This window comes from Streptomyces sp. NPDC127108, from assembly GCF_042677545.1.
Classification (GTDB): Bacteria; Actinomycetota; Actinomycetes; order Streptomycetales; family Streptomycetaceae; genus Streptomyces.
Genome location: NZ_JBHXTE010000051.1, coordinates 1 through 55,942, shown reverse-complemented (window position 1 = coordinate 55,942; position 55,942 = coordinate 1). Strand labels below are relative to the sequence as shown.

The following is a 55,942-nucleotide window of genomic DNA, read 5'->3' as shown; positions in this document are numbered from 1 at the left end:
TCGTCGGCGCTTCGCGGAGCAGGGTCCGGAGGCGGGGCCTGCGGGAAGGTGGGGGTGTGTCGCGCATGTTGCGTCCTCGGCGGTCCACGCGACGTGGGTCCGTCGCCCTGTCCCGACCGTATGCTGCCTGACCTGCGGTTCGGCGTCTGCGACTCATGACGAAACGCTGACGTGAGGCCGCGGACCCACGGAATCTGACGATCCGGTGACGCGGGCCCGCGCGCACGCCGTCCGCCGCCTCCGACGCCCTAACGTGCCCAGGGTGAACCACCCCGAACCACGCCCGTCCGGCCCCCGCCGGGACCTCGTCGCCGCCGCCCTCGCCGTCCTCCTCGTCACCGCGGCCGTCGTCGTGGGCCGGTACCTGGAGGACCACGACGGCAGCCTGCACGTCAACTGGCCGCCCCTGTACGCCAAGTGGGACCCGCATCTGGGCCCGGGAACCCCGGCCGCACTGGCCGTGGCCGTGGCCGTCGTCGCGTACGGGCCCGCGCTCGCCGCACGCCTGCCCTGGCGGGCGCTGCTCGCGGGCGCGTGGGCGGCCTCCACCGCGTGGATCTGGTCCCTGGCCCTGGTCGACGGCTGGCATCGCGGCGTCGCCGAGCGCCTCACCACGAAGTACGAGTACCTGCGGGTGATCGACCGGTTCGACGACATCCCGGCGACGCTGCGGGACTTCACCCAGCACATCGTGCAGGTGCCCGGCGAGTACCACTGGCCCGCGCACACCGCGGGCCATCCGCCCGCGGCGCCGCTGACCTTCGTCCTCCTGGACCGGATCGGCCTGGGCGGCGGCGGGTGGGCGGGCGCGTTCGTCATCACGGCGGGCGGCACGGCGGTCCTTGCCGTGCTGCTCACGGTGCGGGCCCTCGCGGACGAGGCGACGGCGCGCCGCGCGGCGCCGTTCCTGGTGCTCGCGCCCGCCGCCGTCTGGATGGGGGCGTCGGCGGACGGCTACTTCGCCGCGGTCACGGCCTGGATGACGGCGCTGCTCGCGCTCGCGGCGACGCGCACGACCCGCCACCCCGCCCTCGCCGCCACCGGCGCCGGCCTGCTGTTCGGCCTGACCTGCTACCTGTCGTACGGCCTGACGCTCTTCGCCCTGATCGCGGCCGGTGTCGTGCTCGTCGCCCGGACGGCACGCCCGCTGCCGTATTTCGTGGCGGGCGCGGCGGTGGTGCCGCTGGTGTTCACGGCGTTCGGCTTCAACTGGTGGGAGGCGTACCGCCTGTTGGTGGACCGCTACTACCAGGGGGCGGCGGGCGTGCGGCCGTACTGGTACTGGGTGTGGGCCAATCCGGCCTGCACGGCGGTCGTCGTCGGGCTCGCGACGGTGGCGGGTCTGCGGCGGACGCTCACGGCGGCGCCGGGCGCGGTGGGCCGCTGGCGCGCCCGGGACACCACGGCGGCCGACCGCCTCGTGGGCCTGGTCCTCGTGGCCCTGCTCGCGGTCGCCGCCGCGGACCTGTCCGGCATGAGCAAGGCGGAGACGGAGCGCATCTGGCTGCCGTTCGCGCTGTTCCTGCTGCCCGCGGCCGCGCTGCTTCCGCGCCCGTCCGCGCGGGCGTGGCTGACGGCGCAGGCGGTGCTCGCCCTGGCCGTCAACCACCTCCTGTTCACCGGCTGGTGAGCCCGGCCGTGGCCGGGCACGGCGGGGTCAGACGCGGTCGGTGATCCGCTCGAGCGGTACGTACTTGAAGTTCTGGTTGCCGCTGGAGCCCGGGGCGCCGTTTGAGCCGTCCTGGCAGATGAACACGCCCTCGGGGAAGGCGGAGCCGAGGCCCGTGGCGGTGGCGTCGATGCCGTCGGTGTCCTCGCAGTCGTCGGCGGCGGTGCCGGACGCGACGCCGAAGCGGCCGAGGTAGGCGCCGCTGGTCCGGTCGTACACGGTGAAGTCGTCGCTGCCCTGCGAGGAGACGAACAGGCGGTTCCCGGCGGCGGCGATGCCCTCGGTGTCGGCGGTCAGGTGGCCGCCGGAGCCGGTGGAGTCGAGCTTGGTGCGGGCGGTCCCTGCGCCCGGCTCGGCGCCGTACGCCCACACGCCGACGTCCTCCTCGCCGAGGTACAGCTTGCCGGTGGTCTCGTCCGCGTAGCAGCCCTCGACGGCGGACCCGGCGTCGAAGAGCCGCACGGAGGTCGCCGTCACCGAGTCGCCGCTGACGGCGAGTTCCCACTGCTCGACGCGGCCCGAGGTGGAGTTCGGGTAGGCGTACAGCTTCCCGGACCGCGGGGACTCGTAGAGGCAGATACCGTGCGCGGTGACCTCGGTCGGCACGTCCTTGAGGTGCTTGAGCTGCCGCGTGGCCGGGTCGATCCGGTACACGTGCATCGCGCCGTCGCCGCCCGCCGCCTCGTCGTCCGCGGACACGACGACGTTCCCGCGTACGTCGACGTTGTTGCCGTGGTCCCCGTCGATCCGCTGGATGCGGGCGCCCTTGAGGTCGTACACCTCCAGCGCGCCCTTCTTGTCCGTGCCCACCACGACGGACCGCGCGGGGTCGCCCGGGTGCACCCAGATCGCCGGGTCGTCGGCGGCGTCCCCGCTGTGCGACACCGGCGCGGTCTCCACCGTCGCGGTCACGTCGAAGTCCGCGGCGGCCCGCGCGGGCAGCGCGGCTTGGAGGACGAGCGCGGCGGCACCGGCGACGGCGCTCGCGGAGAGCAGGGAGGTACGGAGCTTTCGGGTGACGGGCACCGGTGGTCCTCTTTCGCAGGGGGTGGGTGAGCGGGACGAGCGTGCCAGCGGTGCGCGATCAGCCCGTGAACACGAGTTGAACGTACGCGGTCACACACCGTGGCCGCGGCGGCCCGCCCCGGCCGTGCGCCCGGCGTCCGCCCGTGCGCCCGCGCCTCCGACCCTCAGCCGTGCGCCCCCGCAAGCGCCGCGTCCTCCCCCGCGCACACCGCCGCCCACGCCTGTGCCGCGAGTATCTTGCGGTCGTGCCCGTGCAGCGGCGCGTGCGCGGTGACCCGCACCGTGAGTCCCCGCGCGACGGCCACCCGCCGCAGCGACCCCCCGAACCCCTCGTCCGCGAGGAACGCCGCCGCCGTACTGGCCGCACCGCTCTGCCGGTACGCCACCGTCACCGGCCGCACCGGCACTCCCGCGTCCACCGCCGCCTGGAACGCGGCCCGCCGGAACCTCCCGGAGCCGACCGAGCACCACGTGGTGGCCTGCGGGAACACGAGGACCGACCGCCCGGACGCCAGCGTCTTGGCCAACTCGCCGACCATCAGGGGCAGTTCCCGCCGACCGCCCTCGCGGTCGATGAACTGCGTGCCCATGCGGCGGGCGAGCGTCCCGACCACGGGCCACCGGCCGATCTCCTTCTTGGCCACGAAGGACACGGGCTCGACGGCGAGCAGCGCGACGACGTCCAGCCACGAGATGTGGTTGGCGACGATCAGCGTGCCGGTGTCGCAGCCCGGCACGCTCAGCGGCGCGAGGGCCGCCTCCAGGTCGACGCCGAGCGCCCGCAGGACCCGCCGGGCCTGTACGCGCGGCGCCGCGTCCCCCGCGAGGCGTTCACCAAGGAGCAGGCTGCGCCCGAGTTCCCTGGCGACGGCCGCGTACCGCAGCGCCTCCTCGACGGGCCCGACCCGGGTCGCGGGCCGTACCGCGCAGGTGCGCGGACAGCCCGCGTCCACGGCCCAGGGGTTCACGCGCTCCTCCCGGGCGCGGCGGGGCCGCGCTCGGCGTCGCCGAGGAAGAACCGGCGGTGCCGGTCGCTCAGGCGCTCGGTGTCGAGCAGCACGAAGAAGTCGGCGGAATCGAACTCCGGGTCGTGCGCGGGCGCCCCGCACATCCAGGCGCCGAGGCGCAGATAGCCGCGCAGGAGCGGCGGCAGGTCGGCGTAGCTCGGCCGGTGTCCGGCGCGCTCGCCGGGGGTCCAGGGGCGGTGCGGGTGCACGCGCAGCTCGGGCGGCGAGACGTGCTTGGCGGTGCCGAGCAGCCAGGCGCTCGCGGCAGCGGTGCCGCCGTCGGAGAGCGGCACGGAGGCGCAGCCCGCCAGGTAGCGGTGGCCGGACAGCAGGACGTAGCGGGCGAGGGCGGACCACATCAGGTTGATCACGGCGCCGGAGCGGTGGTCGGGGTGCACGCAGGAGCGCCCGGCCTCGACGGTGGCGGAGCGCAGCGGGCGCAGCGCCGAGAGGTCGAACTCGCCGTCGGAGTAGGAGCGTTCGGTGCGTCCGGGCGGGATCAGGCGGTAGGTGCCGACGACGTCGCCGCTGGCGGTGTCGGTGATGATCAGGTGGTCCGCGAGCGCGTCGAACGCGTCGATGTCGTGCCCGGGCACGGGGGTGTCGAGCGTGGCGCCCATCTCCTCGCCGAAGACCTGGAAGCGCAGCCGCTGGGCGGCCCGGATCTGCTCCTCGGAGTCGGCGATGGACGGGACGTAGCGGGGAGCGTCGGGGGCGGCCGGGGCACCGGGGACGGGAGCGGTGGTCGGGGTGACCGGGGCGCCGGGGGCGGCGGCCGGGGTCGCGGGGGCGGGCGTGAGGGGTGTCGCGGGCATGACACGTTCTCCGTTCGATGGGGACGGACGGGGAGTCCGCTGAAACCGACGGGCGGGAGTGACAGGAGCGGAGAGGAAGGAGGGGGGAGAAGAGAGGAGAAGAGAGGAGAAGAGGGAGAAGCCGGGGAAGCGGGGCGACACGGGGAAGCGAAGGGAGTGCGGCGATGCGGTGGTGCGGGTGAGCGTGCGGCCGACTGCGGGAAAGGCGCCTGTTCAGCACGGTGACCGCCCTGGCTGAACTGCGCACAAGGTGCGCGAGACCGATCGTGCCGACCCTCGTGAGCATCAGGTGAACGGCGGTGGTCGCGCCCCGGCCCGCGCCCCCGGGTACGGTCGTCGCACGCCGGGCGGCCGATCCCGTCCGGCGCGGCCACGGGAGGGGCGTACCGCATGATGGGCAGCAAGCAGTTGAAGATCGGCCTGCGGGTCAAGGATCTCCAGGTCTCCGGCGACCTCTACTTGAAGCTCGGCTTCCGCGAGCTGCCCAACGACGACCAGCCGCACCTGCGCTATCTCACCTTCGGCCACACCTGGCTGATCCTGACGGCCCGGGACGCGCACGGGTACTACGACGAGGAGCGCGGCGCCGCGGCCCGCCGGGGCCCGCTCGGCCTCGGCTTCACGCTGGCCGTGCCGACGCCCGACCTCGACGCGGCCCACGCCCTGTGGCGCGCCGAGGGCCTGCCGGTGCTCACGGAGCCCGAGGACACGGACTGGGCGCGGATCTTCGTGGGCCTGGACCCGGACGGCTACGAGGTGTCGTTCGAGCAGTTCCACGAGGAGTACCGCGGGACGAGGGGCTGAGGCGCCGTGCCGCACCCGCCGCCCCTCGCCGGCATCACGGTCCTCAGCCTGGAGCAGGCCGTCGCCGCGCCCTTCGCGACCCGTCAGCTCGCCGACCTCGGCGCCCGGGTGATCAAGGTGGAGCGCCCCGGGGGCGGCGACTTCGCGCGCCGCTACGACACCACCGTGCACGGCGAGGCCAGCTATTTCGTGTGGCTGAACCGCTCCAAGGAATCACTCACGCTGGACGTGAAGTCGCCGGAGGGGCAGCGGATCCTGCGCGAACTCCTCGCGGGCGCCGACGTGTTCGTGCAGAACCTCGCGCCGGGCGCGGCCGACCGCCTCGGTCTCGCGGCGGCGGACCTCCAGGCCCGCCACCCCTCCCTGATCACCTGCACGGTCAGCGGCTACGGCACCAGCGGCTCCTGGGCGGACCGCAAGGCCTACGACATGCTCCTGCAGTGCCAGACCGGTCTGCTCTCGCTCACGGGCACGCCCGCGGAGGCCGTGCGGGTCGGGATATCGGTGGCCGACATAGCGGCGGGGATGTACGCCTACAGCGGCATCCTGTCGGCGCTGTTCACACGCGCGACGACGGGCCGCGCGCCCGCCGTGGAGGTGACCCTCTTCGACGCCCTCGCCGAGTGGATGAGCCAGCCCGCGTACTACACGCGGTACGGCGGCACACAGCCCCCGCGCGTCGGCGCCCGGCACGCGACGGTGGCGCCGTACGGCGTGTTCACCGCGGCCGACGGCAAGGAGGTGCTGCTCTCCGTGCAGAACGAGCCGGAGTGGGCGGCGCTCTGCGAGGACTTCCTGGGGCGGCCCGAGCTGGTGGCCGACCCGCGCTTCGCCGACGGTTCCGCGCGGGTGGCGCACCGCGAGGAGCTGGACGCGGCGGTCCAGGCCCGGTTCACGGAGCTGACCGGCGCGGAGGCGACGGCGCTGCTCGACGCCGCGAACATCGCCAACGCGGGCGTCAACTCCGTCCCGGACTTCCTCGACCACCCGGCGCTCACCGAGCGCGGCCGCTGGCGCGACGTGGGCCTGCCGGGTGCGGCGCCCGACTTCCAGGCGCTCGTTCCGCCCGCCGACCTCTCCGGGGTGAGCCCGCGCATGGAGCCGGTGCCGGGGGTGGGCGAGCACACGGAGAGGATCCTGGCCGAGCTCGGCCGGGAGGCGGCGGACATCGAGCGGCTGCGGGCCGAGGGCGTCATCTCCTAGCGCCCGCAGGGGCGTTGGGCCCGGCCGCCGCAGGGGTCGGGGCGTCCGTCCGCGGGGGTCGGGGCATCCGCCCGCGCGCCCCCGGCTTGCCCTGGCCCGCCCCGGCCGTCAGACCCCGAGCCCCTCGATCACCGTCGCGTTCGGCAGCCCCTCGAACACCTTGCCCGGCACGATCAGCTTGCCTCGTCGGCTGCCGCTGCCGACGAGGACGTACGGCAGGTCCGCCACCGCGGCGTCGACAAGCAGCGGCCAGGTGTCGGGCAGGCCGACGGGGGTGATGCCGCCGTACTCCATGCCGGTCTCGCCGACGGCGGTGTCCATCGGCGCGAACGACGCCTTGCGGGCGCCGAGTCGGCGGCGAACGACGCCGTTGACGTCGACGCGCGCCGCCGAGAGGACCAGGCAAGCGGCGAGCGTCGTCTCGCCCCCGCGCTTGCCCGCGACGACGACGCAGTTCGCGGACCGGGCGAGCAGTTCGGGGCCGTAGTGCTCCACGAACGTGGCCGTGTCGGCCCACTCCGGGTCGGTGTCGACATGGATCAACTCGTCGGCGGGAACGGCCCCGCTCCAGCCGCGGACGGCGGCGGCGACGGGGGCGACGAGGAGGTCGAGGGCTTCGGGGGCGGGGCGGACTACGTCGAAGTCACCGAGAGGAGCGCGCATGGCCGCACCGTAACGCAGGGCGCGGGCGCGCGGGCCGGGAGGGCGGCCGCCGGGCGGCTCAGTACGCCCCCGCGTGGGCCGGAGGCACCGACACCGCCATCGTCATCTCGACCGGCTCCGCGCCCTTGTTGTGGTAGCCGTGCGCCACATTGGCCTCGAACGACGCCGCCGATCCGGCCGCCACCAGGTGCTCCTCGCCGTCCACGACCAGCGTCAGCTCGCCGGACCTGACGTGCAGCAGCTCCATCGTCCCCGGCGGGTGCGCGTCGGAGTCGCTGCCGTCGCCCGGCGTCAGATGCCACGTCCACAGCTCGAAGGGCCCGCGCGACTCGGTCCCGACCAGGAGCGTCGTGCTGCTGCCCGCCTCCGTGGACCACATCCGCACGGCCTGCTCCGGCGGCACGAGCCGCACGTGCGGACCCTGTTCGTAGTCGAGCAGGGTGGTGATGCTGACGCCGAGCGCGTCCGCGAGCTTGACCGTGATGCCCACGGAGGGGTTCGTGCGGGCCTGCTCGATCTGGATGATCATGCCTCGGCTGACGCCCGCGCGGGCCGCGAGCGCGTCGAGCGTGAAGTTCCGTTCGGTGCGCCAGCGCTTGAGGTTGCGCGCGAGCGACTGAGTCAGCTGGTCGAGGTCCGACACATTCCGTCCAATATTTTGGATGACAGAGTTCACTGTACTGAACTACGGTGTGGTGCACCCGAGGGTTCCCGAAGGTTCACCACACTGTACTGCGAGGCTTCCCCATGACGGGACTGACAGCACTGTTCGCCCTGGCCACCAGCCTGCTCTGGGGCCTCGCCGACTTCGGCGGCGGACTGCTGACCCGACGCATCCCCGCGCTCACGGTGGTCGTCGCCTCCCAGTGCGTCGCGGTCGTCGTCCTCGGCGTGATCGTGGTCTCCACCGGCGCCTGGAGCGAGTGGGGCCCCCAGCTGTGGTTCGCGGTCGGCGCGGGGCTCGTCGGCCCGGTCGCGATGCTCGCCTTCTACAAGGCCCTCGCGCTCGGCCCGATGGGCGTCGTCTCACCGCTCGGTTCACTCGGCGTGGCCGTGCCGGTGGGCGTCGGGCTCATGCTCGGCGAGCGGCCGGGCCCCGGGCAGTTCGCGGGCATCGCGGTGGCCGTCGTGGGCATCGTCCTCGCGGGCGGCCCGGAACTGCGCGGCGCCCCGGTGCAGCGGCAGGCGGTGCTCCTGACGCTGCTCGCGGCCTTCGGCTTCGGCGCGGTCATGGCCCTCATCGCGGAGGCGTCGACCAGCGTCACCGGCCTGTTCCTGGCCCTGTTCGTGCAGCGCGTCACCAACGTGCTCGCGGGCGGCACGGCCCTGTACGTCTCCGTGCGGCGCGGCGCCGCGGCGCTCCCCGAGGGCCAGGGCATGCGCGTGATCTGGACCGCGCTGCCCGCGCTCGCCTTCGTGGGCCTGGCGGACGTCGCCGCCAACGGGACGTACGCGATGGCCGCCCAGCGCGGGCCCGTCACCGTCGCCGCCGTGCTCGCCTCGCTCTACCCGATCGTGACGGCGCTCGCGGCGCGCGGCGTCCTCAAGGAACGGCTGCGCGGGGTGCAGGCCGCGGGGGCGGGCCTCGCGCTGGTGGGCACGGTGCTGCTGGCGACGGGCTGAGCCACGGCAGCGCGCCGCTGGATGTGCCACACCGGGCCGTCGTGTGCCCGCGGGTCCGTGGCGGCCGGTCGCGCCCACGCGGCGGAGCCGCACATCAACACAGCGCCGCACCCCTTCAGGGCACCACCGGGACCGCTCAGACGTTCCCCTCGACCTCGGCAAGTCGCGCCGCTTCCAGGTCGGTCAACTCGCCCAGCGCGAGGAGTTGTTCCGGCGTGATGCCCTCCGGTATCGGCACCGGCGCGGGCGTGCGCAGCGGCGGCTCCCAGCCCCGCTCCGCGCACCACGTCCGCACGACCCGGGCGGGCGCCCCGGCCACCACCGCGTGGTCGGGCACCTCACCCCGCACCACCGCCCCGGCGGCCACCACGACGTTGCGGCCGATCCGGGCCCCGGGCAGGATCACCGCGCCCGTGCCGATCCAGCAGCCGGGCCCGATCTCGACCGGCTCCATCCGCGGCCACTGCTTGCCGATCGGCGTATGGGGGTCGTCGTAGGAATGGTTCGTCGAGGTCACGTACACATACGGACCGAAGTAGCAGTCGTCGCCGATGGTCACCGTCGTGTCCGCGATGACATGGCTGCCGCGGCCGAGCACCACCCCGTCGCCGATGCGCAGGATCGGGTCCGGGCCGAGGTCGAGGTCGGGCATCAACCCCGCGGTCAGCGTGACCTGTTCGCCGACGATGCAGTGCGCGCCGAGCCGGATCCAGGGCGCCCCGAAGACCGTGCCCTGCGGGAAGGCGAGGCGCGTGCCCTCGCCGATCGCGCCGAACCGCAGCCGTCCGGGCCGCCGCGCGGTGACGGCGCCGGTGCGCTGCACCCAGTCCCACCCGGCGTGGACGGCGCGCTGCGCCACGCCGCGCCGCCAGGCGGCCAGCGATGAGAACACGTTCTTGTTCCTGGGCACCCGCTCACGTTACTCAGCCGGGCGCGCGCCGAGCACACCGGCGCCCTGTGATCTTCACCCCACGCGGCGGCGGGCGCGCCGCCGTCCCGTACGGTTCGCTCAGGCGCGACACGGGCACGACGACGCGATGACGCCACGGCGGCACGGGGACGTACGGGAGAGAGGGAGCGAGCCGATGAGCCAGCAGGCACTCGTCATGGGCTTGGCCGGCAAGGAGCCGAAGGTCGACCAGGAGGCCTTCACGGCCCCCACGTCGGTGGTGATCGGCGAGGTCACGCTGAGCGCGGGCGCGAGCACCTGGTACGGCGCGGTGCTGCGCGCCGACTGCGGGCCCATCGAGATCGGGGCCGACAGCAACATCCAGGACAACTGCACCCTGCACGTCGACCCGGGCTTCCCGATGTCCATCGGCGAGCGCGTCTCGGTCGGCCACAACGCGGTCCTGCACGGCTGCACCGTCGAGGACGACTGCCTGATCGGCATGGGCGCCACGGTCCTCAACGGCGCGGTGATCGGCGCCGGTTCCCTCGTCGCCGCGCAGGCGCTGGTGCCGCAGGGGATGCGGGTGCCGCCCGGCTCGCTGGTCGCGGGCGTCCCCGCGAAGGTCAAGCGCGAGCTGACCGAGGAGGAGCGCGCGGGCATCTCCCTCAACGGCACGCTGTACGTGGAGCTGGCCAAGGCCCACCGCGAGGCGAACGCGGCCCGCGAGGGCCAGGGCCGGTCCGAGGGCTGAGAGGCACCCGGCAACCCTGCCGCCCGCCCGGACCAGGAGCGGTCCGGGCGGGCGGTGGGTGCGTCAGCCGTCAGCCGTCCTGCTTGACGCAGGTCAGGTCCTTGCCCGGCAGCTTGCCGGTGGCCAGGTAGGTGTTGACCTCCGTGTCCACGCAGTCGTTGCCGTAGAAGCCGTAGACCCCGTGCCGGTTGGCGCCCTTCATGGTGATGAGCTTGGAGCTGGGCAGCAGGCCGCGCAGGGCCACGGTGCCCTCGTAGGTGGCGCGCGGGTCACCGGTCGCGCCCACGAGCAGGGCCGGGGCGTCGTGCCTGACCTGGGTGGGCTCCTCTCGGGGGCGGTCCCAGAAGGCGCACGGGGTGATGTTGTTGGTCAGCGGTCCCATGACCGGGTGCGCGGCGCGGCTGCGCTGGATGTCGCGCCAGTGGCGCTCCGGGTCGCGCGGAGCCGCCTTGTCTCCGCACAGGACGGCCGTCTGCACGCTGCCGTAGTGCGAGTCCTTGCCGGTGAGGTAGAACCGCAGGGCCGCGGTGAACTCCGGTGAGAGCCGGGTCGGTTGCCCCTTGGCCGCCTTGACGAGGACGGCCACCTGCTCGCCGAAGTCCGCCCTTGCCTCGTCGGTGTCGTCGGCGATGCCCATGACGAGCAGCGTCGGCACAGTGGTGTCGTCGAGCCGGAAGGTGTCGGGGGCGGTGCCGACGGTCAGCCCGCGCGCGGACGCCTCGACGGTGCGCTCGACGGCGGCGAGCACCTGGGCGCGGGTGCGGCCCAGGCCGTACGTGTCGTGCCGCTTCGCCGCCCATGCCGCCCAGTCGGACAGCGCCCGGTCGTTCTCGGGCTCGGCGCCGCGCAGCAGGCGGGGGTTGTAGCGGCGCGGGTCGATCGCCCCGTCGAGGACGACGCGGTCGTAGCGGCCGGGGAACATCTGGGTGTAGACGGTGCCGAGGTAGGTGCCGTACGAGTAGCCAAGGAAGGAGATCTTCCGCTCGCCGAGGGCGCCTCGGATGACGTCCATGTCGCGGGCGGTGTCGCGCGTGTTCACGAACGGCAGCACCGACTTGTTCGTGGCGCGGCACTTGGCGGCCAGGTCCTTGTGCAGGGCGACCTGCCGGTCGAAGCCCGCGCGGCCGGCCCCGGCGGAGAAGACGGCGCTGGAGACGGGCCACTTGCAGTCCAAGGGGTTGCTGCGGCCGACGAAGCGCGGGTCGACGCCGATGATGTCGTAGCGCGCGGCGACGTCCTTCATCGCCTTGTGGATGTCCGGTGCGTCGCCGAGCGAGGGGCCTCCGGGGCCACCGCCGTTCAGGAGCAGGGGGCCGACGCGGTGGCGGGTGTCGGTGGCCTTGATCCGCGATATGGCGATGTTCATCGTCCGGCCGCCGGGGTCGGAGTAGTCGATGGGCACGGTGACGTCGGCGCAGCGCGCGCCCGCCTTCGCCAGGGCGTGGCCCGTCTCGTCGTCCGGCCCGAGGACGCAGCTGCGCCAGTCGAGGCGCTGGTCGTGGAAGCGGCCGAGCCCGGCGCCGGGAGCCGCGCCGCGTTCCGTCGCGGAGGGCGGGGCCGCCGAGGCCAGGGCGGGGGTGGCGGTGAAGCAGGCGGCGAGGGCGAGGCCCACGGCCGAGGTGCGGCGCACGGCGGCGCTGGTGCTTGTCACCGGTTCTCCTTGAGGTGCGGGGTGCGGTCGGGAGGACACAGGGCGCTGTCGACGACGGCAAGGAAGTCCTTGTCGGCCTGGTCGGTGGCGGGCACCTGGTTGAGGGCGAGGGAGACGGCGCGGCCGCCGGGTCCGATCGCGCCGAGGGCGCGGTGCCCGCCGGGAACCGTGCCGCCGTGACCCCACCAGCGCCCGCCGCACGCGAGCGGCGAGGAGATCAGACCGAGGCCGTACCGGGCGCCGGGCCAGAGCCGGTCCGGGTCGGCGGGGACGGTGCGCTTCATCTCGGCGAGCCAGCGGGCGGGCAGCAGCTTCCCGCCGAACAGCGCGCCGAAGAAGCGGTTGACGTCGGCCGGCGTCGAGACCAGGGCCCCGCCGGCGCCGCCGAAGGTCATGTTCCACTCGGTGCCGTCGACCCTGGAGGGCGGTGTGCCGCCCCGCTCGCCGTCGGAAGCGGGGAAGTAACTGCGGGAGTGCGGGCCCCGGATGCGCGTGGCGTCGCCCGGCCAGTAGGTGTCCCGCAGGCCGAGCTCGCGGATGACGCGGCGGTTCACCTCCGTCTCGACGCGGTGTCCGGTGACCTTCTCGACGACGAGCCCGGCGACGACGGTGTTGGTCGTCGCGTAGTGCCACTTCTTGGCCGGGCGCGGCATCGTCAGGGCGGTGGCGATCTGTTCGCGGGGCTCGAAGTGCCGGAAGCGCCACTCCTCCACGGGCCGCTCGGCGAGGGCCTCGACGTAGTCGGGAAGTCCACTGGTGTGCTGGAGGAGCTGACGCACGGTGATCTTCCGGCCGTCGTAGCCGTTGCCCCGGATCAGACCCGGCAGATAGCGCTCCACGGGCGCGTCGAGGCCGATCCGGCCCTCCGCGGCGAGTTGGACGACGACGGTGGCGGTGAACGTCTTGCTGACGCTCCCGATCCGCAGCCGGTCCCCCGCGTCCATCCGGCGGCCGCTGTCCAGGTCGGCGACGCCCCGTGCGACGGACCAGCGCCCGCAGCGCCGGTCGACCACTTCCGCGGCGACGCCGGGGATGCCGTGGCGGTCGACGAGGGGGCCCAGGGAGCCCTTGACCGCGCCGCGCGCCGCGTCACAGCCAGGCGGTGGGGCGGGCGTCGGGGCCGCCGGACGGGGCCCGGTGGCGGGGCGGGCCGCCGCGTCCGCCACGGGGACGAGCAGCGTCAACGCCGCCGTCACCACGGCCACCGCGGTCGCCCGCCCAGTTCGACGGCGCCCGGCTAAGGACGCTCTTTTCTCGGTGTTCTCTCCACATGTCATGTCAATCGACGCTAGGGATCCGGAACCCCGCGCTCACTGGAGCCTGCCCCCGGAAGGAGACGGGGGCAGACCCCCCGGATCCCGAGGAAGAGCAGGCCACACCCCCTGGCAGGGATCGTGGGCGGACCTGGGCGGCGACGGGCGCGCGGAGTCACGGGCGGAGCCCTCGGCGGTCGGGGGCGCCGGGCGCACATGCGCGTACCCGCTCGCGCGCGACGCACGAGCGGGTACGAAAGGAGCGGGTACGAAAGGCGTGTGCGAGGCCCGTCCACGGCGGACCCGGCGCGGCTCAGCCGCCGGCGGAACCCCGAGTGGCCGCGAGCGCCGCCTCGCCCTCGGCGGCGGCACCGTCGGCACCGGCGTCCGTCCCGGTGGCCGCGTCGGCCCCCGCCTGCGCGGGCACCTCCGCCCCGGCCAGCGCCGCGTGCTCCTCCGCCGCCTTCTTGGCCCGCCGCTTCACCAGGAGCATCGAGCCGATGCCGATGAGGACGGCGATGCCGAGGCCGACGTACGAGAAGCGCTTGAGCCAGTCCTCGGCGACCACGCCGATGTAGTAGATGACGGCGGTGGTGCCGCCCGCCCACACGATGCCGCCGAGAACGTTGGCGATGGCGAACTTCCAGTACGGCATGCGCAGCACACCGGCGAGCGGTCCGGCGAAGATCCGCAGGAGCGCGACGAAGCGGCCGAAGAAGACCGCCCACATGCCCCACTTCTGGAAGGACCGCTCGGCGCTGCCGACGTTCGCCTCGCTGAAGTGCTTGGGGAACTTCCGCCCCAGCCAGGCGAGGAGTGGTCGGCCGCCCTTGCGTCCGATGGCGTAGCCGATGGAGTCGCCGATCACCGCGCCCGCGACGGCGCAGGCGCCGAGGATCACCGGGTTCACCTCGCCGTGCTGCGACGAGAGGAGGGCCGCGGAGACGAGGACGATCTCGCCGGGCAACGGGATGCCCAGTGACTCCAGGCCGATCACGAGGCCCACGAGCAGGTAGACACTGACGGCCGGTACGTTCTCCAGCCACTCCTGGACGTGCAACCCCGGTTCCTTCCGCTGCGCTGGTGACTCCCCCGGCGTGCGCGTCCTTGTCGATCACGCACGACGGGGAAGCCTACCTGTTCAGCGGGGTGCGGCCGCGTCCCACAGAGCGCAGTGGTGTGCTCGGTGCACAGCCGTGTCGATCATGGTCCCGCCCGCGGATCCGGTGCGCAGCGAGAGGGTCGCACCGGGGTGAGTCCGCTGGTCGGGGGCGGGCGGGGCGCCGTCCGCGCGGGGCACTCCGGAGTGGATGAAGGAGCCCCAGTACGCGGTCATCTGCCGGGCCAGGGCGCGCTGTTCGGCGTTCAGGGGCGAGGGCAGGCCGAAGTGTTGGAACAGATATTGCACTTCGTTTACGTGCGTCGCACCGAAGGCGAAGTCCGTGTCACGGTCGCGCAGGCTGGCGAAGGGCGGCGAGGTGCGGTCCGCGAACTCGTAGGCGTAGACGGGGCCGCGCCCCGCCAGGGAGCGGTCGAGCCGCAGGGCCGGGCAGGCGAACAGCTGGTCGCCGATGGTCGCGGCGAGGGCGTGCGTGGGCGAGGCGTACCGCGCGAGCGGGTAGCGGCGCGCCACCCGCTCCGCGAGCCCGGCGCCGTACGTCTCCTCCAGGACGGCCGGGTACCGCTCGGCGGTGAGTGGTCTGCCCCGCCCGTCGAACTGCGCGAACGCAAAGAGCGTGCCCTCGTCCGTGTTGGCGCCGTTCAGCACCGGCACCTTCGCCGCACTGCCCCGCTCGAACGCCCGAACGGGCTGTACGGGCAGGAAGCGCCCGCCGACGACCGGCCCCCAGTCGAACGCCGCCTGCGCCGCGAGGAGGTCCTTCGCGGGCTTGCGCCGCAGACACCGAAGGGCGGTCGCCGGGTCCCCGCAGCCCGCCTTCCTCGCGAACACGGCGCCGCCCCCGGCCGCCTGCCGCCGCGTGCGGCCCGCGCAGTCGTCGTACGCGCCGCTCTCGATGACGGCCGCGCGGAACAGACCGCGGCCGGTCGGCGAGGCGAGGTGGGTGCAGACGGAGCGCCCGCCCGCGGACTCGCCCGCGGCGGTCACACGGCGCGGGTCGCCGCCGAACCGCCCGATGTTGGCGCGCACCCAGCGCAGCGCGGCCTGCTGGTCGAGCAGCCCGTAGTTGCCGGACACCCCGTCGGACGCCTCGCCGTCGAGCGCGGGCGAGGCGAGGAAACCCAGGGCACCCAGGCGGTAGTTGACGGTGACGACGACGGTGCCCGTGGTGCGGGCGAAGCGCTCCGGCACGACGTCCTCGCCGGCGCCCGCGGTGAGCCCGCCGCCGTGCAGCCAGACGAGGACGGGCCGCCTCCCGTCGACCGGGCGCGCGGGTCCGCCGCCCTTCCCGCCCCCTGAGGGCGCGTACACGTTCAGAGCGAGACAGTCCTCCGTGTGGCTGGGCTTCTCGTACCCCGGGTCCCAACTGGCCGTCTGGACACAGCGGTTGCCGTAGCCCGTGGCCGCGCGCACACCGTGCCAGGGGTCGACCGGGCGCGGCTCCTTCCAGCGCAGCTCGCCCACGGGCTGCCGCGCGTACGGAATCCCCAGGAACCGCCGCCCCTCGTCCGTGACCTGCCCGCGCACCCAGCCCGCGTCGGTCCGCACCACCGCGGACCCGCCCCGGCCCGCACTGCCGGACCCGTCCCGCACGCCCTGCCCGCCCGGCGCCGCCCGCCCGGCAGGAGCCGTCTCCCCGACCTGCGCGGCAGAGGCCACCTGCCCGGCCTGCCCGGCCTGCCCCACCTGCCCGGCCCGCGCCGCCTCCGGCGCGAGCCCCACCGCCCCGGCCACCATCAGCACACCGACGGCCACCCCTGATCGCCAACCGCTCCTCACACCCGCACCGCCTTCACATCGATGACGCCGGAAGGGTCAACTCCTGTGCACGGAAGCTCGCATGCGCCAGCCCAGGATGCCGAGCCGGGCGCCATCCCCGCCATCTGACGCACCGTCGGATCCTCTCGGTGCGGCGCAAAAGCTACGACCGGTGGTGACTCGTGTCAATGACCCGAACGAGGACAGGTCGTCAGCCTTCCCTCACCGTCCGGTACCGGCGCACTCGTCGCTGTCGCCCCCGCTGCGGCACCCCACCTGCCCCTGCCAGGTGGACACCGGCTCGGGCCGCTCCCGCTCCCGCGTCCGCTCCGGGTACGCCGGACCGCAGAGCACCCCCGCGGCGATCAGCGCCGCCATGAACCCCTGGCTCCACGCGGTCGCCACGGCTCGCTTCCGGAACGCGACGACGGCGGCCAGGACGGCGAAGAGCCCGACCACCCCGGCGGCCATGAGGTAGCCGTCGAGGCGGTCGGGCTCCACTTCGGTACCGCCCGCAGGGAAGAAGGAGACTCCCGACAGGAGCCACGCCCCGAACACCACGAAAAGGACGGCCCCTTCGAGCAGGAAGAGGCCGACGGCGGTGGTGATGTCGGCACGCCGGTCGGCGCCGGTGTCGTTGGAGGCGTCGAAGGCGGGCGGCGCGCTCGGCAGGCTCATGCCACCCATGCTCGGCGCCGGGCCTTGCCCGCGCCTGAGTACGCATACTCAGTGGCCCGACAACCCTTCAGCGGCCCCTCTGCCGGAAGAGACCGCCGAGCCGTGCGCTCAGGTCTACTTCGGGCCGTTGGGACGCAGCGTCCACACGACCGTCATCTCGCCGGTCACGGCACCGTCCTCGCGCGTGATGGCGATGGCGACCGGGAACTCCGGACGCTGCCCCGCGTCCAGCTCGGCGACCACGTCGGCGACCGGACGGCCGAGCGTGGCGGTGGCCGTGACCGTCCCCATCGCGAGCTTCTTGTACGCGATGTCGGCGCGCACGGCGAGCGGCACGGCCCGCGAGAGGTGGGCGCCGAAGGCGGCGAGCACGATGGCGCCGCTCGCGGACTCGCCCAGCGTGAACATGGCTCCGGCGTGCGGTCCGCCCACGTGGTTGTGGTACTCGCTCTGGTCCGGAAGGACGACCACGGCCCGCTCGGGCGTGGTCTCGCCGAACTGGAGGTTCAGGGTCTTGGCCATCGGCACGGTGGCGGCGAGCATCTCGCCGATCGACATCTGGTCTGCGCTCATGCAGGGGATGTTACCCACGAGTAGCCTCCCTTGGCCAGAGATCCCCCGGCAGGACATGGGGACGCCGCAGCACCCCGCCCCGCCTCGAACCACCGGGCACCGCCGCCCTCCTCCGCGCCCAATCCCCCAGCATCCGGGGCACTCTCGGCAACAGCGAGGGCACTCGCGGCCGCCGCCACCCCGCACCCGTATCGTGATCCGCCATGAGCCCGCAGGACCAGAACCCGTACCAGCAGCCCGGGTACCAGCAGCCGAACCCCTACCAGCAGCCGGGATACCAGCAGCCGCAGCAGCCGCAGCCCGGTTACCCACAGCCCGGCGCCTACCAGCAGCCCGCCGCCGAGCCGCAGGGGCAGTGGACCGGCACCCCGACGCATCCGGGCGCGCCGCAGCCGTCTGGCGCGGGCGGGAGCGGGAACGGTGGCGGCGGGAACAGGACCAAGGTCATCGCGATCGTCGCGGCGGCCGCAGTGGTCGTGGCCGCGGGTGTCACCGGCTTCCTGTTGCTGAGCGATGACAGCGACAAGTCCGACAAGGAAGGCAATGCCCGCTCCTCGGAGAAGGCGGGCGACAAGTCGTCCCCGCCGTCGGACGGCGACGACAGCGGTCGGGGCACGGACGACGGCGTACCGAAGGCGACCGTTCCGGGCTGGAGCGTCGTCGTGAACCCCAAGTGGGGCACCGCCTTCGACGTACCACCCGACTGGCAGGTGATGGGTCCGGGCCGGGCCATCAACATGGAGGACCACAAGACGGGCGAGCCGGTGGCGACGATGGGCTCGCCCGCCGTCCTCAAGCCCAAGTGGTGCACCTCCGACGAGGACAAGGACGGCCGGTCCGAGGACACCGAGCTGGCCGCGGCCGGCACCAAGGGCGGGCGCGGCGGCAAGAACACCGACGAGGTCGCGGTCAACACCGTCGGCTGGTGGATCTACGGCGGGTACACGCAGCCGGACAAGAAGACCATGACGTACGACGAGAAGGCGAAGCCGTACACCACCAAGTCCGGGATCAAGGGCAGCATCGCGTGGGGCAAGTCGACGAACACGCCGCAGCGCGGCAAGTGCGCCTCGGACGGCAAGGCGATCACGTTCGGCTTCAAGAACTCCGAGGGCGAGTTCGTGTCCTGGAGCCTGTACGGTGCCCGCGGCGTCAAGGAGGAGATCCCGGACGCGACGATCATGAAGATCCTCGCGACGGTGCGGCTGCACGGCAAACCGACGGGCTGACGCACTGATCTCACACCCATCAGTACTACTTCTTCACCACTTCGTCACCGCTTCGTCCGCCCCCGGCTCCGGTGCCGGTCCGGCAGTCGACCGGGCGTGGCACCCGGGGCCCCGGCCCATCTATGGTTACTGGCCATGTGGCCAGAACAGCAGCCGCCCGGGGGCGAGCAGAACCCGCAGGACCAGGGTGCCAACCCGTACCAGCAGCCCGGGTACCAGCAGCCCAATCCGTATCAGCAGCCCGGATACCAGCAACAGCCCGGGCCCCAGCAGCCCAATCCCTACCAGCAGCCGACCGCCGGACAGCCCCCCGTGGGCCAGCCCGGCCAGCCGCAGTGGGGCGCGCCGACGTTCCCGATGGGGACGCCCCAGGCGGGCGGGCCCGACCCGAGCGGCGGTGGGAGCGGCGGCGGCAACAGGACGAAGGTCACGGCCATCGTCGCGGCGATCGCCGTGGTGGCGGCCGCGGGTGTGACCGGCTTCCTGGTCCTCGGCGGTGACGGCGACGACGACAAGTCGGAGAAGGCGGCCCCCAAGCCGTCCAAGTCGGCCCCCAAGAAGCCGAGCCCCACGGCGTCGGACGACGACAACCCGCGCGGCACGGACGGCGACCCGAAGCCGACCATCCCCGGCTGGCAGGTCGTGGTGAACCCCAAGTGGGGCACCGCCTTCGACGTGCCGGCGGACTGGACGATCAAGTCGCCGGACACCTTCATCGGTTTCGAGGACCGCAAGAAGGGCGACGGCAGCGCGCTGATCATCATGTCCGCGCCCGCGATCTACAAAGAGAAGTGGTGCTCGTCCGACGACGACAAGGACGGGAACAAGGACGACACGTCCCTCGCGGTCGTCGGCACCAAGGGCCAGAACGGCGCCAAGAACACCAAGGACGTCTCCCGCAACGACTCGGCGTGGTGGGTCTTCGGCGGTTACACCGGCCAGAAGAAGTCCGACAAGAAGAAAATCAAGATCGGCAAGGTCGAGTCGTACACCACGAAGTCCGGCATCACGGGCAGCGTGACGACGTCCACGACGGTCGGCGCCGACAAGTCGGACAAGTGCGACTCGGACGGCAAGGCGACGACGTTCGCGTTCAAGAACGCGTCGGGCGACTACGTGGCGTGGTCCATGTACGGCGCCAAGGGCGTGAAGGAGGAGGTCTCCGACGCCCAGGTGAAGAAGATCCTCTCGACGGTGCGGCTGGCGGGCGACCCCGAGGACGCCTCCTGAGCCCGGCTCCCCGTCGCGCTGAGTTCTGCCCCTGAACCGATTCTCCGGCCGCCCTCGCGGCGGCCGGAGAATCGGTTTGTCATGTCGGTGGTCGGCCGGGGATAGTCCCGTGGTGACCTCACCCACCGCCTCCCGCCGCCCCTCGTGGGCCGGTCGCAACTACACGCTCCTCACCGCCGCCGCGATCATCACGAATCTCGGTGGCCACGGCGCGCTCATCGCGGCGGCGTTCGCCGTCCTCGACGCCGGGGGCGACAGCGGCGACGTGGGGCTGGTCGCCGCGGCGCGCACGCTGCCGCTCGTGCTGTTCCTGCTCATCGGCGGCGCGGTGGCCGACCGGCTGCCCCGGCATCACGTCATGGTCGCCGCCAACACCCTCAACTGCGTCTCCCAGGCCGCTTTCGCCGTCGTCGTGCTCGCCGGTGACCCGCAGCTGTGGCAGATGATGCTGCTCACCGCGCTCGGCGGCACCGGCCAGGCGTTCTTCGGGCCCGCGTCCGAGGGCATGCTCCTGTCGTCCGTCACCGGCGAGCAGGCCGGCCGCGCCTTCGCGCTGTACCGGATGGCCATGCAGGGCGCGGGCCTCGGCGGCGCGGCGCTCGGCGGCCTGCTGGTCGCGGTGATCGGGCCGGGCTGGGTGCTCGCCGTGGACGCGGTGGCGTTCGCCGCGGCGGGCGCGCTGCGCGCGTTCCTCGACGTCGGCCACATCCCTCGGCGCGCCCCCGGCGGCGGGCTCGTCTCCGATCTGCGGGACGGCTGGCGGGAGTTCGTCGGGCGGCCCTGGCTGTGGTCGATCGTGGCGCAGTTCTCGGTGGTGGTCGCGGTCGTCGGCGCGGCCGAGTCCGTGTTCGGGCCGCTGGTCGCCGAGGACGAGCTGGGCGGCGCGGGGCCCTGGGGGCTCGCGCTCGGGGCGTTCGGCGCGGGCACGGTCGGCGGGGCGCTCCTGATGATGCGCTGGAAGCCGCGGCGGCTGCTGCTCGCCGGTACGTTGTGCGTCTTCCCGCTGGCCGCGCCGTCCGCGGCGCTCGCGGTGCCGCTGCCGGTGGCCGGGCTCGCGACGGTGATGTTCGTGAGCGGTGTCGCCATCGAGGTGTTCGGCGTCTCGTGGATGACGGCCATGCACCAGGAGATCCCGGAGGAGAAGCTGTCGCGCGTCGCGGCGTACGACTGGTTCGGCTCCGTGGCGATGGTGCCGCTGGCGACGGCGCTCGCGGGCCCCGCCGAGCAGACCTTCGGCCGGTCGGCCTCCCTGTGGGGGTGCGCGGTCCTCGTGGTCGTGGTGACGGCGGCGGTGCTGCTCGTTCCGGACGTGCGGAACCTGACGCGGCGTACGAAGGCGGTGGTGGCCGCGCAGGCCGCCGGGGCGGCGGCTTTGGACCCCGTGCCGTCGGAGAAGCCGTCCGCCTGAGCCGAGGCCCAGGACCGGGCCGGGGCGGCGGCCGGCCCTCGGCGGCGGCGCCCCGGCGCTCCGCTCAGCCGACGCTGAACGCCCCGTCCGGCGGCTGCGGCGAGGCCTCGGCGTCCGCGTCCCGTACGACCCGTGCGTCCCCGATGAAGCTCCGCAGCGCATCCCCGTGCACGACCCGGGCGGGGAACGCGTCCGCGGCGGTGCGCCGGACGAGGGCGTCCACGTCGACCGGTGCGTGGGAGGCGAGCAGCACGGCGTTGCCGAACCGGCGGCCGCGCAGCACGGCCGGCTCGGCGATCAGCGCCAGCTCCTCGAAGACCGTCGCGAAGGTGGCCAGTTGGGAGCGGAGGAAGGCGAAGGGCGCGCCGTCGGCGAGGTTCGCGGCGTAGCAGCCGTCCGCGCGCAGGACGCGGCGCACGGCACGGGCGTATGTGTCCGACGTGAGGTGCGCGGGCACCCGGGAGCCGCCGAAGGCGTCGCCCACGAGGATGTCGGCGCTGGCCGCGGGCGCGGCCTCCAGCCAGGCGCGGGCGTCCGCGCCGTGCGTGGTGATCCCGGAGCCCGGGGGCAGCGGCAGCTCCTCGACGACGAGTTCGAGCAGCCCCCGGTCCGCGTCGACCACGTCCTGCCGCGAGCCCGGCCGGGTCGCTGCGACATAGCGCGGCAGCGTGAGAGCGCCCCCGCCGAGGTGCACGACGTCGAGGGGGCGGCCCGGCTCGGCGACGGTGTCGAAGACGTGCCCGAGCCTGCGGGCGTACTCGAACTCCAGGTACGTGGGCTCGTCCAGGTCGACGTAGGACTGCGGGGCCCCGTCGACGGTCAGGAGCCAGGCCCGCGCCCGGTCCACGTCGGGGAGCAGCTTCGCGGTGCCGTGGTCGACGGCGCGGGTGACGGGGACCGGCTCGGCTTCCTGCGCCTCGGAGGGCTCGCCCCCTTCCGCCTCGGGGGGCGCGGCGGGCGACGCCTCGGGGCGCGCCGCGGGTATCGCCCCGGCGGGCGCTTCGGGTATCGCCTCGGGTCCGGATCGCTCGGCGGGCTCGTTCACCGCTCCATTGTGCCCGCATCCGTCCCTCTTTCCATGCCCTCGGCAGGGGTTGGGCCCGCTCCCTGACCGGAAGCGGACCCAACCCCCTCAGCTGACGGGACGGAGTCAGCCGACCTCCGTGACCGTGCCCGCCCCCACGGTCCGCCCGCCCTCGCGGATCGCGAAGCCGAGCCCCGGCTCCAGGGGGATCTCGCGGCCCAGCTCGACGGTCATCGTGACCGTGTCGCCGGGCCGGGCGACGGCCGCCTCACCGAGGTCGATGTCGCCGACCACGTCCGCGGTGCGGATGTAGAACTGCGGTCGGTAGCCCGTGGCCACCGGGGTGCTGCGGCCGCCCTCGCGGGTGGACAGGACGTACACCTGCGCGGTGAAGCGGCGGCTCGGACTGAGGCTGCCGGGGGCCGCGACCACATGGCCGCGGCGGACGCCGTCGCGTGGCATGCCGCGCAGGAGCAGCGCGACGTTGTCACCGGCCTGCGCGGAGTCCATCGGCTTGCCGAAGGTCTCCAGGCCGGTGACGACCGTCTCGGTGTCGCCGTCGCCGCCGAGCACCTGCACCCGGTCGCCGACGCGGACGGTGCCGCGCTCGACGGCTCCGGTGACGACGGTGCCCCGGCCGGTGATCGTGAGGACGTTCTCGACCGGGAGCAGGAAGGGCGCGTCGACGTACCGCTCCGGCATCGGGACGTAGGTGTCCACCGCGTCGAGCAGCGCCTCGATCGACGCCGTCCAACGCGGCTCCCCCGCCAGGGCCTTGAGCCCGGAGACCCGCACCACGGGCACTGTGTCCCCGCTGTACCCGCCGTACCCGTGCGCGGACAACAGCTCGCGGACCTCGAGCTCCACGAGGTCGGTCAGCTCGGGGTCGCCCGCGTCAGCCTTGTTCAGGGCCACGACGATGTGGTCGACGCCGACCTGCCGGGCGAGCAGCACGTGCTCCGCGGTCTGCGGCATGATGCCGTCGAGCGCGGACACGACGAGGATCGCGCCGTCGAGCTGGGCTGCGCCCGTGACCATGTTCTTCACGTAGTCGGCGTGGCCGGGCATGTCGACGTGGGCGTAGTGCCGGGTGTCGGTCTCGTACTCGACGTGCGCGATGTTGATGGTGATGCCGCGCTGCGCCTCCTCCGGCGCCCGGTCGATGCGGTCGAAGGGCACGAACGTGCCGGTGCCGCGCTCGCTGAGGACCTTGGTGATGGCGGCGGTCAGGGTGGTCTTGCCGTGGTCGACGTGGCCCATGGTGCCGATGTTGAGGTGGGGCTTGGTGCGGACGTAAGCCGTCTTGGACATGGTGGTTCCTTCTCCGGAACTCGAAAGGTGTGGTCCGCGGCACGGACGGCCTGCGGACGGGGACCCCCGGGGGCCTGGCCGACCCTCCCCCTGCGGGGTCCGCCGGAATGTCCGGGGAGGGTCAGCTTCGGGCGCCGTCGGAAGGAAGTGCGGCGAGTACGGCCGGCGGTGCGGTGACCGCGAGGGCGAGCGGAGGGACGGCAGCCTCGACCGCGTCCGCGACTGCGGACGTGAGCGGGAAGGAGGTGTGCCGGAACATGTGGACGATCATTGCCGACGCCCTGGTCCGCGTCGAATCATTTTCCGTGACACACCGGCCACACAGGGAAGTTGCGGCGCTTCAGCCCCCGATGTTCCTCAGCGCCTCACGCACGGACAGGGGCGCGAGGACCTCGCGGTGACGCGCGACGAAGTCCCGTACGGCGTCGGGGTCCGTCTTCGCGTACTCCCGCAGGCACCAGCCGATGGCCTTGCGGATGAAGAAGTCGGGGTGGCGTGCCTGTCGTTCGCAGTACGCGAAGAGGCGGCCGGTGTCCGTGGCGTCCTTGTAGCGCAGTTGGTGGAGGAGCGCGGTCCTGGCCGCCCACAGGTCCTCGTCCTCGATCCAGGCGTCCATGTCGGCCTTGAGCGCGGGGTCGGCGGCGACGAGGCCGCCCACGACGTGCGCGGCGAGCGCGTCGACGGTGTCCCACCACGGGCGGGTCGTGACCAGATGCCGGGCGACGGGCAGGAAGCCGGACGAGCACCGCCGCACGTGGCGCCGCAGGTAGTCGACGGCGAAGTACTGGTACTCGCGCTCCGGCAGCTCCCAGCAGCGCAGGGCGATCGCGGCGCAGTCCGCCTCGTCGGGGCGCGGCGTCCCGGCGAGGACGTCCCGGTGCAGGGCGCGCCGCACGGGCGAGGTGAGGCCGAGGAACGGCGCGATGTCCTTCATGTACGCCCGCATGTCCGCGGCCCGGTCCGGATCGGCCGCTTCCGCGTAGTGTGCGGCGAGCCGTTCGAGGACGGTGTCGGCCAAGGGGCTCGACGGCACTGTGACGCTCATGAGACGCACCATACGGCGATCAGTCACATCGGTCGGTTAGTCTCCCCGGATGCTCGATACCGCCGCCGCCCCGACGCCGGGCCTCGCCGTGCGCTGCACCCGGGTGCTCCTGTCACCGTGGTCGCGGCTGTCCCTGCTCGTGCTGATGCTGGCCGCGGCCGGTACGGGCGTGCTGCTCTTCGAGCCGCAGCGGCTGCTCTCGGAGGGCTGGCCGCCACAGCTGAGCGGCACCGCCGCGGTGTGCGCGTTCGCGCTGGCGTACGGCATGTGCACGGTCGCGTTCGTGCCGCGGCCGCTGCTGAATCTGGCGGCGGGCGCGCTCTTCGGCTCACAGGCGGGGATTCCCGCGGCGGTCGCGGGCACGGTCCTCGGCGCCGGGGTGTCCTTCGGGCTCGGCCGGGTGCTCGGGCAGGACGCGCTCCGGCCGCTGCTGCGGGGCCGCTGGCTGAAGGCGGCCGACGGCCAGCTGAGCAGGCACGGGTTCCGCTCGATGCTGGCGGTGCGGCTCTTCCCCGGCGTGCCGTTCGCCGCCGCCAACTACTGCGCCGCCGTGTCCCGCATGGGCTGGCTGCCGTTCCTGCTCGCCACCGCCCTGGGCTCGATCCCCAACACTGCGGCGTACGTCATAGCGGGCGCCCGCGCGTCGACGCCGACGTCGCCCGCGTTCCTGATCGCGATGGGGTTCATCGCGGTGACGGGTCTCGGGGGCGCGGTGGTGGCGTGGTGCAAGCGGCATCGGCTGCGGGGCCGACACTGAGGCAGGGCGTCCACCCGGTCGCCGTCCCCGCCCCCCTCCCGGCGCCCCGTGCGGCCCCGTCGGCCACCGCCCGGACACCCGGAGCGACGGCCCTCACACGAGTGATTCATCTTGTGCCGCTACGCTGCCCCCCGTCGAGGCCCGTGATCGCCCCTCCCGGCTCATCGCACGACCCCGCGCACGCCCGCATCACGCCTCGCCGCTCCTGGTCCCCCGCCCACGCTTCTGACCGCCACCGCACGGGTCAGCACCCGATCAGTTACTGGACGGCGCAGTTTTCATGTCTTGGCTCGAATCGTTCATCCTCGGACTCGTCCAGGGACTGACCGAGTTCCTTCCGATCTCATCCAGCGCTCATCTGCGACTGACCGCGGCGTTCGCGGGCTGGCACGACCCGGGTGCCGCCTTCACCGCGATCACCCAGATCGGCACGGAGACCGCTGTCCTGATCTACTTCCGCAAGGACATCGGGCGGATCATCAGCGCCTGGTTCGGCTCGCTGATCGGCAAGGTGCCGCGCTCGGACCACGACGCGCAGATGGGCTGGCTGGTGATCGTCGGCTCGATCCCGATCGGCGTCCTCGGCATCACGCTCAAGGACCAGATCGAGGGCCCGTTCCGCGATCTGCGCCTCATCGCCACCACGCTGATCGTCATGGGCATCGTCCTCGGCATCGCCGACCGCCTCGCCGCCCGGGACGAGACCGGCGGCAAGCACCGCGCCGTACGCGAACGCAAGAGCCTGAAGGAACTGGGCGTCAGGGACGGCCTGATCTACGGCGTCTGCCAGGCGATGGCCCTCATCCCCGGCGTCTCCCGCTCCGGCGCCACGATCAGCGGCGGCCTGCTCATGGGCTACACCCGCGAGAGCGCGGCCCGCTACTCCTTCCTGCTCGCCATCCCCGCCGTCCTCGCCTCGGGCGCGTACGAACTCAAGGACGCGGGCGAGGGCCATGTCTCCTGGGGCCCGACGGTCTTCGCCACGATCATCGCCTTCATCGTCGGATATGCGGTGATCGCGTGGTTCATGAAGTTCATCACCACCAAGAGCTTCATGCCGTTCGTCTACTACCGCATCCTGCTCGGCATCATCCTGTTCATCCTGGTGGGCGCGGGCACCCTGAGCCCGCACGCGGGCGAGTCGGCGGGGTAGCGGCACGGATTTCGCGAGGTTCGGCCGTCGGCGGTCCGTTCGGCGGCCTTCAACTGGTGACCGTGCGTAGTCACTTTGGCCTCATGTGTCCCTCTGCTACCTAAAACGGCGATCTGGGCACGTTGTGTAGGCAAGGGGGGCGCTTTTTCCGTCCGTTGGGTGCACGCTGGTCGTACGGGCGTTTCCCCGGGCGGCTGCCGCCGGCTCGTCGGCGGGGGCGGCGGCCGCGAGGTGCGAGGACGTGGCGGCTCCCCCTCCGCCGGGCGTCCTCGCACCGTTGCCCTCTCCTCGGGGGCGGGCGGGAACCTCCCCCGAGGAGAGGAGGAGCCGGGACCGCGGTGTCCGCTGCCTGGAGCGCGGCCCCGGCTGCCTCATCCCCTCTTTCGTGCGGCGTCCGTCAGGAACAGCCGCCCGTCAAGGACCGTCGGCCCGCAGGGCAGCCGGTCGTCGGAGATCGCCGCCCGACCGCGTCCCCCGGGGCAGGGAAGGCGGGTGCGGCTGCATGGCGAGTCCTGGGAAGTCCGTGACAAGTCCTGGGAATTCCGTGAGCAGCCCGTGGGACCTCGTGCAAAGTCCGTGGGAGGTCCGTGGGAAATCCAAGGGGCTGTTCCTGGGCGATGCCCATGCCTCGGTGGCCGCGTCCTGACCATGCCTGTACCCACGGTAGTCAAACCAGTCCGCGCAGTGAAGACCGCTGCCGCAAACGGGAGGCAATTCCTCCGCGCGCGGCCACCCCACGCGGGTTTCTGTCTCCGGTGGCCTCGACTGCCCCAGGAGTAAGCCCATGGGCTCCGCCGACCACGGGGATCTGCCCGCCGGGCCCGCACCGCAGCACATGGTGCTCGCCGCTCAGGACCGGCCCGGTCAGCGTGAGGAACCGGACGTCCACCGTGACGTCCAGGCCCCGCACTCCCGCCGCGTGGCGGCACTCCCCCACTTCGTCGGTCGCGACCACCCACCGGGGCCGCCCCAGCGCCGTGACCGCCCGGACCGCGCGGCGGACACCGCCGTCGTCCGCGTCGTCCGCGTCATCGGCCTCCAGGACGACCAGTTGACGGGGAGCCACCACGGGCGGCAGCGCCCGTGCGACCGGCCCCTCGTCCGACACCAGTGCCACCGGAGCCCCGTCCCGGACCACCAGGCCGACCAGTTCCACGTACGGACGCCCGCGCCGGGCCACCGCGAGGCGCCCCGTCCAGGCCCGGGCCAGCACCTCACGGCACTCGGCCTCCGTCATACGGCGCACGCTCCCCACAGTCGACCTCCTCGTGCCGCCGCGGCCCGGGAGGGCGCGGACGGACAGGGACGACACCCCCGCGAGGGGGCGAGCCGGGGTCCGGGGCAGTGTCCACCGTCGGCTCCCTGCCCGGGGCGGGCGGGGCCTCGACGCTTCGGTTCCTGGTTCTGTCGGTTCCTCCCTTCTCTTATACGCGGTCCGGCTCCGCTTACACCCCGCCCGGAGGAAGAACGGTGGGCCCTGCGCCAGGACTGGCCGACAAGTCCGCACCGGTGTGCGGCCCTTGCGGCTCGCGGGACATCGGGCGCCCACGGATGCGTACGGGCCCGCCACCCGAAGGCGGCGGGCCCGTGGCAGGAGTACCGGGCGGAGCGATCAGCAGCTCATGCCCCACGTGTGGGAGTCGCCGTCGTCATTGGCCGCGCCGTTGTAGTTGACCTCCTGCCCCGGCGTCAGGCAGATGGTCATGTGACCGCCCTGGCCAGAGCTCGAGTACACCTTGACGTGGTCCTTGATGCCCGGCCCCGAGATGCCGTGGTTGGCCCACGAGGAGTCCTCGTCCGCGATGTAGCTCTCCCACCAGCCGTCGTCCCCGGACCAGTTGGCGCGCTGGCCCTTGTAGTCGCTGTGCTCCCAGGCGCAGAACTCGCCACTGGGGCAGTCGGCGGCTCCGGCCGGGGTTGCGACGGCGAGACTTCCGGTCACCAGGAGTGCCGCGGCCATGCCGAGGAGGGCCCGCCTGACGGTCCTTCCCCTCGACGCGGGAGCGGGGACCGGGGCCGGCTCGGGAGCGGAGGCGTACTTCGTCGTCATATCGGGCTGTGGCCTTTCTGTTGGGTGCGGTTGCTGTGCGGGGAGGGTTGCCGAGCGATGGCCGTCAGGCGGCCTGGCAGCCTTCCGTCTTGTCGGAGACGCCGTCGATCCGGGAGCCCCAGGACCAGTTGTCGCTGAAGTCGTACGGGCGGATCAGGCGGTAGTAGCAGGTGTCCCGCACCCAGTCGATCGCGTACAGGTTCTGGTTCGCGTCCGAGCGGAAGGAGACGGTCTTGTCGTGGTGGGATTCCGGCACCTCGGCGTAGCCCGGGGGGCGGTAGCACCAGCCCGTGCCGTGCTGGCCGGCCTGGGTCCAGAAGCACACCTCCCCGGGGCCTCGCTCGACAGCGCCGGCGCCGGGCGCGGACGCCGACGCGGGGGCTGTCGAGACGATCGCGGGGGCCAGGGCGGCGAGCAGGGCAGTGGACAGGGCGAGTCTGCGGAGCATGGCCACCTTCGGGTCGCTCATCGTGTCGCTGGGGAGCCCCCGCCCGTGGACCGGGACGTGGGCACGGCGATGCTGCCCCCGCGCGGAGTCATGCATTCCGCCTGTCACCCGAAGGTGTGGAAGAAGGTGTTGGCGTCGGTGTCGCGCCTCCTACGCCACCCGCGGCGACCGGCCGTGGACCTGGCTGCCCCGCCGTCTGCCCCGGGCCGGATGGCGGCCCCGGTGCCCGCCCGCCGTCTGGGCGAGCGCGTCGAGATGGGCCTGGACGTACGGCACGGCCACATGCTCCAACTCGCCCTCGATGAAGGCGGGCTGGACGTTGACCTCGAAGACGACCCCGCCGTTCTCGACGGCCAGGTCGACCCCGGCGAAGGGCAGCCCGACCGACGCGGTGGCGGCGACGGCCAGTTCGGCGAGGCGGCGCGGCAGGTCGCGCGGGGCGATGAAGGTGGCACTCGCCCCTTGGCAGGTGTTGCAGGGGGTGTCCGGCGCGGGCTGGATGTGCTCGCGGGCGTGGATGACGCGGCCGCCGAGGACGAACACGCGGAACTGGTGCCGGTGGCCGTCGGCGGTGATGTTGCCCGCGTCGCGCGAGAGCAACCAGGCGCTGCGCCGACGCGCGTAGTAGTCGGCCGCCTCCGCGAGACCGCCCGCGGAGGTGACGTGGAAGGTGTCGCTGCCGCCGGTGCCGACGACCGGCCTGGCCCAGGTGTCGCGGCCGAGCCGGTCGAAGGCGGCGACCGCCTCGTACGCGCTCGGCCGCACCAGGACCTCCGTGTCCATCTGCGCGATGCCGTCCCGCTGGAAGTGGGCGACCGTGCGGTCCTTCTCCGTGGCCGTCCGCCACGCCGTCACCCCGGCGCCCAGGGTCACCGCCCGGTGGTGGGCGAGGAGACGCTGGAACCCGGTGAGGGAGCGGCGCCGGTGCGGCGGGATCTCGTACAGCACGACCACGTCGGGCACCACCTCCAGACCCTGGTCGGGCACGTCGAGGCGTAACCGGATCCCGTCGCGGTCACGGACACGGCCGGTGCCGCACGGGGCGAAGTGGTGGGAGTCGATGCGGTGGGGCGGGGCGCCGGTGAGGAGTTCCACGGCGCGGGCCAGGTAGTCCCGGCACCCCTCGGGGGACGTGGGATCGGTGATCAGGGCGACGCACGGTCCGGACACGGCTGCCTCCTGCGGCTCTCGGCGCGCACTCGGTCCACGCGCACGTCGTGGCGCGGGCCCGGGCAGAGGTCACGGCGGGGCGGGGCCGGGCCGCGGCAGCGGGTCACCGGGTCCCGTACGACGCCGCGTCCGCGCCCGCCGGTCGTCCCGACGGTGGCGGGCCGGGGCGACGCCCGGCCGGGGGTCCCTCGTGACCACGGGACGGGGCTGCGCCCTCCCCCGATACGTGCCGCGGGGCCGTGGCCCCGTGTGCCGTTTCCGTACTCGGTTCCGTGTCCCTGCTCAGTGCCGTACTCGGATTCCGTGCTCGGTACCGCAGCGCCATGGGCCCCACACTGTAAGCGCGGGCAGGACCCCCGGCCAGTGCGCAGGCGCGCCGGTCTGACGCGCCCGGTCTGCGCCTCGTGCGCCCGGTGCGCGCCCCTCCCGCGCGTGGTCCGCGCCGACCCGGCGCACCTGTCCCTACCAGGGCAGCGGCCCGTCGGCGGCGAGGAAGCCACCGGTGGGTCCTTCGGGGCCGATCCGTGCCATGCGGACGATGATCCCGGCACCCTCCGCACGGCGTCACCGCGCCTCCGGGCGCCGTCGCCGCGCCTTACGAACGTCCCCCTCCGGTGGGACGCTCACAGCGACCGCCGTGCGGGGCGTCCGGGCGCACGGCGACGGGACCGCACGTGCGCTGGGGGGATCTGCCATGGATCGTCTGCTCGCCAGTCAACGGCTGGACGTCGGGGACGAATTGACCTCACGCAACGGACGGATACGCCTCGTCCTGCAAGGAGACGGCAACCTGGTCCTCTACCGCACGGACGACGACGTCCCGCTGTGGGCCTCCGACACCTGGCAGCAGCCCGTCACCCGCGCGGTGATGCAGCACGACGGCAACTTCGTCCTCTACTCGGAGGAGGACAAGCCCTACTGGGCGACGAACACCGACGGCAACCCTGGCGCCCTGCTCGTGGCGCAGGACGACGGGAACCTCGTCCTGTACGCCGACTCGGGGGCGGCGCTGTGGGCCTCGGACACCGTGCAGCGCTTCGGGCCCGCCGCCGTGCCCGGGTTCCTCCCCTCGACCAGGGCCCCGCTGTTCGGCAACAACCCGTGGCCGCCCGGGACCGCGCTCCAGATCGCCGTGTTCGGCCTCCCCGTGACCTCCGTCGACGTGACCAGGATGGGGCTGTGCGGCGGCATGTCGTTCCTGGCCAGGGACATCTTCGAGAGCGGCACCCCGCAGCTGCGCGGCCGGTCGTCGCGCGAGGTCCCCGTCGAGCTGGCCCAGCACATCCTCGCCCGGCTGCTCGACAGCTTCATGGGACCCGATGTGGTCAAGCGCTGGCTCGGCGACACCCAGGCACTCAGCCACGACACCTGGTTCTGGGGGCACGGCCTCTTCCGCCGCACCCTCGCCGAGGTCCCGGCGATCCTCGACGACATCGACAACGGCGTCCTGTGCCCGCTCGGTCTCGTCCTGGTCCGCTCCTACGCGCCCTGGGACGTCTTCCTGAACCACGTGGTCCTCGCGTGGGGGTACGAGCGGCACGGCGACGTGCTGACGCTGCGTACGTACGACTGCAACCACCCCGGCGAGGACGACATCGTCATCCAGCTCGACATCGGCTCCCCGACCCCCGCCAAGACGATCACCACCAACGGAACCAGCGACGACGGCACCCCCGGCGAGATCCGCGGCTTCTTCCGCATCCCCTACACCCACGCCGACCCCTCCCCCGCCTACATCGACGGCGCCACCGTCGGCGCCACCGCGCACCCGCCGCCCCGGATGGCCCCGGGTGCCGGCGCCCAGGTGACGCTGACGGCGACGAACACCGGCTCGACCAGCTGGGCCGCGCGCGACTCGCACCGCCTCGGCAGCCAGGCCCCGCAGGACAACACCCTCTGGGGGACGGGCCGGGTGAACCTGCCGAAGGCCACGGTGGATCCCGGTGAGCGGGTCCAGTTCCGGTTCACCGTGACGGCACCGGGCACCCCCGGCCGCTACGCGTTCTGCTGGCAGATGCTCCAGGAAGGGGTCACCTGGTTCGGCCAGGCCAGTCCTCGGATCACGGTGGCCGTCGGCGCGACTTCCGGGGTGTGCGACCAGTTGCACGCGCGGTACGTGGAGCTCGCCGAGCAACTCGACGACGTACGCAGGCAGATACAGCAGATCGACTGGAGCGATCCGTACGAGGCGCGGCGGGAGCAGGGCAAGCTCGTCCGGCGGGCCGAGAGCCTGCGCAAGCATCTCGACACGGTGGAGAGGGACGAGCGGACGCACGGGTGCGCGCCCAGCTGAGATCCGGGCCCGACGTTCACATCGGGAACGACCGCAGCCGCACCTCGCCCTCCGGCCACGGGGCGGCCTCTGTTCCCGCCCCCAACGGCGTCCACATCGTCCGCAGCGGCATGACCACCGGCCCGTCGGGCTGCCGCACGTGGACGTCGCCCGTCAACGCCCGCCAGCCGAGCCGGTCGTAGAGGGCGACGAGGGGCGGGCGGCAGAAGAGCAGGGCGTGCCGGGGGCCCATGGTGCGGGCGTGGTCGAGCGCCGCCGTGAGGACGGTCCGCGCGAGGCCCCGGCCGCGCAGGTCGGGCGCGACGGCCACGCCGCCGACGCCGATCACCTCCGTGGCGCTCCCGCCGATCGTGAGCGGCAGCCTCAACAGGCCCGCGTGGGCCACGAGTCGGCCCGTCTGAGACCTGACGCCGAAGTGCTCCTCCTTGGGCAGCCACGTCAGGCCGGTCTCCGCGACGCCGAACGGGTCGGCGCCGTCGCCGAGTATCTCGTTCTGGTCGGCCCGGGAGTACGCGGCCAGCCGGATCGCGGTCAGGGCCTCGAATTCATGATCAACCATGTCCGCATGATGCGCGGCGGACGGGTGCGCGGACAAGTGCGGACCCGTCGCGTGGACACGTACGGACCGGTCGCGCGGACAAGTGCGGACCAGTGAAGAGCGCGACACGAGGCAACCCCGGTACGCGCGTTGTCATCCTCCAGGTCCGGGGCCCAGTGATCTCTTCAGGGATCCGGGGTGACTGACGAACAGGATGAAACCGGAGGAATGTCTTGATCCATGTCCCGCGCTCGGTGACCGCCGCCGCGGCGGTCCTCGCGCTGGCGGTGGGGGTGCCGGGCCTCGCGCACGCGCAGCCGTCCGCCGACCGAATACCGCCCGCTTCACCGAGACCCGCCACGTCGCCGGAAGACCCCACACCGCCGGGAGAGACCGAGGGCCAACTGCCCAAGGGATGGCGGGTCGACGGTTCCGGCGCCCGCAAGGAGCTGGTCTGGCACGCCCCGGAGACGGTGCCGATGGGCGACTCCCGGGTCGAGTTCTACTCCGGCGACCGGCTCCTCGGCGTCCCCGTGCCCCACGACGACCAGCGGACCTTCCGGCTGCGGCTCGACGACACGCACGTCGGTCCCGCCGCGGAACTGCGGGCGCAGGCCGGCGGCCGGCGTCTGGACGAGGGCGCCAAGGACGCGCCGCGGATCTCGCCGCCCGCCGCCTCCGCCGAGGAGTCGGCCCCGCTGCCCGCGAACCGCGTCGACCCTGGCGTGCCGGGCAAGTACCGCACGGTGAGCGGTGAGTACACCCAGAAGTCGGTGCGCCTGCCCGGCTTCCGCGCGCCGGTGGAGATGCGCGGCACCGTGGTCGGGCCGGTCGACGCCCCGGGCAAGCGGCCGCTCGCACTGTTCCTGCACGGCCGCCACTACACCTGCTACAACGCCCGCGGCGACCAGGACGGCGGCTGGCCCTGCAAGGGCGGCATGAAGCCGGTGCCGAGCCACCGCGGCTATCTGCACGACCAGAAGCTGCTCGCCTCGCAGGGCTACGTGACGGTGTCGATCGCCGCCAACGGCATCAACGGCCAGGACGACGTGGCCGAGGACGGCGGCGCCGAGGCCCGCTCCTCGCTGGTGCGTCAGCACCTGGGCCGCTGGGCCGACTGGGCCGCGGGCCGCGGCGACGTGCCCGCGGCCGTGCGCGCCACCGCGCCCGCCGACCTGTCCCGCGTCCTGCTCGTGGGCCACTCCCGGGGCGGCGAGGGCGTCAACCGCGCCGCGCTCGACAGCCTGGCCCCGCCGCCCGCGGCCGAGGACGGGGCTCCCGGCCCGGCGCGCTGGAACATCCGCGGCACCGTCCTGATCGGCCCCACGATCTTCGGCCAGAACCCGGTGCCGGACGTGCCGTCGATGACCGTCCTGCCGGGCTGCGACGGTGACGTGTCCGACCTCCAGGGCCAGATCTACGCCGACGGGACGCGCGGCGTCAGCCGTGGCACGGCCCTGCACAGCGCGGTCTACGTGGTCGGCGCCAACCACAACTTCTTCAACAGCGAGTGGACGCCGGGGCAGGCCAAGGCGCCCGCGAACGACGACTTCAGCTCCGGCAGCAGGCCCGACGCGGTGTGCGCCAAGGGCAAGGACACGCGTCTGACCGCCAAGCAGCAGCAGAAGGCGGGCTCCACGTACATCGCGGCGGCGGCCCGGCTCTTCGTCGACGGTGACGACCGGGTGCGCCCGCTGCTCGACGGCGCCGGCCGCCGCGCTCCCTCGGCGAAGCCCGCGCGCGTGCTCACCCACGCCGTCGGCGGCAACCGCACCCCCGCGTTCGTGCCGAGCTCCTCGCTCGCCGTGACCGGCGGACGGCTGTGCGCCCAGGTGGACCGCAAGGCGTCCCGCTCCTGCCTCGCCCCCGACGTGCGCGGCGCCTCGCCGCACTTCGCGGCCTGGGGCCCCTCGCCGGAGGCGGGACGCCACGCGGTCGCGATGCGCTGGACGCAGTCCGGCACCCCGACGAAGGTCCGACCGAAGAAGCCGGTGTCCCTCGCGGGCGCCGACAAGCTGGCCCTGCGCGTGATCGTGCCGCCCAACACCAAGGGCACCCGCCTCGACGTCACCGTCACCGACGCCTCGGGCCACCGGGCGAAGCTCGGCCAGGTCAGCGTGGACGGCCTTCCGGGCACCGAGATGACCGCCTCCTACTGGGGGCGCGAGGTGCGCGTACCGCTGTCCGCGGCCGCCCGCGCCGGACTCGACCTCAAGCAGGTCACGTCGCTGGAGCTGACCCCGCGGAACCGGTCCGGGCGTGCCTGGCTGATGGACGCGTGGGGTTGGCGCCCGGGCACTCCGGACGCCGGGACCGCCGACCTCGCGCGGGTCGACATCGGCCGGCTCAAGGTCGACGAGGGTGACTCCGGGGTGCGCGAGTACCGGGTGCCGGTCCAGGTCTCCGGGCACGGCACCGGCAAGGTCCGTCTCTTCGTGACCGACCCGCGTACGCACAAGACCACGAGCAGGACCGTCACGGTGCGCCCGGGCGGCGACGCCGTCGAGGTGCCCGTCACCGTGCGGGGCGACAAGCGCTACGGCACCGACACCTCCCACGAGGTCATGGCCAAGGCGGTCAGCGGCGCGGTGGTCGGCTCCCACCAGGGCGGTGTGCTCGTGCGCAACGACGACCCGATGCCCAAGGTCAGCGTGAAGCCGGTCGCGGACCGGGTCACCGAGGGCAAGGCCCTCAAGTGGCGCGTCACGCTGTCCGAGACGGCCGACACCGACATCGAGGCCGCATTCGAGCTCCGCCGGGTGACCAGCGGCACCGAACTGTCCACCAAGGACGTCGACAAGCGCTGGCTGAAGGACACCTTCGACCGGTCGCCGAACCCGGCACGCCGTCTGTCCAAGGTGTCGGAGATGCCCTACGTCCCGGCGGGCATCGCCGCGGGCAAGCGCAGCGTCGAGGTGTCCGTGCCCACCGTCAAGGACCGGGTGCGGGAGTCGAAGGAAACCGTGCGGCTGCGGCTGCTCACCTACGACCAGTCGTGGGAGCCGCACTTCGGCCCGACGGTCACCGGGACGGTGCGCGACCCGGCGTAGCCCGGCCGCGCGCCGCGTCCCAGGCGGCGGCGTCCGCGCCGCCGACGAAGTGCACGTCGTACCGGTCCTGTTCGGGCAGGAGGCTGTCGAACGTGTCCAGGCCGTGCTGTATGCGGCCGAGGGCACGGAAGTAGCCGAACCGGTCGACCCCCGGTGTCAGGACCGCGAGCAGTTCGGCGGTCGTACCGGGCGCCGCGCCGAACGCGTGCGGCATCCCGGGCGGGATGACGACGAGACCCCCGCGGGTCACCGTCGTCATCCCGCCGTCCAGGGAGAACTCCACGGCCCCGTCGAGTACGTGGAACAGCTCCGTCGACCGCGCGTGGAAGTGCGGCCGCGCGCCGTCCGCGCCCGCGCCGAGGGTCAGCCGGTTGGCTCCGAGGGCGCCGCCGGTGTCCGCGCCGTCGGCCAGCAGGTCGAAGCCGCCGCCGTGCGGAAGGGGCACGTGCTCGGCGGACCCGGCCCGCACCACGAGGGCGCCGGGCCTGTCCGGGGCTGCCGGGGTGTCCGGGGTCGCCTGCTGCGTCATGGTCCGTGTGCTCCTCTCTTCCGGTCCCGTCGCGCGGGGCGACGAGACCGGGCGGCCTTCTCCGTAGCTCCCATTCGATCCGGGGAAGAAGCCGCGAACCAGAAGCAGTTGTTCCCTGCAGAAATCACCGATCGTGATGAATCGGCGCCGCAGGAGGAACCCGTGGAACTGCGCCAGCTCCAGTACTTCGCCGCCGTGGCCGACACGGGCGGCTTCGGCCGGGCCGCCGAGCGGCTCGGCATCGTGCAGTCGGCGGTCAGCCAGCAGGTCCGCCGGCTGGAACGCGAGCTGGGCGTCACGCTGTTCGACCGGTCCACGCGGCACGTCCGCCTCTCCAGCGCGGGCGAGCGGCTGCTGCCCGAGGCCCGTGCCGTGCTCGCCGCGGCCCGGCGCACCCGGCAGGTCGCCGCCGACATCGCGTCCGGCGACGAGGGGCTGCTCCGCCTCGGCACCGTCCAGGGGCCGGGCGACCGGACGTACCGTCTCCTCGACGAGCTGCGGCGCGCGGCTCCCCGGCTCCGGGTGCGGCTGCGCCGACTGCCCCTCACCGAACGGCTCGCGGCGGTGCGTTCCGGCGAGCTGGACGCGGCGCTGGTGCGGGCGGCGACGACGGCGCCGGGGCTGGAACTCCTTCCGGTGTGGCGGGATCCGCTGTACGCGGCGCTGCCCGAGGACCACCCGGCGGCGGCCCCGCACGGCGGCGGACCGGACTCCGCGTCCGCCCTCGCCCCGACGGGCGCCCCGCCCCTACGCCTCGACCAGCTGGCGGACCTCCCGCTGCGCCTGGCCCCGCGCGAGCACAACCCGCCCTTCCACGACCTGGTGACCGGCGCGCTGCGGGCCGCCGGGGTGGAGCCGCCGCTCGGTCCGCCGTTCACCACGCTCCAGGAGACCCTGACCGGCTTGGCCGAGCAGCGGGCCGACGCCCCGTCCTGGACGGTCTTCTACGAGGTGACGGGGCTGCCGCCGGTGCCCCACGTGGCCGTACGACGCCTCGCCGCGCCCGAACTCACCACGTCCCTCGCCGTGTTGCCGGGACCGCCGGGCCCGCCGCTGCGCCAACTGCTCCAGGCACTGCGCGCCTGAGGCTCAGCCGGTCGGCCCGCCCGGGCGCGGGTCGTCCTGGTGCTGCTGCTGGTAGTGGCCGCGCCAGCGCGGCGTCGCCGCACCCTCCATGAGCACCATCACGACGTCGTGGGCCAGCGAGTCCGTCACCGGCAGGTGCCCGAAGAGCACGCGGTGGTACGTGGTGGCGCCGAGCATGTCCAGGAGCAGGTCGATGTCGGCGTCGGGCCGGATGTCGCCCCGCTCGATGCCCCGGCGCAGCGCCGCCTCGGTCGTGGCCCTGCGGGGGCGGAAGAGCGTCTCGGTGAAGACGCGGTCCAGCTCCGGGTCGTCGGCCAGTTCGGCCACGAGGGCGGGCAGCGTCCTGCGTCCCAGCGTGCCGCCGAACGCCTGGCTCAGGGTCTCGACGCCGAGGATCAGGTCGCAGTGCGTGCAGCCGGTGTCGGGGGTGGGCGCGGTGCCCACGGTCTCCGCGAGCGCGGCGATGACCAGGTGCTGCCGGGACGGCCAGCGGCGGCGGATGGCCGGTTTGGTCGTGCCGGCGCGGCGGGCGACGGCCTCCATCGTCAGGTTCGGGTAACCGGACTCCTCCAGGAGCGCCAGCGTCGCTTCCAGGATGGCCTCGTCGAGCCGGGCGTCGCGGGGCCGCCCCGTCCGGCCGGTCTCACGGGCGGAACGAGCGGCGGGGGCCACGGACTCGGGGGTTGCCATGCCGGTCAGTATAGGTAGCATCTACTTTCGTTCCGTTCCGGATCGAAACGTAAGAAGGAGGGTCGACCTTGCCGTCCGAGCAGGAAGCGACCACGCAGGAACCGCGGGGGCAGGAGCCATCCGGGCGGGAGCCATCCGGCCAGGAGTCGCCCACCCCGGAGTCGCCCGCCCAGGACCCGTCCGTGCCGCGTACGCGGCGGGCGCCCGCGCCCGGCGCCCGCCCCGAGAGCGCCTTCCGCGCCCCCTACTCCGCCCTCACCTGGGGCATCGTGCTCTCCGTCGGGCTCGTGGCCTTCGAGTCGATGGGGGTCGCCACCGTGCTGCCCGAGATCGCGGGCAGCCTCGGCGGACTCCACGCGTACGGCTGGGGCCTGTCCGCCCTGATGCTGGCCAACCTCATCGGCACCGTCGCCGCGGGCGTCGCCGCCGACCGCCGCGGTCCGGCCCGCCCGCTCGCCCTCGGCCTCGTGGTCTTCGCCGTCGGCTGCGCGCTCGCCGGGGCCGCGCCCAACTGGCCGGTGTTCCTGGCCGGGCGGTTCCTCCAGGGGCTCGGGGTCGGGGCGGTCATGGCGCTCGCGTACACCGCCATCGCGCTGGCCTATCCGCAGGGCCTGCGGGCGCGCATGTTCGCCCTGGTCTCCGGCGCCTGGACCGTGCCGTCCCTGGTGGGGCCGAGCATCGCGGCCGTGATCTCCGACCATGTGTCCTGGCGCGGCGTGTTCGTGCTGCTGCTGCCCCTGATCGCGGCCGCGGCGGCACTCGCGCTGCCGCAGCTGCGCCGCATCGGCCGCCCCGGGAGCCCGGCCTCGACCGCGGCCCCGGCCTCCGGAACGACCCCCTGGTGGTCCACCCCCGTCGCCCGCAGCGTCCTGCTAGCCGCCGGGACCGGCCTCCTCCTCGCGGGCCTCCAACTGCGCCAACTCGCCCTCCTGATCCCCCTGGCCGCCGCGGGCGCCACCACGGCCGTGCTGGCGCTGCGCCGGGTCACACCGGCGGGCACGCTGTCCGTGCGCCGCGGCGTTCCCACCGGTGTCGTCCTGCGCTTCCTGCTCTGCGGCGCCTACTTCGGCAGCGAGGCGTTCCTGCCCCTCGGCCTGGTCCGGCTGCGCGAACTGAGCGCCACGGAAGCCGGGTTGGGGCTCTCGGCGGGCGCGATCACCTGGGTGCTCGGGGCGGCGTGGCAGGGCCGGGCCGACAGCCGGTGGAGCGGGCGGTCGCGGGCCGTGCCGATCGCCGCCGGGTTCGCGGTCCTGCTCCTGGGGATCGCCGTGATGGCGCTCGGCGTCCTGGTCGACGCGGTGCCCGCCCTGACGGCCGTGGCGGGCTGGGCCATCGGCGGCGCAGGCATGGGCGTCGCCTTCAACGCGGCGACCACCGACGCCATGGAGCAGGCCCCGGCCGACCGGCAGGGCGAGGCCAGCGGCTCGATGCAGCTCGCCCAGACCCTCGCGGTGGCGGTCCTCAGCGGCCTCGGCGGCGCCGCCGTCGCCCTGTCCGCGGCCCACGGCGGCTCGGTGTCCCTCGCCCTGACGGTGACCTTCGCCCTCACCGCCGCACTCGCGGCCGCCGGGGTCCTCACGGCACACCGCATCCGGCCGAGCGCCGCCTGACGCACGCCGGGCCCCGGTCCAGTACCGGTGATGCCGCTGTCCGACGGCGGCATCACCGAACGCGGGCACCCGACGCGCCAAGTGGCGTACGGAATCGTGCCGTCCATCACTGCCCGAGACCGTGGACCCGCGCCCCAACCGGACTCAACAACCCTCCTCCGCCCCGCTGACCAGCGCACCTACTCCAACTCGCGCCGGACGCGCGCGCCTTGCGGCGCCCCGGCGCGATCACATGCCGCAGGTGTGCGGTAGCTGACAGTTCCGATTGTCTGGACTATCCCCTAGGCTTGACGTCATGCCCCTCACCCCTCAACCCCATGGTTCCGTGCGGTCGTCGGCCGAGTTGAACGAGCGGATACGCGGCCTGTGGCTTCGTGCGGGCGGCCGCCTCTCCGTCGAACAGCGCCGGGAGTACGAGCAGTTGGTGACCGAGTGGGCCGAGGCGGTACGCGCGGAGATCGTGCAGGCCGCGTAAGCGGCGCACAACGGGGGCAGTACGCACGCATCTTCCGCACGTGAGCCGTCCATCGGCCCCATCGCACCGGAGGTCCGCCCTCCACCGAGGAATTCCTCACCGCGCGCGAGCAATCCCGACCCGCTCGCGCGCACCCTCTTCCCACCGGCCCGGACGGACACATCGAGCCACCCCGGCCCCCCGCGGCACAACGACTCGCGCCCGGCCTCTTGGCTCCGCAACCCCCGGTGCCCAAGACTGATCAGATGACGCAGCGCGTGGAACTCGCCGCAGTCCTTGACCGGTTGGCCATCGACACTCTCATCACCGACTACGCCATCACCGTCGACGACGGCGACTGGGACGCCTACCGTCGGCTCTTCGCACCCGACGGACGCGCCGACTACCGCTCGGCGGGCGGCATCGAAGGACCCGCGTCCGAGGTCGCCGACTGGCTCACGGAGTCCCTTCGGGTCTTCGCGGTACGCCAGCACCTCATCGTCAACCGCAGGATCCACTTCGACGTCCGCGACCAGGACGTCGGCGACACCGCCCGGATACAGGCCGACTACGCCAACCCCATGCGGTTCGCCGACAAGGCGAAAAGCTCCGACAACGCCGCGCCCGACTTCGAATGCGGCGGGCGCTACGCCTTCACCGCCGTCCGCACCCACAACGGCTGGCGGCTGCGTCAAGTCGTCGTCCAGGAGAAGTGGCGCAGACAGCACTGGTCCGACCCGGTTACATGAACCAGGCGCCCCCTGTCCTAGATCGTCAGGGGCGCGCACACTGAACGTACGACGGCGGGGGGCACTGGCCGCGTCGGACGGATCGGGGCAGAAAGGCGCGCTGCATGGACGAACTCGGCAGCAAGCGGCGGCACCGATGGGTGCCACGGTGGCCGCGGTGGGCGGAGGCGACTCCCTGGCGGCGTACGGCCCGTAGCACCCCGGGGCAGCGCACCGCCCCGTGGCGGGGCGCCGATCTCGCCTCGCCGTGGCAGCGCGGGGTCATCGCCGCCCTGTGCGGCGCCCTGCCCGCCCTGGCGTTCCCCGCGCCCTCCTGGTGGTGGTTCGCGTACGTCGCGCTCGTGCCGTGGCTCCTCCTCGCCCGCTCCGCCCCGACCGGCCGCCGCGCGGCCCTCGACGGCTGGCTCGGCGGGCTCGGCTTCATGGTCGCCGTGCACCACTGGCTGCTGCCGAGTCTGCATGTGTTCACGCTGGTCATCGCCGCGCTCCTCGGCCTGCTCTGGGCGCCGTGGGGCTGGCTCGTACGCCATCTCCTCGGCGGCACGCCCTCCTCCGGGCGCGCCGCCGCCGCGCTGCTCGTCCTTCCCTCCGGCTGGCTGATGGTGGAGCTGGTGCGGTCCTGGGAGGGACTCGGCGGGCCCTGGGGGCTGCTGGGCTCCAGCCAGTGGCAGGTCGAGCCCGCGCTGCGCCTCGCTTCGGTCGGCGGGGTCTGGCTGGTCAGCGCCCTGGTCGTGGCCGTGAACACGGGCGTCGCCGTGCTCGTCGCGCACCGCGGCGCCCGGGTCCCCGCCGTCGCCGGTCTCGTCGCCGTCGGCGCGGCCACCACTGCGGCCTGGACCTGGTCCCCGCGCCCCGAGCCCGCGGGCCACGTCCGTGTCGCCGTCGTCCAGCCCGGCGTCATGAACGGCATCGACAGCGCCGGCCAGCGGTTCGCCCGCGAGGAGAGCCTGACCCGCTCCCTGGCGGGCCGCGATCTGGACCTCGTCGTGTGGGGCGAGAGCAGCGTGGGCCACGACCTGACCGAACGGCCCGATCTGGCCCGGCGGATCACCGCGCTGTCCCGGCAGGTCGGCGCCGACATCCTGGTGAACGTCGACGCGCGCCGCTCGGACCGGCCGGGCATCTTCAAGAGTTCGGTGCTGGTCGGCCCCAAGGGGCCGACGGGCGACCGCTACGACAAGATGCGTCTGGTGCCCTTCGGCGAGTACGTGCCCGCCCGCTCCCTGCTCGGCTGGGCGACCTCCGTCGGCAAGGCCGCGGGCGAGGACCGCAGGCGCGGGGACCGGCCCGTCGTCATGACCATCGGCCAAGGGCGAGGGCAAGGGCTGCGGGTCGGACCGCTGGTGTGCTTCGAGTCGGCCTTCCCCGACATGAGCCGCCACCTCACCCGCGAGGGCGCGCAGCTGCTGCTCGCCCAGTCCGCCACGTCGACGTTCCAGCACAGCTGGGCGCCCGAGCAGCACGCCTCGCTCGCGGCGGTGCGGGCCGCCGAGACCGGCCGCCCCATGGTGCACGCCACCCTCACCGGCGTCTCGGCCGTCTACGGCCCGAGCGGTGACCGCGTCGGCGCGCCCCTCGGCACGTCGGCGTCGAGCACCGCGGAGTACGAAGTCCCGCTCGCCACCGGCACCACCCCGTACGTGCGGTTCGGCGACTGGCCGGTGCACACGGCTCTCGTCGTGCTCGCCCTGCTGTGCGCGGCGGAGGGCGCGCGGGCGTTCAGGAGGCCTGCTCCTGAACGGCCCTCACCACCCGCTCGCACAGCTCATGGGTCGCCAGCGCGTCCCGCGCGCTGAGCACCTTGCCCGCGCGCACGGAGTCGAGGAAGGCGAGCACGACCTGCTCGATGCCGCGCTGCCGCGCCACCGGCACCCAGTCGCCGCGCCGCCGCACGGTGGGCTGGCCCTTGTGGTCGACGACGTCGGCGAGGTTCAGGACCTGCCGCTTGGTGTCCTGGCCCGAGACCTCGAGGACCTCCTCGGTGGACCCGCTCAGCCGGTTCATCACGCCGATCGCGGTGAACCCGGCGCCCCCGAGCTGCAGCACGACGTGTTCGAGCAGGCCGTTCTCGACCCGGCCGCGCACGCTCACGTCGTCGATCTGGCCGGGCACGAGGAAGCGCAGGGTGTCGACGACGTGGATGAAGTCGTCGAGGATCATGGTGCGCGGGTCCTCCGGCAGCCCCACGCGGTTCTTCTGCATCAGGATGAGCTCGCGCGGGTGCTCGACGCACTGGGCGTAGCCGGGGGCGTAGCGGCGGTTGAAGCCGACGGTGAGGCTGACGCCGCGCTCCTCGGCCAGCTCCACGAGGCGCTCGGAGTCGGCGAGTTCGTACGCGATGGGCTTGTCCACGTACGTCGCGACCCCGGCCTCCAGGAGCCGGCCGACGATCTCGGGGTGGACGGCGGTGGGCGCGTGCACGAAGGCCGCGTCCAGGCCCTGGGCGAGCAGCGAGTCCAGGTCGGTGTGGCGGCGCTCCCGGGGCACGTGGTGGACGTCGGCGACGCGCTCCAGGGTGGCGGGGGTGCGGGTCTGGAGGTGCAGTTCGACGCCGGGCTGCGCGGCGAGCACCGGGAGGTACGCCTTCTGTGCGATGTCGCCGAGTCCGATGCAGCCGACCTTCACCACTGTCTCCCTACCGTCGTGCCGGTTCACGCTCCTGCGCCCCCGAGCCTGTTCCCGCAGCATACGGGGGCTGGGGCGGCCGCCAGTCGGCGATGGGGGCGAAGCCCCGCATGATCATGTCCGGGCCGAGCCGGGACGCCGTCCGCACCAGGGTGTCGCGCACCGCCCGCAGGGGGCCGCTGGTGACGTGGTTGAGGCGGGCGGCGCGGGCGGCCTGGCGCACGATCGCCGTGGTCCGCGGCACGCGTACCGCGCTGTAGGCGGCCAGGCCCGCGAAGAGGTCGGCGTGCGGCGCCGCGTGGTGGGCGAGCACGACGGCGTCCTCGATGGCCTGGTTGCCGCCCTGGCCGAGGGTGGGCGCCATGGCGTGCGCGGCGTCGCCGATGAGGACGGTCCGGCCGCGGTGGTGGGCGGGCAGCGGGTCGATCAGGTGGCGCACGTCGTTGCGCAGGACGTCCTCGGGGCGGGCGGCGGCGATGATCCCGGGGATCGGGTCGTGCCAGTGCGCGAAGCGCCGCTCCAGCTCGGCCTTCTCGTTGTCGGGGGCGCGCCCGCCCTCGGGGAGGAGCGCGGTGGCGTACGCGTACACCCGGCCGTCCTTGAGCGGCTGGGTGCCCCAGACGCCGCCGCGCCCCCAGGTCTCGTGCGGCGCGAAGGGGCGTTCGGGCGCGGGCACGACGAGCCGCCAGGCGGTGAATCCGGTGTACACGGGCGCGGGGTGCGCGGGGAACAGGGCTGTCCTGACGGCGGAGTTGATGCCGTCGGCGCCGATCACGAGGTCGGCCTCGATGTCGCCGTCGGGAGTCGCGACGAGGGCCCTGCGGCCGGGGCCGCCGCGGTCGGCGAGGCGGGCGTCGACGCCGGTGCGCAGGCAGCGCGCGGGCAGTGCGGCGACGAGCAGGTCGACCAGTGTCGCGCGGTGCAGGAGCACCAGTGTGCCGCCGAACCGCCGTGCCGTCGCGGCCGCGCTGGTCCGCACGATCCAACGCCCGTCCTGCGCGCGCACTCCGCCCGCCCCCTGCCACGCGGCCAGGTCGCGCACCCGGTCCCCGAGGCCGAGCACGTCCAGGGCGCGCTGGGCGTTGGGCGCGAGGCCGATGCCGGAGCCGACGGGTTTCAGGGACTCGGCGCGCTCCAGGACGGTGACCCGCCAGCCGGCCTTGGACAGACCGATGGCGGCGGTCAGCCCACCGATCCCACCGCCTATGACGACGGCGTGGGGCTCGGGAGATTTCGCTGTTCCGGGCATGACCTCTCCTTGTCGCGCGCATACTTGGCGAAGGCACCACCGACGGAAACTACAGGTGTAGTGCCCGCGTTCGACGCTACTACATCTGTAGTACGAACGGTAGGCTGGACCGCATGCCTGTACGCGCCACGGGGACAGCCCGCACCGAACTCATCGCCGACACCGCCCTCTCCCTGCTCGCCGAGCGCGGTATGCGCGGCCTCACCCACCGGGCCGTCGACGAGGCCGCGGGCCTCCCTCCGGGGTCGACGTCGAATCACGCCCGCACCCGGCTCGCCCTCCTGGAGGCCGCGGTCCGACGGCAGGCCGAGCGCGAGAACGACGTCCTCACCCCGAGCGAGCTGCCGGACCCGGCGGGCGACCGCGACACCCTGGTCTCCGGCCTGGCCGTGGCCCTGCACCGCTTCCTCACCGGCGACGACCACCGCGGCCTGCTCCTGTCCCGCTACGAACTGGCCCTGGAGGCGACCCGGCGCCCCGAACTGCGGTCGTACTACGACTCGGCGGGCGCCCAGTTCCGGGAGCCGCTGCGGGAGCTGATGGTCGCCGCGGGCTCCAAGGAAGCGGAGCGGCACACGCTGTCCCTGGTGGCGTGGTGCGACGGCATGATGTTCTCGTGCGTCGCGGGTTCGTACCACGCGACAGCGCCGACGGTGGACGAACTGCGGGAAGGGTTCGGGGAGTTGCTGCGGGGGATGCTCGACGGGGACGCGCGGGGCGGGGCATAGGGCAGAGGGCGGAGGGCTGCCGTCGGGGCGGGGCATAGGGCGGGGTTGCCGTCGGGGCGGGGCTTGGAGCGGAGCTGTTGTCGGACGCGGCTCAGGGCGAGGACCGTCGTCGGGCAGCGCCCGCCGGTGTCACCCGTGCGGGGCATGCGGGGACGTTCGGCGCCCCGGGGTGCGCCGGGGGCAGCAGAGTGGCGCGGGTGCAGCGATCGACGACCACCTCGGTGACCACTTCGGTGCTCCTTGTGTCCACGTCCGTGGCCGTGCTGACTCTCTCCGGGTGCATGGGGGTGGAGCGGACGTCCGGTCGGGGCGCGGTGTCCGCGGGCCCGGCGACACCCGCCCGGGGACCGTCGAGTCGGCCACCGCTGGTGGTGCAGGCCCCGGCGCGCGACTCGCTGGAGCGCGGCGGCCCGGCGGGCACGCCGTCCCGTACCGCGCCCCCGCGGGCGAAGGCCACCGCGTCCGACCGCCCCTCGGCCACGTCGCCCTCGCCCAGCGACGACGCCACCGCGCGCGACCCGGACGAGCACGGGGGACACTCGGACCCGCCCCCGCACCGCCGTGACGGCCGCCCGCAGGACCCCGGCCCCGACGAGGGGAAGGCGCCCCGGTCGGACGTGCCGCCGCCCGTCCGCGCCGAGGCCGACCTGTGCGCACTCGGCCGCGCGCACGGGGGCTGGGAGCCGGACAGCCGGGAGGCGGCCATCTGCCGGGCGGCGTACGGGCGTTGACAGGAGGCGAGCCCTCGGCCGAGCCTGCCCGAGCCCCCGACCGACCCCGACCAGCCCCGACCAGCCCCGAAGGGGCCAACCCGGTCCGGCCGGGCCGCTACTCCTCGACCGCCCCCTCCCCCACCTGCGCCTCCAGGCGGTCCAGTGCCGCCCTGATGCCGTCCCCATAGCCGTCGTCGCCGAGCGCGCCCACCGCGCCGCGGGCCAGTCGCAGATGGCTGCGGGCCGCCTCGGGGCGGGCGAGCTTCACATAGTCCGCGGCCAGGTTGAGGTGCAGCGAGGGGTAGAACCCACGCACCGCCAGGGACTGGTGGTGCGCGCCGACGCGTTCGTCCGTCAGCTCGTGGGCCGCCGACAACGCCCTGAGGTCCCAGGCCAGTTCGTCGGCCGGGTCGTCCTGGGTGTCGGCCATGTAGTGCGCGAGGGTGCAGCGGTGCAGGGCGTCGCCCTCCTCGCCGATCTCCGACCAGAGCACGAGGAAACGCGTCCTCGCCTCCTCGCGGTCGCCCGCGTGCTGGAGCATGACCGCCTGCCCGATCCGGGTCATCATGGCGTCTTCGTCGTCCGTCGTCTGTTCCTGCCGCTCCGCCACCGCGTCGCCCTCCGCGTCCGCCGGACATGCCGCGGGCCGGTCGGGGCCCGCGGCAGGTCCGGCGTCAGTCCGTCGTCAGCTGTCCGTCGATTGCCAGTCGATTCCGACGCTAGCGGCCACCACTGACAATCGCGGTCAGGCGCGGTGCGACGCGGGGCGCTCCCGCCTGCTCAGCCCAGGTCGGGGATGCGCCAGTCGATGGACTCGTGCCCCTGGGCCGCGACCGCCTCGTCGATCTGCGTGAAGGGGCGGGAGCCGAAGAACTTCTTCGCGGACAGCGGCGAGGGGTGCGCGCCCTTGACGACGACGTGCCGCTCGGCGTCGATGAGGGGCAGCTTCTTCTGGGCGTAGTTGCCCCACAGGACGAAGACCGCCGGGTCCGGCCGCTCGGCCACCGCGCGGATCACCGCGTCGGTGAACTTCTCCCAGCCCTTGCCCTTGTGGGAGTTGGCCTCGCCGGAGCGGACCGTCAGGACCGCGTTCAGGAGCAGCACGCCCTGCTGGGCCCACGGCATCAGATAGCCGTTGTCCGGCACGGGGAGGCCGATGTCCTCCTTCATCTCCTTGTAGATGTTCCGGAGCGAGGGCGGGGTCTTCACCCCGGGGCGGACCGAGAAGCACAGGCCATGGCCCTGGCCCTCGCCGTGATACGGGTCCTGGCCGAGGACGAGGACCTTCACCCGGTCGAACGGCGTCGCGTCCAGTGCGGCGAACACCTCGTCGCGCGGCGGGAAGACCGGGCCCTTCGCACGCTCCTCCTCGACGAACTCGGTGAGCTCCTTGAAGTAGGGCTTCTGCAGTTCCTCGCCGAGGACTCCGCGCCAGGACGCGGGCAGCATGGCGATGTCGGTCACGTCAACAACCTCCGGGGTGCGTTCAGTTCTGCACCACAGAACCTACCGGCGGCCACTGACAATCCACCGCCCTCGACTCCGCGCCCGCGGGGAAACCGCCGCCTACCAGCTCGTCTTCCGCCCCAGCTCCCACATCATCATGATCGCCGAGGGGTCGAGGGCCCGCTCGGCGCCCGAGATCTCCTCGCTCGCCATGACGTACTGCTTGCCCTGCCACACCGGTAGGAGCCGCACGTCGTCGACGAGGACCCGCTGGGCCTCTTCGAACTGGTCCACGACGTTGCTCCGGTCGGCCTCGCGGCGCGAGCGCGGCAGCAGGTCGTCGGTGAGTTCCCGCGACGGGTAGGGAATGTTGTGGACGTTGCGCTCGCCCACGAACGGCGCGATGAAGTTGTCCGCGTCCGGGAAGTCCGGGAACCAGCCGCGCCCGAAGACCGGGTACTCCCCGCGCTTGTAGGCCGCGTCGAACTCCTTCCACGGCCGCCCCTTGATCGTGACCTTGAACAGGCCGGAGGTCTCCAGCTGCCGTTTGATCTCGGCGAACTCCGGCTCGGTGGCCGAGCCGTAGCGGTCGGTCGTGTACCAGAGCGTGAGCGGTACGGGCTCGGTGATGCCCGCCGCCGCCAGGATCTGCCGCGCCTTGGCCACGCTCGGGTTGCCGTAGACGTCGAAGAAGCTCGTGCCGTGTCCGGTGACACCGCGCGGGACCATCGAGTACAGCGGCTCCACGGTGTCCTTGTAGACCTTGTGGGCGACCGCGCCGCGGTCGAGGACCTGGGCGAACGCCTTGCGCACGGCGGGCTTGCGCGCCCACCGGTCCTTCGGGTTGAACACCAGGTAGCGGATCTCGGTGCCCGCGCCCTCGACGAGCCGGATGTCGTCCTCCTTGTCCGGGCCCTGCTGCGCCACGATGTCCCGCGCCGCGAGACCGCGGAAGGTGACGTCGAGGTCCTTGTCACGCAGTGCCTCGACCATGGAGTCGGAGTCGCGGAAGTAGCGGATGGTCACGGCGTCGTTCTTGCGGTTGGCCGCGCCTTCGTAGTGGCTGTTCCTGGCGAGTTCGGCCCGGTCGCCGGCCTGGTAGGAGTCAAGGGTGTACGGCCCGGAGCCGGTGATCTCGTCGCCCTCGCGTATTTTGTCGGCCGGGTACTCGCGGGGGTCGACGATCGACATGGCCGGGGTGGCGAGGACGAGCGGGAACGTGGCGTCGGGCTTGCGCAGCCGGAAGACGACGGTCCTGTCCCCCTTGGTCTCCACGGTCCGCAGCGCGCCCAGAAGTCCGGCCGGGCCGCCCTTGACGTCGATGCGCCGCATCCGGTCGATGGAGAACTTCACGGCCCGCGCGTCCAGCTCGTGGCCGTCGGAGAACTTCAGGCCCGCGCGCAACGTACACGTGTAGACCATGCTGCTGCTGTCGGTGAACCGGCAGCGCTCCGCCGCGTCGGGCTGGGGCTCGGTGGCGCCGGAGGGGAAGCTCAGGAGCGTCTGGAAGATATTCCGGTACAGCTCCCAGGAGCCGTCGTAGGCCGCGGCCGGATCGAGGGTGCTCGGCGCACTCGTCGTACCGACGGTGATGGTGTCCCCGCCGTCCGAGCCCTCGGAGGACAGCACACCGCAGCCGGCGACGAGGGACAGGGACGCGAGCAGGGTGACCGGCCGCCGACGACGCGGGGGAACTCTTCTGAACACGTGCACGCTCCTCGGTCTGCCGTGCCATGGATCGGCAGACCATACCGCAGTGCCCCGCCGTGCCAACCAGGCTCACCGACGGGGCACTTCATGCGGGAGAACGTCACGTACGCAGGGAATTCCCGGCCTTCTTCAAGGTTCATCCGGTTCCGGCGGCCGATGTCCGGTTACGTCAGCCGACGCCCGCGTTGAGGAACATGCCCCCGTCGACCTGAAGCGTCTGACCGGTGATCCAGTCGGACTGCTCGGAGGTCAGGAACGCCGCCGCGCCGCCGATGTCGGACGGCACCCCGAGCCGGCCGAGCGGGTAGGCCGCCGCGGCCTCCTCCTCCCGGCCCTCGTAGAGCGTCTGCGCGAACTTGGTCTTGACCACGGCCGGGGCGATGGCGTTGACCCGCACCTTCGGCGCGAACTCGTGCGCCAGCTGCAGGGTCAGATTGACCATGGCGGCCTTGCTGATGCCGTACGCCCCGATGAACGGCGACGGCGCGACGCCCGCGATGGAGGCGATGTTCACGATCGCGCCGCCGTGCTCGCTCTGCCAGGCCTTCCAGGTGAGCTGGGCGAAGCCGAGCGCGGAGATCACATTGGTCTCGAAGACCTTGCGGGCCACGTTCAGGTCCATGTCGGCCATCGACCCGAACACCGGGTTCGTACCGGCGTTGTTGATGAGGAAGTCGACGCGGCCGAACGCCTCCATGGCGCGCTCGACGGCGACCGCCTGGTGTGCCTCGTCGTGGGCCTTGCCCGGGACGCCGATGACGCGGTCGGCGCCGAGCTTCTCCACGGCCTCCTTGAGCGCGTCCTCGTTGCGCCCGGTGATGCACACGCGGTCGCCGCGGGCGACCAGCGCCTCGGCGATGCCGTAGCCGATGCCGCGGCTCGCTCCGGTGATGAGCGCCGCCTTGCCGCTGTCCTGCACTGCCATCTGTCCTGATCCTTTGCGCTTGGTCCGGTGCTGGTCGGGCGGGCCGCTAGTTCAGCGGGCCACCGGCCACGTACATGACCTGCCCGGACACGAATCCCGCCGCGTCACCGGTGAAGAAGGCGATGGCGTTGGCGATGTCCTCCGGCGTGCCGACGCGCTGCACCGGGATCTGGGTGGCGGCCGCGGCCTGGAAGTCCTCGAAGCCCATGCCGACGCGCTCGGCGGTGGCCTTGGTCATCTCGGTGGCGATGAAGCCGGGCGCCACGGAGTTGGCGGTGACGCCGAACTTGCCGAGCTCCTTGGCGAGCGTCTTGGTGAAGCCCTGCATGCCCGCCTTGGCCGCCGCGTAGTTCACCTGGCCGCGGTTGCCGAGCGCGGAGGAGCTGGAGAGGTTGACGATCCGGCCGAAGCCCGCGTCCACCATGTGCGCCTGACAGGCGCGGGACATCAGGAACGCGCCGCGCAGGTGCACGTTCATGACCGTGTCCCAGTCGCTCGCGCTCATCTTGAACAGCAGGTTGTCGCGCAGCACGCCCGCGTTGTTGACCAGGATCGTGGGCGCGCCGAGCTCCGTGGCGATCCGGGTGACGGCGGCCTCGACCTGGGCCTCGTCGGCCACGTCGCAGCCCACGGCGATCGCCTTGCCACCGGCGGCGGTGATCTGCGCGACGGTGTCCTTGCAGGCGGCCTCGTCGAGGTCGAGCACGGCGACGGCGCGGCCCTCGGCGGCGAGCCGGACGGCGGTCGCCGCGCCGATGCCTCGCGCTGCTCCGGTCACGATCGCGACACGCTGCTCAGTGGTGGACATGCTGGCTCTCCTCGCCCTTGGGGTGCGGCTCTCATGCCGTGCGGATCTTCTGGAGGTGCGGTGCCGCGGCACGCATCCCAGTGAGCGACCGCTTAGTACCTTCAGCAGACGAGACGCTAGAAGCCCTGACACCCGGTGTCAACGGCCCCCCGGCCACTGTGACTCATTACGTCCCCCGAAGACCCCGGCCGCTAGCGCACCAGCAGCTGGACCAGGCGCTCCACCTCGGCCTCGGGGTCCGCGGTGAGGCCCGTGTGCACGGGCCCCGGCTGGACGACGGTGGAGCGTGGCGCGATCAGCCAGCGGAAGCGCCGCCCGGCGTCGTCGCCCGCCGCCTGCCCGGCCGCGATGCCGCCCGCGCAGACGCCCTCGACGGCCGAAAGGGCCGCGCGCACGCCCGCCGCGTCGGCCCCGGGGTCCAGGGCGCGCAGCTTCGCCTCGTCCAGATGCGTGCGGGCGGCCACGTAGGACTTGGCGCGGCAGTAGAGCACGACGCCCGCGTTGAACTGCTCGCCGCGCTCCACGCGCGGCACGACGCGCAGCAGCGCGTACTCGAAGACGTCCCGCGCGGGGGCGCCGTCCGTCTCGGTGATCCCGGTCTGTTCGGTCTGTTCGGTCACTGCGCGGCGCCTTCCAGGGTGATGCGTTCGTGGATGCTCTCCGCGCGCGGGAGGAGCGTCTCCGCGTACGCCCGCCGCACCTCGTCGGGGGTGTCGAAGCCCGGCTCGTCGGCCAGCCACGCGTCGGGCACGTCGGCGGTCACCTCGGCGAGCAGGTCCGCGGTGACCCGGGGGGCCAGGTCGGCGGCGGCCGCGGCGAGGTCGGGGGCGTACCGCGCGAGTACGTGGTCCGCGGCGTCGTACGGCTTGTCGGCCGCGGCGCGGGCCGTCGGCCAGTTGTGGTGCCAGATCATGCTCGCGCCGTGGTCGATGAGCCAGACGTCGCCGTGCCACACCAGGAGGTTCGGGTTGCGCCAGGAGCGGTCCACGTTGTTGATCAGCGCGTCGAACCAGACGACGCGCCCGGCCTCCAGCGGGTCCACCTCGAAGGCCAGCGGGTCGAAGCCGAGGGCACCCGGCAGGTAGTCCATGCCCAGGTTCAGGCCGCCGCTGGACTTCAGGAGCTGCTGCACCTCCTGGTCCGGCTCGCCGAGGCCGAGGACCGGGTCGAGCCGGATGCCCGCAAGCCCCGGCACGCGCAGTCCGAGGCGGTGGGCGAGGCGCCCGCAGATCACCTCGGCGACGAGCGTCTTGCGGCCCTGGCCCGCGCCCGTGAACTTCATGACGTACGTCTCGAACACGCCGTGGCCGTCGTCGGTCTCGACGAGTCCGGGCAGCGATCCGCCCTCACGCAGCGGCGTGACGTACCGGACAGCGGTGACTTCGGTGAGCATCGCCCCAGGTTACTGCCGAGGTCCGACACCCCGGCCGCTCCCCCGACGCCCTCGCCCGCCCCCTCCCGAACCACCTCCGTGGTGCCTACAGTCACGCCATGAACTCCCCTGACCTCCCGGCCCAGTTCGCCCGCACGCACCGCTACGCGTTCGGGGTGCCCCGCGGCCTCACCGTGTCGCGGGACGGCACCCGTGTGCTGTTCACGCGCTCCACGGCGGGCGACGACCCGGTCAGCAGGCTGTGGCTGTACGAAGTCGGGGCCGCGGCGGGGGAAGGGGCCGAGGGCCGGTCCGGCGGCGAGCGGATGCTCGTGGACCCGCTCGCGCTGGGCGCCGCCGGGCCGGTGCCCGAGGCCGAACGCGTGCGCAGGGAACGCGCGCGGGAGGCATCCCAGGGCGTGGTGTCGTTCGCCGCCGACGACCACGCGCGCGTGGTGGCCTTCGCCGTGTCGGGCGCGCTGTGGACGGTCCGTACGGACGGCGGCGCGCCGCGCCGGATCGCCACCCCGGGTCCCGTGGTCGACCCGCGCCCCTCACCCGACGGCTCGCTCGTCGCGTACGTCACCGGGGGCGCCCTGCGCGTGGTCGGCGCCGACGGCACGGGCGACCGGGCCCTGGCCGAGCCCGAGGACGACGAGGTGACGTACGGGCTCGCCGATCACGTCGCCGCCGAATCCATGGACCGGCACCGGGCGTTCTGGTGGTCGCCGGACGGCGACGCCCTTCTGGTCACGCGTGTGGACACCGCGCGCGTGCGGCGCTGGTGGCTCTCCGATCCGGCGCACCCGGAGCGGCCGCCGCGCTCGGTGCCGTACCCGGCGGCGGGCACCGACAACGCGGAGACGACCCTGCACCTCCTGCGGACGGACGGCTCGCGCGTCGCCGTCCGCACGCCGTCGAAGGCGTCGGAGCACGCGTCGGCACGCGCCCCGGAACACGCGTCGGAGCCCTCGGAGCACACCAGGAAGCACGCGTCTGCACGCTCTCGGAACGACGACGGGCCCGCGTGGACGGATGCCGCGTTCGACTACGTCCTGCGGGCCTCCTGGGACGCGCACGGCCCCCTGATCACCCTCCAGACCCGCGACCAGCGCACGGCCCGCGTCCTGGCGGTCGACCCCGAGAGCGGTGAGTGCCGCCTGGTCGACGAGCGGCACGAGAGCCCGTGGCTGGACCTCGTCCCCGGCACCCCGGCCCGCCTCGCGAACGGCACGCCCGTGCTGCACCGGCTCGTCGACCCCGACACGGCGGGCCTGCGCGCGGGTGGCACGGAGACGCCTCCGGGACTGCATGTGCGCGGCGTGCTCGCCACCGTGGGCGAGCGGGTGTGGGTGACGGCGTCGGACGCGCCCACGGAGGTGCACGTCTGGTCGTTCCCGGTGGCCGGTGAGCCGGACGGCCCGGTCCGCACCGCCGCGCCGGTGCGCCTCAGTCGGGGCCCGGGCGTGCACACCGCCGCGATCGGCGGGGACACCGTGGTCCTCGACAGCAGGACGCCGGACGGGCACACGGTGACCGTGCTGCGCGGCGGGCGCCCCGTGGGGCGGATAGCCGTGCTCTCCGAAGAGCCCGTCGTGAGGCCGGACCCGCGTCACCTCACCCTCGGGGAACGTGAGGTGCGCGGCATGCTGTTCCTGCCGTCGTGGCACGAGCGCGGCTCCGGGAAGCTGCCGGTCCTGCTGTGTCCGTACTCCGGTCCGTCCGTCCAGCTCGTCGTGCACGCGCGCGCGTGGTGGACGGTCGTCGCCCAGTGGTTCGCCGAGCAGGGCTTCGCGGTGCTCATCGCGGACGGGCGGGGCACACCGGGGCGCGGGCGGGGCTGGGAACACGAGGTGTACGGCGATCAGTTGACGCCCGTCCTCGACGACCAGGTGGACGCGGTGCGGGCCGCGGCCGAGGTGTTTCCCGAGCTCGACCTGGGGCGGGTGGGCATCCGCGGCTGGTCCTTCGGCGGCTATCTGGCGGCGGGCGCGGTGCTGCGCCGTCCTGATGTCTTCCACGCGGCGGTGGCCGGGGCCGCGCCCTCGGACCTGCGGCTCTACGACACCCACTGGAAGGAGCGCTTCCTCGGGCACCCCGACGTACAGCCCGCGCACTACGAACGCTGCTCCCTGGTCGCGCACGCCCACCGCCTGTCGCGGCCGCTGATGCTGGTCCACGGCCTGTCCGACGACAACGTCCTGCCGGTGCACACGCTGCGCCTGTCGTCGGCGCTGCTCGCGGCGGGACGGCCGCACACGGTCCTGCCGCTGCCCGGGGCGAGCCATCTGGTGGCCCAGAAGGACGTTGCGGCCAATCTGCTGAATCTGGAGCTCGACTTCCTGAAAAAGTCCTTGAACGCCTGAACAACTCCGCGCCGCCGTCCGTACCATCCGGCATGACTGCTTCCAGGGAAGACAGGGCCGACACCGCCGAGCCGCTCCTGCCGACGGCGGACAGCCCCACCACCCCCCTCTCCGCACGCCCCTCAGGTCTCTGCCTGAGCACCTCCCCCAACCCCACCGGCTCCCCGAGCCCCAGCCGTCGCGCCGTCGTCGCCGCAGTGGGTGCCGCGGGTCTGGCCGCCGCGCTCGTCGCCTGCGGCTCGGACGACGACAAGGACTCGTCGGAGCCCGCCGGTGAGGCCTCCGACAAGGAGGAGGGCGGCGGTGGGGGTGCCGTGCTGGCCAAGACGGCGGACATTCCCGTGGGCGGCGGCAAGATCTTCAAGGACGAGAACGTCGTGGTCACCCAGCCGACGAAGGGCGAGTTCAAGGCCTTCTCGAACCGCTGCACGCACAAGGGGTGTCCGGTGACGAGCGTCGAGGGCGGCACCATCAACTGCCCCTGTCACGGCAGCAAGTTCGACATCACCGACGGCAGCGTGAAGCAGAACCCGGCGCCGAAGCCGCTGCCCGCGACGAAGATCACCGTCGAGGGCGACGAGATCAAGCTGGCCTGACGCGAGAGCTGGGCGAAACGCGGGAGTTCGCCCGAGCGCGGGAGCTCGCCGAAGGTCGGCAAGGGCCGCGCCGCGACGGGGAATCACCCGGAGC

Annotated in this window: 53 protein-coding genes (1 of these 53 cut by a window edge); 21 read left to right on the top strand and 32 right to left on the bottom strand. The window is 73.4% G+C overall.

Annotated elements, in window-relative coordinates:
• Positions 1-67, bottom strand: the beginning of a protein-coding gene (locus tag ACFVHO_RS33650; RefSeq protein ID WP_385723139.1) for a molybdopterin-dependent oxidoreductase. 1,298 nt of this gene lie to the left of the window's left edge; 67 of the gene's 1,365 nt are visible here — the first part of the coding sequence; its start codon is at positions 65-67; its stop codon lies off the left edge, out of view.
• Positions 68-262: 195 nt separating this feature from the next.
• Here ACFVHO_RS33650 and ACFVHO_RS33645 point away from each other — a divergent pair, with 195 nt between their 5' ends.
• Positions 263-1,630, top strand: a complete 1,368-nt coding sequence (locus tag ACFVHO_RS33645) for a hypothetical protein (RefSeq protein WP_385723136.1) — start codon at positions 263-265, stop codon at positions 1,628-1,630.
• Between the two features lie 27 nt (positions 1,631-1,657).
• On the opposite strand, the gene ACFVHO_RS33640 is transcribed toward ACFVHO_RS33645, so the two are convergent.
• The 3 genes from ACFVHO_RS33640 to ACFVHO_RS33630 all read right to left on the bottom strand — a co-directional run bounded on the left by ACFVHO_RS33640 (position 1,658) and on the right by ACFVHO_RS33630 (position 4,517).
• A complete protein-coding gene (locus ACFVHO_RS33640; protein WP_385723133.1) occupies positions 1,658-2,695 on the bottom strand; it encodes a phytase in 1,038 nt (345 codons plus the stop codon).
• 164 nt (positions 2,696-2,859) lie between these two features.
• Positions 2,860-3,663: a lysophospholipid acyltransferase family protein gene (locus tag ACFVHO_RS33635; protein WP_385723131.1), complete on the bottom strand. Its 804-nt coding sequence runs from the start codon at positions 3,661-3,663 to the stop codon at positions 2,860-2,862.
• A complete protein-coding gene (locus tag ACFVHO_RS33630; RefSeq protein ID WP_385723128.1) occupies positions 3,660-4,517 on the bottom strand; it encodes a GNAT family N-acetyltransferase in 858 nt (285 codons plus the stop codon). Before ACFVHO_RS33630 ends, ACFVHO_RS33635 begins: the two co-directional genes overlap by 4 nt.
• A gap of 390 nt (positions 4,518-4,907) precedes the next feature.
• On the opposite strand from ACFVHO_RS33630, the gene ACFVHO_RS33625 reads away from it, so the two are divergent.
• A complete protein-coding gene (locus ACFVHO_RS33625) occupies positions 4,908-5,321 on the top strand; it encodes a VOC family protein (RefSeq protein WP_385723126.1) in 414 nt (137 codons plus the stop codon).
• Positions 5,322-5,327: 6 nt separating this feature from the next.
• Positions 5,328-6,524 (top strand): CaiB/BaiF CoA transferase family protein, encoded by a 1,197-nt coding sequence (locus ACFVHO_RS33620; protein WP_385723124.1) that lies wholly within the window; start codon positions 5,328-5,330, stop codon positions 6,522-6,524.
• A gap of 108 nt (positions 6,525-6,632) precedes the next feature.
• On the opposite strand, the gene ACFVHO_RS33615 is transcribed toward ACFVHO_RS33620, so the two are convergent.
• Both ACFVHO_RS33615 and ACFVHO_RS33610 read right to left on the bottom strand, forming a co-directional pair.
• Positions 6,633-7,187 carry a YbaK/EbsC family protein gene (locus ACFVHO_RS33615; RefSeq protein ID WP_385723121.1) on the bottom strand — a complete coding sequence of 185 codons (555 nt, stop codon included), beginning with the start codon at positions 7,185-7,187 and terminating at the stop codon, positions 6,633-6,635.
• Positions 7,188-7,245: 58 nt separating this feature from the next.
• Complete coding sequence (locus tag ACFVHO_RS33610) at positions 7,246-7,830, bottom strand: helix-turn-helix domain-containing protein (protein WP_385723118.1); 585 nt, start codon at positions 7,828-7,830, stop codon at positions 7,246-7,248.
• A 113-nt stretch (positions 7,831-7,943) separates the two neighbouring features.
• Between ACFVHO_RS33610 and ACFVHO_RS33605 the strand changes: the two genes are divergently transcribed.
• On the top strand, positions 7,944-8,810 hold the full coding sequence (locus ACFVHO_RS33605; RefSeq protein WP_385723173.1) for an EamA family transporter: 867 nt from the start codon (positions 7,944-7,946) through the stop codon (positions 8,808-8,810).
• A gap of 136 nt (positions 8,811-8,946) precedes the next feature.
• Here the strand turns inward: ACFVHO_RS33605 and ACFVHO_RS33600 are convergent, their stop codons facing one another.
• Positions 8,947-9,720: an acyltransferase gene (locus tag ACFVHO_RS33600; protein ID WP_385723115.1), complete on the bottom strand. Its 774-nt coding sequence runs from the start codon at positions 9,718-9,720 to the stop codon at positions 8,947-8,949.
• Positions 9,721-9,895: 175 nt separating this feature from the next.
• Between ACFVHO_RS33600 and ACFVHO_RS33595 the strand changes: the two genes are divergently transcribed.
• Positions 9,896-10,453, top strand: coding sequence for a gamma carbonic anhydrase family protein (locus ACFVHO_RS33595; RefSeq protein ID WP_385723112.1), 558 nt, complete (start codon positions 9,896-9,898; stop codon positions 10,451-10,453).
• A gap of 70 nt (positions 10,454-10,523) precedes the next feature.
• On the opposite strand, the gene ACFVHO_RS33590 is transcribed toward ACFVHO_RS33595, so the two are convergent.
• The 6 genes from ACFVHO_RS33590 to ACFVHO_RS33565 all read right to left on the bottom strand — a co-directional run bounded on the left by ACFVHO_RS33590 (position 10,524) and on the right by ACFVHO_RS33565 (position 17,471).
• Positions 10,524-12,104 (bottom strand): alpha/beta hydrolase, encoded by a 1,581-nt coding sequence (locus tag ACFVHO_RS33590; RefSeq protein WP_385723108.1) that lies wholly within the window; start codon positions 12,102-12,104, stop codon positions 10,524-10,526.
• Positions 12,101-13,309, bottom strand: a complete 1,209-nt coding sequence (locus ACFVHO_RS33585; RefSeq protein ID WP_385723105.1) for a serine hydrolase domain-containing protein — start codon at positions 13,307-13,309, stop codon at positions 12,101-12,103. Before ACFVHO_RS33585 ends, ACFVHO_RS33590 begins: the two co-directional genes overlap by 4 nt.
• A 361-nt stretch (positions 13,310-13,670) precedes the next feature.
• Positions 13,671-14,417, bottom strand: coding sequence for a DedA family protein (locus ACFVHO_RS33580; protein ID WP_385723102.1), 747 nt, complete (start codon positions 14,415-14,417; stop codon positions 13,671-13,673).
• 81 nt (positions 14,418-14,498) lie between these two features.
• A complete protein-coding gene (locus tag ACFVHO_RS33575) occupies positions 14,499-16,232 on the bottom strand; it encodes a carboxylesterase/lipase family protein (RefSeq protein ID WP_385723100.1) in 1,734 nt (577 codons plus the stop codon).
• 225 nt (positions 16,233-16,457) lie between these two features.
• The gene (locus ACFVHO_RS33570) at positions 16,458-16,913 is read right to left on the bottom strand and encodes a DUF6234 family protein (protein ID WP_385723097.1); all 456 of its coding nucleotides are present in this window, start codon (positions 16,911-16,913) and stop codon (positions 16,458-16,460) included.
• Between the two features lie 114 nt (positions 16,914-17,027).
• Positions 17,028-17,471, bottom strand: coding sequence for a DUF4442 domain-containing protein (locus tag ACFVHO_RS33565; RefSeq protein ID WP_385723170.1), 444 nt, complete (start codon positions 17,469-17,471; stop codon positions 17,028-17,030).
• A gap of 218 nt (positions 17,472-17,689) precedes the next feature.
• Here ACFVHO_RS33565 and ACFVHO_RS33560 point away from each other — a divergent pair, with 218 nt between their 5' ends.
• The 3 genes from ACFVHO_RS33560 (at position 17,690) to ACFVHO_RS33550 (ending at position 21,353) form a co-directional block, all read left to right on the top strand.
• A complete protein-coding gene (locus ACFVHO_RS33560) occupies positions 17,690-18,715 on the top strand; it encodes a hypothetical protein (RefSeq protein ID WP_385723094.1) in 1,026 nt (341 codons plus the stop codon).
• Positions 18,716-18,850: 135 nt separating this feature from the next.
• Positions 18,851-19,945, top strand: coding sequence for a hypothetical protein (locus ACFVHO_RS33555; RefSeq protein WP_385723091.1), 1,095 nt, complete (start codon positions 18,851-18,853; stop codon positions 19,943-19,945).
• Between the two features lie 109 nt (positions 19,946-20,054).
• The gene (locus tag ACFVHO_RS33550; protein WP_385723088.1) at positions 20,055-21,353 is read left to right on the top strand and encodes an MFS transporter; all 1,299 of its coding nucleotides are present in this window, start codon (positions 20,055-20,057) and stop codon (positions 21,351-21,353) included.
• Between the two features lie 64 nt (positions 21,354-21,417).
• On the opposite strand, the gene ACFVHO_RS33545 is transcribed toward ACFVHO_RS33550, so the two are convergent.
• From ACFVHO_RS33545 to ACFVHO_RS33535, 3 genes are all read right to left on the bottom strand, one after another.
• Positions 21,418-22,212 carry a spermidine synthase gene (locus ACFVHO_RS33545; RefSeq protein ID WP_385723167.1) on the bottom strand — a complete coding sequence of 265 codons (795 nt, stop codon included), beginning with the start codon at positions 22,210-22,212 and terminating at the stop codon, positions 21,418-21,420.
• A 291-nt stretch (positions 22,213-22,503) separates the two neighbouring features.
• On the bottom strand, positions 22,504-23,688 hold the full coding sequence (gene tuf, locus ACFVHO_RS33540; protein ID WP_385723086.1) for an elongation factor Tu: 1,185 nt from the start codon (positions 23,686-23,688) through the stop codon (positions 22,504-22,506).
• 340 nt (positions 23,689-24,028) lie between these two features.
• Positions 24,029-24,733: a DNA alkylation repair protein gene (locus ACFVHO_RS33535; RefSeq protein WP_385723083.1), complete on the bottom strand. Its 705-nt coding sequence runs from the start codon at positions 24,731-24,733 to the stop codon at positions 24,029-24,031.
• Between the two features lie 49 nt (positions 24,734-24,782).
• Between ACFVHO_RS33535 and ACFVHO_RS33530 the strand changes: the two genes are divergently transcribed.
• On the top strand, positions 24,783-25,490 hold the full coding sequence (locus ACFVHO_RS33530) for a TVP38/TMEM64 family protein (RefSeq protein ID WP_385723080.1): 708 nt from the start codon (positions 24,783-24,785) through the stop codon (positions 25,488-25,490).
• A gap of 280 nt (positions 25,491-25,770) precedes the next feature.
• Positions 25,771-26,643 carry an undecaprenyl-diphosphate phosphatase gene (locus ACFVHO_RS33525; RefSeq protein WP_385723077.1) on the top strand — a complete coding sequence of 291 codons (873 nt, stop codon included), beginning with the start codon at positions 25,771-25,773 and terminating at the stop codon, positions 26,641-26,643.
• Positions 26,644-27,310: 667 nt separating this feature from the next.
• On the opposite strand, the gene ACFVHO_RS33520 is transcribed toward ACFVHO_RS33525, so the two are convergent.
• The 4 genes from ACFVHO_RS33520 to ACFVHO_RS33505 form a co-directional block, all read right to left on the bottom strand.
• On the bottom strand, positions 27,311-27,880 hold the full coding sequence (locus ACFVHO_RS33520; protein WP_385723073.1) for a hypothetical protein: 570 nt from the start codon (positions 27,878-27,880) through the stop codon (positions 27,311-27,313).
• Positions 27,881-28,255: 375 nt separating this feature from the next.
• Positions 28,256-28,603: a peptidase inhibitor family I36 protein gene (locus ACFVHO_RS33515; RefSeq protein WP_385723070.1), complete on the bottom strand. Its 348-nt coding sequence runs from the start codon at positions 28,601-28,603 to the stop codon at positions 28,256-28,258.
• A gap of 154 nt (positions 28,604-28,757) precedes the next feature.
• Positions 28,758-29,162: a hypothetical protein gene (locus tag ACFVHO_RS33510; protein WP_385723067.1), complete on the bottom strand. Its 405-nt coding sequence runs from the start codon at positions 29,160-29,162 to the stop codon at positions 28,758-28,760.
• 129 nt (positions 29,163-29,291) lie between these two features.
• Positions 29,292-30,311, bottom strand: a complete 1,020-nt coding sequence (locus tag ACFVHO_RS33505) for a RimK family alpha-L-glutamate ligase (protein ID WP_385723064.1) — start codon at positions 30,309-30,311, stop codon at positions 29,292-29,294.
• A gap of 694 nt (positions 30,312-31,005) precedes the next feature.
• On the opposite strand from ACFVHO_RS33505, the gene ACFVHO_RS33500 reads away from it, so the two are divergent.
• The gene (locus ACFVHO_RS33500) at positions 31,006-32,604 is read left to right on the top strand and encodes an NBR1-Ig-like domain-containing protein (protein ID WP_385723061.1); all 1,599 of its coding nucleotides are present in this window, start codon (positions 31,006-31,008) and stop codon (positions 32,602-32,604) included.
• A gap of 16 nt (positions 32,605-32,620) precedes the next feature.
• Here the strand turns inward: ACFVHO_RS33500 and ACFVHO_RS33495 are convergent, their stop codons facing one another.
• Positions 32,621-33,163 carry a GNAT family N-acetyltransferase gene (locus ACFVHO_RS33495; protein WP_385723059.1) on the bottom strand — a complete coding sequence of 181 codons (543 nt, stop codon included), beginning with the start codon at positions 33,161-33,163 and terminating at the stop codon, positions 32,621-32,623.
• 212 nt (positions 33,164-33,375) lie between these two features.
• Here ACFVHO_RS33495 and ACFVHO_RS33490 point away from each other — a divergent pair, with 212 nt between their 5' ends.
• Positions 33,376-36,192, top strand: a complete 2,817-nt coding sequence (locus ACFVHO_RS33490; protein WP_385723056.1) for an alpha/beta hydrolase family protein — start codon at positions 33,376-33,378, stop codon at positions 36,190-36,192.
• On the opposite strand, the gene ACFVHO_RS33485 is transcribed toward ACFVHO_RS33490, so the two are convergent.
• Positions 36,164-36,721 (bottom strand): cupin domain-containing protein, encoded by a 558-nt coding sequence (locus tag ACFVHO_RS33485; RefSeq protein WP_385723053.1) that lies wholly within the window; start codon positions 36,719-36,721, stop codon positions 36,164-36,166. The two genes, ACFVHO_RS33490 and ACFVHO_RS33485, sit on opposite strands and share 29 nt — an antisense overlap.
• A gap of 162 nt (positions 36,722-36,883) precedes the next feature.
• Between ACFVHO_RS33485 and ACFVHO_RS33480 the strand changes: the two genes are divergently transcribed.
• A complete protein-coding gene (locus ACFVHO_RS33480; protein WP_385723050.1) occupies positions 36,884-37,807 on the top strand; it encodes a LysR family transcriptional regulator in 924 nt (307 codons plus the stop codon).
• Positions 37,808-37,810: 3 nt separating this feature from the next.
• On the opposite strand, the gene ACFVHO_RS33475 is transcribed toward ACFVHO_RS33480, so the two are convergent.
• Entirely contained in the window at positions 37,811-38,497 is a 687-nt protein-coding gene (locus ACFVHO_RS33475) for a TetR/AcrR family transcriptional regulator (protein WP_385723047.1), read from the bottom strand.
• Positions 38,498-38,565: 68 nt separating this feature from the next.
• Between ACFVHO_RS33475 and ACFVHO_RS33470 the strand changes: the two genes are divergently transcribed.
• The 4 genes from ACFVHO_RS33470 to lnt all read left to right on the top strand — a co-directional run bounded on the left by ACFVHO_RS33470 (position 38,566) and on the right by lnt (position 43,106).
• On the top strand, positions 38,566-40,107 hold the full coding sequence (locus ACFVHO_RS33470) for an MFS transporter (protein ID WP_385723044.1): 1,542 nt from the start codon (positions 38,566-38,568) through the stop codon (positions 40,105-40,107).
• A 295-nt stretch (positions 40,108-40,402) separates the two neighbouring features.
• Entirely contained in the window at positions 40,403-40,582 is a 180-nt protein-coding gene (locus ACFVHO_RS33465; protein ID WP_078619226.1) for a hypothetical protein, read from the top strand.
• 245 nt (positions 40,583-40,827) lie between these two features.
• Positions 40,828-41,310, top strand: a complete 483-nt coding sequence (locus ACFVHO_RS33460) for a nuclear transport factor 2 family protein (protein WP_385723041.1) — start codon at positions 40,828-40,830, stop codon at positions 41,308-41,310.
• A 104-nt stretch (positions 41,311-41,414) separates the two neighbouring features.
• On the top strand, positions 41,415-43,106 hold the full coding sequence (gene lnt, locus ACFVHO_RS33455; RefSeq protein WP_385723038.1) for an apolipoprotein N-acyltransferase: 1,692 nt from the start codon (positions 41,415-41,417) through the stop codon (positions 43,104-43,106).
• Here lnt and ACFVHO_RS33450 read toward each other — a convergent pair.
• A complete protein-coding gene (locus ACFVHO_RS33450; protein ID WP_385723035.1) occupies positions 43,030-43,935 on the bottom strand; it encodes a Gfo/Idh/MocA family protein in 906 nt (301 codons plus the stop codon). The two genes, lnt and ACFVHO_RS33450, sit on opposite strands and share 77 nt — an antisense overlap.
• 10 nt (positions 43,936-43,945) lie before the next feature.
• Positions 43,946-45,184, bottom strand: a complete 1,239-nt coding sequence (locus tag ACFVHO_RS33445) for an FAD-dependent monooxygenase (RefSeq protein ID WP_385723032.1) — start codon at positions 45,182-45,184, stop codon at positions 43,946-43,948.
• A 113-nt stretch (positions 45,185-45,297) separates the two neighbouring features.
• On the opposite strand from ACFVHO_RS33445, the gene ACFVHO_RS33440 reads away from it, so the two are divergent.
• Entirely contained in the window at positions 45,298-45,912 is a 615-nt protein-coding gene (locus ACFVHO_RS33440) for a TetR/AcrR family transcriptional regulator (protein ID WP_385723029.1), read from the top strand.
• 197 nt (positions 45,913-46,109) lie between these two features.
• On the top strand, positions 46,110-46,643 hold the full coding sequence (locus tag ACFVHO_RS33435; RefSeq protein ID WP_385723026.1) for a hypothetical protein: 534 nt from the start codon (positions 46,110-46,112) through the stop codon (positions 46,641-46,643).
• Between the two features lie 97 nt (positions 46,644-46,740).
• Here ACFVHO_RS33435 and ACFVHO_RS33430 read toward each other — a convergent pair whose 3' ends face one another.
• The 7 genes from ACFVHO_RS33430 to ACFVHO_RS33400 all read right to left on the bottom strand — a co-directional run bounded on the left by ACFVHO_RS33430 (position 46,741) and on the right by ACFVHO_RS33400 (position 52,907).
• Positions 46,741-47,235 (bottom strand): hypothetical protein, encoded by a 495-nt coding sequence (locus ACFVHO_RS33430; protein ID WP_030358615.1) that lies wholly within the window; start codon positions 47,233-47,235, stop codon positions 46,741-46,743.
• Between the two features lie 170 nt (positions 47,236-47,405).
• Positions 47,406-48,089: a uracil-DNA glycosylase gene (gene ung / locus ACFVHO_RS33425; protein ID WP_385723023.1), complete on the bottom strand. Its 684-nt coding sequence runs from the start codon at positions 48,087-48,089 to the stop codon at positions 47,406-47,408.
• Positions 48,090-48,191: 102 nt separating this feature from the next.
• Entirely contained in the window at positions 48,192-49,778 is a 1,587-nt protein-coding gene (locus ACFVHO_RS33420; protein WP_385723020.1) for an ABC transporter substrate-binding protein, read from the bottom strand.
• Between the two features lie 172 nt (positions 49,779-49,950).
• The gene (locus tag ACFVHO_RS33415; protein ID WP_030358612.1) at positions 49,951-50,706 is read right to left on the bottom strand and encodes an SDR family oxidoreductase; all 756 of its coding nucleotides are present in this window, start codon (positions 50,704-50,706) and stop codon (positions 49,951-49,953) included.
• A gap of 46 nt (positions 50,707-50,752) precedes the next feature.
• A complete protein-coding gene (gene fabG, locus ACFVHO_RS33410; protein ID WP_385723017.1) occupies positions 50,753-51,514 on the bottom strand; it encodes a 3-oxoacyl-ACP reductase FabG in 762 nt (253 codons plus the stop codon).
• 191 nt (positions 51,515-51,705) lie between these two features.
• Positions 51,706-52,134 (bottom strand): DUF3037 domain-containing protein, encoded by a 429-nt coding sequence (locus ACFVHO_RS33405; protein ID WP_385723014.1) that lies wholly within the window; start codon positions 52,132-52,134, stop codon positions 51,706-51,708.
• Positions 52,131-52,907 (bottom strand): HipA family kinase, encoded by a 777-nt coding sequence (locus tag ACFVHO_RS33400; protein ID WP_385723011.1) that lies wholly within the window; start codon positions 52,905-52,907, stop codon positions 52,131-52,133. Before ACFVHO_RS33400 ends, ACFVHO_RS33405 begins: the two co-directional genes overlap by 4 nt.
• A gap of 98 nt (positions 52,908-53,005) precedes the next feature.
• Here ACFVHO_RS33400 and ACFVHO_RS33395 point away from each other — a divergent pair, with 98 nt between their 5' ends.
• Both ACFVHO_RS33395 and ACFVHO_RS33390 read left to right on the top strand, forming a co-directional pair.
• Positions 53,006-55,252: a prolyl oligopeptidase family serine peptidase gene (locus ACFVHO_RS33395; RefSeq protein WP_385723009.1), complete on the top strand. Its 2,247-nt coding sequence runs from the start codon at positions 53,006-53,008 to the stop codon at positions 55,250-55,252.
• 32 nt (positions 55,253-55,284) lie between these two features.
• A complete protein-coding gene (locus ACFVHO_RS33390; protein WP_385723006.1) occupies positions 55,285-55,848 on the top strand; it encodes a Rieske (2Fe-2S) protein in 564 nt (187 codons plus the stop codon).
• Positions 55,849-55,942: the final 94 nt, after the last annotated feature.

Coding starts and splice junctions, on each gene's coding strand:
- ACFVHO_RS33630 (WP_385723128.1), bottom strand. CDS start 4,517: ATGCCCGCGACACCCCTCACGCCCGCCCCCGCGACCCCGGCCGCCGCC.
- ACFVHO_RS33625 (WP_385723126.1), top strand. CDS start 4,908: ATGATGGGCAGCAAGCAGTTGAAGATCGGCCTGCGGGTCAAGGATCTC.
- ACFVHO_RS33615 (WP_385723121.1), bottom strand. CDS start 7,187: ATGCGCGCTCCTCTCGGTGACTTCGACGTAGTCCGCCCCGCCCCCGAA.
- ACFVHO_RS33595 (WP_385723112.1), top strand. CDS start 9,896: ATGAGCCAGCAGGCACTCGTCATGGGCTTGGCCGGCAAGGAGCCGAAG.
- ACFVHO_RS33570 (WP_385723097.1), bottom strand. CDS start 16,913: ATGAGCCTGCCGAGCGCGCCGCCCGCCTTCGACGCCTCCAACGACACC.
- ACFVHO_RS33565 (WP_385723170.1), bottom strand. CDS start 17,471: ATGTCGATCGGCGAGATGCTCGCCGCCACCGTGCCGATGGCCAAGACC.
- ACFVHO_RS33560 (WP_385723094.1), top strand. CDS start 17,690: ATGAGCCCGCAGGACCAGAACCCGTACCAGCAGCCCGGGTACCAGCAG.
- ACFVHO_RS33555 (WP_385723091.1), top strand. CDS start 18,851: ATGTGGCCAGAACAGCAGCCGCCCGGGGGCGAGCAGAACCCGCAGGAC.
- tuf (WP_385723086.1), bottom strand. CDS start 23,688: ATGTCCAAGACGGCTTACGTCCGCACCAAGCCCCACCTCAACATCGGC.
- ACFVHO_RS33535 (WP_385723083.1), bottom strand. CDS start 24,733: ATGAGCGTCACAGTGCCGTCGAGCCCCTTGGCCGACACCGTCCTCGAA.
- ACFVHO_RS33530 (WP_385723080.1), top strand. CDS start 24,783: ATGCTCGATACCGCCGCCGCCCCGACGCCGGGCCTCGCCGTGCGCTGC.
- ACFVHO_RS33525 (WP_385723077.1), top strand. CDS start 25,771: ATGTCTTGGCTCGAATCGTTCATCCTCGGACTCGTCCAGGGACTGACC.
- ACFVHO_RS33520 (WP_385723073.1), bottom strand. CDS start 27,880: ATGACGGAGGCCGAGTGCCGTGAGGTGCTGGCCCGGGCCTGGACGGGG.
- ACFVHO_RS33515 (WP_385723070.1), bottom strand. CDS start 28,603: ATGGCCGCGGCACTCCTGGTGACCGGAAGTCTCGCCGTCGCAACCCCG.
- ACFVHO_RS33510 (WP_385723067.1), bottom strand. CDS start 29,162: ATGAGCGACCCGAAGGTGGCCATGCTCCGCAGACTCGCCCTGTCCACT.
- ACFVHO_RS33500 (WP_385723061.1), top strand. CDS start 31,006: ATGGATCGTCTGCTCGCCAGTCAACGGCTGGACGTCGGGGACGAATTG.
- ACFVHO_RS33495 (WP_385723059.1), bottom strand. CDS start 33,163: ATGGTTGATCATGAATTCGAGGCCCTGACCGCGATCCGGCTGGCCGCG.
- ACFVHO_RS33485 (WP_385723053.1), bottom strand. CDS start 36,721: ATGACGCAGCAGGCGACCCCGGACACCCCGGCAGCCCCGGACAGGCCC.
- ACFVHO_RS33475 (WP_385723047.1), bottom strand. CDS start 38,497: ATGGCAACCCCCGAGTCCGTGGCCCCCGCCGCTCGTTCCGCCCGTGAG.
- ACFVHO_RS33465 (WP_078619226.1), top strand. CDS start 40,403: ATGCCCCTCACCCCTCAACCCCATGGTTCCGTGCGGTCGTCGGCCGAG.
- ACFVHO_RS33460 (WP_385723041.1), top strand. CDS start 40,828: ATGACGCAGCGCGTGGAACTCGCCGCAGTCCTTGACCGGTTGGCCATC.
- lnt (WP_385723038.1), top strand. CDS start 41,415: ATGGACGAACTCGGCAGCAAGCGGCGGCACCGATGGGTGCCACGGTGG.
- ACFVHO_RS33445 (WP_385723032.1), bottom strand. CDS start 45,184: ATGCCCGGAACAGCGAAATCTCCCGAGCCCCACGCCGTCGTCATAGGC.
- ACFVHO_RS33440 (WP_385723029.1), top strand. CDS start 45,298: ATGCCTGTACGCGCCACGGGGACAGCCCGCACCGAACTCATCGCCGAC.
- ACFVHO_RS33415 (WP_030358612.1), bottom strand. CDS start 50,706: ATGGCAGTGCAGGACAGCGGCAAGGCGGCGCTCATCACCGGAGCGAGC.
- fabG (WP_385723017.1), bottom strand. CDS start 51,514: ATGTCCACCACTGAGCAGCGTGTCGCGATCGTGACCGGAGCAGCGCGA.
- ACFVHO_RS33400 (WP_385723011.1), bottom strand. CDS start 52,907: ATGCTCACCGAAGTCACCGCTGTCCGGTACGTCACGCCGCTGCGTGAG.
- ACFVHO_RS33395 (WP_385723009.1), top strand. CDS start 53,006: ATGAACTCCCCTGACCTCCCGGCCCAGTTCGCCCGCACGCACCGCTAC.
- ACFVHO_RS33390 (WP_385723006.1), top strand. CDS start 55,285: ATGACTGCTTCCAGGGAAGACAGGGCCGACACCGCCGAGCCGCTCCTG.